Consider the following 57171-nt stretch of genomic DNA (forward strand, 5'->3'; position numbering starts at 1 on the left):
CCAAACTACGCCGTCGACGGCGAAGCTACGCAACCCCAAGAAACCGGCTGAAGGCGGCTGCTCGACACCACCCCATGCTTGGGCCAATTGCTCAAACAGCACCGCCAATGGCGCCTCTCCAAGGCGCTGTCGGGCTTGAACGGCGGCACTGGACACGGGCACCTTGGCTTCGCCCAGCGCCAGTCCCAACTGCTGCACGATGAGCCAAATCGGTTCATTTTTGAACAAGGCCAAACCGACCACCAACCATACGAACACGGGCACCTTGGCTTCGCCCAGCGCCAGTCCCAACTGCTGCACGATGAGCCAAATCGGTTCATTTTTGAACAAGGCCAAACCGACCACCAACCATACGATACGCTCGGCCGGCAAGCGCCTGCGGCGAATAGAGACCGTACCGGTCGACACGAGAGCCTGTTCAATCCATGCAGGATCAATCAATTGTGCAAAGCGTTCAAAGGAGATTGGATTGAGCTTGGTAACTACTGCGGCGAATAGAGACCGTACCGGTCGACACGAGAGCCTGTTCAATCCATGCAGGATCAATCAATTGTGCAAAGCGTTCAAAGGAGATTGGATTGAGCTTGGTAACTTCTTGAAGATCGTTTTGGAGGGGCATGAAACGAACTCATAAAAACAGAGCCCGTTTCTATTATTGCTTGGCGGAGAAGTCAATTTCTTAACTGACTGGCATTAGGGCACATGAAACGAACTCATAAAAACAGAGCCCGTTTCTATTATTGCTTGGCGGAGAAGTCAATTTCTTAACTGACTGGCATTAGGGCTTGCCCGCGATGACGGTGGTGAAGTCAGCATTTTTTGCCGGCTGCTAGACCGCTATCGCAGGCAAGCCAGCTCCCACATTTGCTTTGTGGTGTGGCAGTGATCCCACAGGTTGATTTTGAGTGCACCCCAAAGCAACTGTGGGAGCTGTCGAGCCCCGGCGAGGCTGCGATAGCGGTGGGTCAGCCAACATCAATGCTGGCCATGACCTCGTCATCGCAGCCCCGCCGGAACTCGACAGCTCCCACAAGGCCAGTGAGGCGGGAACCAGGCCGGCTCCTGCCTCGCTATCAGATGGCCAATTCCCCCCCATCGGCCCGCTGGATTACCACGGTGGATGCCCGCGCCCGCACCTTGCCCACGGTGACGTCGGTCGCCACATTGGTGGATGGCCAGTTGCTTGGATGCTGGATGTTGATAAACACCGTCTTGTTGTCCGGCGTAAAGGTCACCCCGGTCACTTCCGAACCATTGGGCCCTACGAAGAAGCGCCGCAGGTCCGCCTGGTTCTGTGCATTGACCGGCACTTGCTTGCCCTGGGCATCGACCATATTGGTGGGGATCACCACCAGCATCTGGTCGTTGGTGTAGTCGGTCAGGGTTTTTTCGCCGTTGTCGGTCTGGATCCACATCACGCCGCGGCTGTCGAAGGTCATGCCGTCGGGGCTGGCGAACTGGTTCAGTGTGGTCAGGCCCGAGCGGTTGAGGTCCGGGGCGCCGGCGGCGTTGGCGCCAAACACAAAGATGTCCCAGGTGAAGGCCACCTGGTTATCGGCGTCATGCCAGCGAATGATGTGCCCGTGCTTGTTGTTTACGCGCGGGTTGGCGGCGTTGGCCACGGTGCGGCTGGTGTTGTTGGTGAGCGTCAGGTACACGTCGCCATTGAGTGGGTTGACCGAGGTCCATTCCGGGCGGTCCATCGGCGTCGCGCCCACGGCGTCGGCTGCGCCACGGGTGTTGAGGATGATCCCCGGCAGGTCGGTGAACTTCGCGCCCAGGGTGCTGCCATCCACGGTCGGGCTGGCCACGTCGAGCAGCAACCAGTTGCCGCTGCCGTCGGCATTGAAGCGCGCCACGTAGAGTTTGCCGCTGTCCATGTACTTGGCGCCGGTGGCCAGGCGATCGCTGGGGTTGGCGTCTGCCGGATCCCACAAGGCGGTGGAGACGAATTTGTACAGGTACTCGTTCTGCGAGTCGTCGCCGCTGTAGAACACCACTGGCTTGCCGGCGGTGGTCAGGCCCGGCCAGCAACCTTCGTGGCGGAAACGGCCGAGCGCGGTGCGTTTCACGGCGCGGGTCGCGGCGTTGTACGGGTCGATCTCGACGATGTAGCCATAGGTGCTGGCTTCGTTGCGGTAGTCGTCGGTGGCCGTGGCGCCGCTTGGGGTGACGTTGAAACGGCTGAACTCGCCATTCACTTCGCTGGGGTCACCTGCGACGCTCTCCCAGCGATAGTTGCCGTTGCTGGTGCCCACGCCGATGCGTACCTGGTCGGCCGGGCGGTTGCCGCTGCGGTTGACGAAAATCCCAGGCCAGTTTTCTTCGCAGGTGAGGTAGGTGCCCCACGGCGTGTAGCCATTGCCGCAGTTGTTGTTGGTGCCACGGGTCTGGGTGCCGGTTGGCGAAAACTTGGTCTTGACGTGTTCGGTGCCTTTCATCGGCCCCGCCAGATCCATCAGCGTGGCCGAGGTGAAGCGACGGTTCAGCGGGTCGTTTTCCATCACCTGCCAGCGGCCGTTGACTTTAGTCACGCGCATCACGCCCGCGCCGTGGGCGTTGATTTCCTTGCGCACTTCTTCCACCGGGCGTACGCCGCCGATCAGGGTCGCGCCGTTGGGGTGCAGTTCGGACTGTTCGATGTATTCGTGGTTGATCGCGATCAGGCCGTCAGTGGAGCTGCCATTGATCGGGAAGAAACGCATGCCATCGTGGTTCATGCCGACCGAGTTGGCCTGGTCGGTCGAGGTATTGGTGCCATCGCTTTTCCACGCAGCCGCATTGCTGTTAAGCGGTGTGCCCCAGGGCGCGAGGATGTGCGCGGTGTAGCCGGCCGCCACGGTGCAGCCGTCGGTGCGCGAGCCGGGGATCGAGTTGAAGCCCAGTTTCAATGCCGGCTTGCCGGGTTCGGTCGGGGTGTCGTGGTCAGAGCCACCGCCGCTGTCAAAGCAGCCTGTCAGGCCGGTGCCGGCAATCATGGCGATCGCGGCGCCGAGCCCGCCCCGGACCACACTGCGGCGGCTCAGGTAGGCCGTGAGTACCGATTCCATCGGCTCATTGAGGCTCAGGTTGCGATTCTGGTTGTCGCCAGTCTCTCGACTCATTTCATCAGGTCCTTTGTAGATCACGATTTTTGAAAGGAGCCCGAACTCTAAGAGCCGAATATGATGATTCGCGGTCGGTTTTGTTAAAAATGTATTTAAGTTTAATTTTTTTATTTCTTTTTGTTGCAGGTTTGCATATTTCACTCCTGTTAAAAAACTGACATTAAACCGTCATTAATTGACCCCCACTATGCCGCCCTTAAAGCAGTTAGCCTCAGGGTGAGAGAACAATGGCTTCAATGGTGCGGCGCGATGTATTGGGATGGATGACGCTGGGCGCCTGTGCGCCGTGGCTGGCCGGCTGCTCTAGCCGGGGGGCTGCGGCGGGGCCTGCGGACAGCCAGCCGGTCGACCTGCTGTACATTGCCGACACCCTCGATGCCCGCCTGCCGGGTCGCCCGGTCGTGCCCGCCACCCGCCTGGGGCCGGCGACACGGATCGGCCAGGCGCCGTGGATTACCGGGGCCAATGCGCGTTTTCGCCAGGCTGATGGCAGCTCGTTGGATGGCCTGCTGGATGCCTCCTTAAGTGACGGTGTGCAAACCGGTGGCTATGCGGTACTCGGTGCCGTGTTGCAACGCCTGCGCGATGAAGCAGGGCCTGAGAATAGCCTGACCCTGGAAAACGGCCAGTGCTGGAACGGCAGCGGCCTGGCCTACCTGACCCGTGGCTTGTCCGGGGTCCAGGGCAGCCAGTTGCTCGGTAGCGAGGTGCGGGTCAGCAGCGACGAGCGCGTGCTGTGGCCCGAACAATGCCAGGGCCTGTACCAGCAATTCGGTCAGCCGGTGCTGGGCGCCGGGCTGGCCAGCAACCAGGCGCAACGCCTGGCCACCCCGGGTATGCAGGTGTTCCGCCGGGGCGGCGTGCGCATCGCCGTGGTCGGCATTACCGACCCTTATGCACGGGACCAGCAAGCCTCCTTGAAACAATGGTTGCACAGCCTGCAACCGGTGCTCGCCCAGGCCCGCGAAGAAGCCGACCTGGTGGTGGCCCTGGCCGATGTCGGCACCGGGCCGGGGTTCTGGCTGGCCGAGCGCCTGAGCCAGGTGGACCTGATGCTGTGTGCCCGTGGCCAGGACCTGTGGCCGCAACCGGTAGAGATCCTGCAAAGCTCCGGCAAGCGTGTCCCGGTGGTGCTGGGCGGGACCCGGGCCAGCGGCGCCTTCCGCATCCGCTGCCAGGCGCAGGCGGGGCAATGGCGCTTTGAGGCGCGCTTCTTTGCGGCCCAGGCCAGCGCGTTGGACGCTACCGCCCAGGCCCACGCCCAGCGCCTGCAACCACGCTTGCAGCAACAGCGCGCCGCCCATGCCGCCTGGCTCGACCAACCCCTGGCCAAGGCCCCGGAAAACCTCTGGCGCCGCGATGTGCGCGCCGGCAGTTGGGACCGCCTGTTGCACCAGGCCCTGGCCCGCGAGCCCAAGAGCGCGGTACTGCTGCCGGGCCTGCGCTACGACAGCCCCCTGGCCCGTGGCCAGATGATTACCCGCGAACACCTGATCAGCCTGAGTGCCAGTTACCCGGCGCCGGTGGTGGATGTCCCGGCGCAGCAGGTGCGCCAGGTCCTGGAAAACGGCGCCGAGCAACTGTTTGGCGAGCCACTGCTGTTGGATAACAGCCAGGATTTGCCGCGCTGGCTCGGCCAGCCCTGGCAGGTCACCTATAGCCCGGGCGGCAAGCGGGTCAGTGAGTTTGCCGAACCTGTCGGCACCTGCCGCACCTTTGGCCTGGGTTTTGCCGCCGAGGCTGGGCAACCGCTGTGGCAACACCTTGAAGGCTGGTTGCGCGAGCAGCCGGCGGATTGGCAACTGGCGCCGCTGCAACTGCCCGAAGTGCGCTATGTGCAGGGACACCCGGGGTGGCATCCACGGAGCCTGGCCACTTGAGCCGTGCAAGCAACCTGTTGTTGGCAACGCTGCTGGCCTGGCTGGCGGCGCAATGTGTGCTGCAACTGTGGCACGGCATCGCCCAGCCGGTCGTGCCCTACGCGCCAGCGGCGCCGGTCGCCGACCTGTTGAGCAACCACTGGACGCCACGCCAGGCACCCAGCGACGACCTGCCGTTGACCACGCTCAAGGTCGATTACCTGGGCAGCCTCAAGGCCACGCCGTTGCGCGCCACGGTGTTGGTGCTGCGCTACCGGCAACAAGAACGCACGCTGACCCTGGGTCAGCGCCTGGCCCCGGGCATCGTCTTGCAGGACATCGATGAACGCGGGCTGATTTTCGACAATCAAGGGCAGCGCGAGCGCTTGCCATGGCCGACTGAGCGACCGGTGATCGGCCTCAAGCGCAAGGAATGAACCGACGATGCACATGATCAATAAATGCCTGGGCCTGAGCGCATTGTGCCTGGCCTTGAGCGTGACCCCGGCCCACGCCGAAGACGCGCCGGCCTTGTATGAAGTGAACTTCATCGACACCGAACTCAGTGACTTTATCGACAGCGTGTCGCGCATCACCAACACCACCTTCATCATCGACCCACGGGTCAAGGGCAAGGTCACGGTGCGCAGCCTGGATATGCTCGGCAGCGAGGCTATCTATGACATCTTCCTCGCCCAATTGCGCGCCCAGGGTTTTGCCGCCGTCAACCTGCCCAATGGCAGTGTGAAGATCGTGCCGGACCAGGCCGCGCGCCTGGAGCCGGTGCCGGTGGAATCTACGCGTCAGGCTGCGCAAGCCAACGACGGCATGGCCACCCGGGTATTCAGCGTGCGCAATGCTGCCAGCGAACAGATGCTCAATATTCTCAAGCCGCTGATCGACCCCCGGGTCGGGGTGATCAGCCCATACCCGTCGGCCAACCTGCTGGTGATCACCGACTGGCGCAGCAACCTCGACCGTATCGACAGCCTGTTGCAACAACTCGATCAGGTCAGCCAGGAGCCTCTGGAAGTGCTGCCCCTGGTCAATGCCAGCGCCAACGACACCGCGCAACTGATGACCCGTCTGCTGGCCCGCGAGCAGGGCGCCGATGGTGCGCAGGTGGTGGCCGACCCGCGCAGCAATGCGTTGCTGGTGCGCGGCAGTGCCGATAGCCGCCAGCGGGTGCGCGCGCTGCTCAAGCAATTGGACCAGCCGCAAAATGCCTTGCGCCCGTCGAACACCGTGGTGATGTACCTGCGCCATGCCAATGCGGCTGAGGTGGTCAAGGTGCTGCGCGGCTTGAGCCAGGACACCCCTGGTGCCGCTGGCGAAGGCGTGCCCACGGAAGGCGCGCCCAAGCAGATGGCGGCCAGCGCCTCGGGGATCCGCATGGAATCGGAGGAGGGCACCAATGCCGTGGTGATGGTCGGCCCGGACAGCGAAATCGCCGCCTACCGCACCATCGTCGAACAACTGGATATCCGCCGCGCCCAGGTGGTGGTGGAAGCAATCATCGCCGAAGTCTCCGACACCCGCGCCCAGGAGCTGGGGGTGCAATGGCTGTTTCTGGGCGACTCGTTTGGTGGCGGCGCGGTGAACTTTACCAATGGCGGGACGAGCATCGCCGGCCTGGCGGGGGCCGCAGCCAGCGGCGACACCGCAGGCCTGGGCAAGCTGTTGGCCAATGTGCCGGGGGCGACCGCAGGCTTCGGTAAGCTCAATGGCGGCGGGCTGAACTTTATTGCGCTGCTCAATGCGCTGAAAAGCGAAAGCGGTTTCAACCTGCTCTCGACCCCGACCCTGCTGACCCTGGACAACGCCGAGGCATCGATCCTGGTGGGCCAGGAAGTGCCGTTTGTGACGGGCTCGGTAACGCAGAACAACACCAACCCCTACCAGACCATCGAGCGCAAGGAGGTGGGGATCAAGCTGCGGATCAAGCCGCAGATCAATATCGACAACACCGTGCGCCTGGACATTGTGCAAGAGGTCTCGTCGATTGCCGACAGCACCGGCGCCAGCGATGTGATCACCAACAAGCGCGAGATCAAGACCAAGGTCATGGTCGAAGACAACGGCCTGGTGGTGCTCGGCGGGCTGATCGGCGACGAGGCCAAGAACAGTGACCAGCGGGTGCCGTGGCTCGGCGATATCCCCGGGGTCGGGCGGCTGTTCCGCTCCAACGCCAGCCAGCGCACCAAGCAGAACCTGATGGTGTTTATCCGCCCGCGGATCATGCGCGACGGCGAGACCCTGGCCCAATTGAGCAGCGAGAAATACCGCAACCTCAAGGCCGGCTCGAACCTGGCATTGCCCGCCATCTCGGACAACAACGCCTTGCTGCGCCTGTTCCCGGCCAGCCGCGAGCGCCTCGACGAGGGCGTGTGGTGAGCACGTTGTTGCCGTATCGACTGGCACGCCAGGCGGGGCTGGCGCGGGCGCCTGGCGCGCAAGGCTGGACTTTGTGCCTGCGCGAGGATGTCGACACCGACGCCTTGCAGGAAGTGTTGCGCGTGCATGGCTTGCCATCGGCGGTCGAGCACCTTGACCCGGCCCAGTACGAACGGCGCCTGGGCGCCTTGTACCAGGCCGGCGAGTCGGCCACGGCGGCGTTGATCGAGGGCATCGGCGAGCAGGTCGATCTCGACAGCCTGATCAGCGAACTGCCGCGTATCGAAGACCTGCTGGAGAGCGACAACGAGGCGCCGGTGATCCGCCTGATCAACGGTCTGTTCGCCGAAGGCCTGCGCCTGCGGGCCTCGGATATCCATATCGAGACCTTCGAGCAGAGCCTGGTGGTGCGCCTGCGGGTCGATGGCCATCTGCGCGAAATCCTGCGCCCGCCACGGGCCTTGTCGGCCATGCTGGTGTCGCGGATCAAGGTCATGGCGCGCCTGGATATCGCCGAAAAACGCCAGCCCCAGGACGGGCGCATCACCCTGCGCTCCGGCGGGCGCGAGGTGGATATCCGCGTCTCGACCTTGCCTGGCATCCATGGCGAGCGCGTGGTGATGCGCGTGCTGGACAAGCAGGCCAACCTGCTGGACCTGAATAACCTGGGCATGCCCGCCGATGTGGAGCAGGCGTTGCGCGCCTGCCTGTCGCGGCCCAACGGGATTTTGCTGAGCACCGGGCCCACAGGCTCGGGCAAGACCACCACGCTGTATGCCAGCCTCAATGCGCTGAACGACGGCTCGTGCAATATCCTCACCGTCGAAGACCCGGTGGAATACGCGATTACCGGCATCGGCCAGACCGCGATCAACCCCCGTGCCGGCATGACCTTCGCCAGCGGCCTGCGGGCGATCCTGCGCCAGGACCCGGACGTGATCATGCTCGGCGAAATTCGCGACCAGGAGACCGCGCAAATTGCCGTGCAAGCCAGCCTCACCGGGCACCTGGTGCTGTCGACGCTGCACACTAACAGCGCGGTGGGCGCGGTCACCCGGCTGCGCGACATGGGCATCGAACCGTTCCTGATCGCCTCCAGCCTCAAGGGCGTGATGGCCCAGCGTCTGGTGCGCCGTTTGTGCCATTGCGCAACGCCGGCGCCGTTGCAGGCGGCTGAGCGTCAGCTGTGGCCGGAGTTGGCAACCCTTGAACAAAGCTTTCACCCCCAGGGCTGCGATGACTGCCAGGGCAGTGGCTACCACGGGCGGATCGGCCTCTACGAATTCATCACCCTGGATGCCGGCTTGATCAGCCTGCTGTACGACGGCGCCAGCGAAGCGGCCATGCACGAATACCTCGCCGACAAACGCCAGAGCCTGACCGCCATGGCCACCGACTGCCTGCGCCGTGGCGACACCAGCCTGGAGCAGGTCTTGCGTGCGGTGCGTGACTGATGCCGACCTATCGCTACCAGGCGCTGGACCTGCGCGGCAATCGCCGCAAAGCCAGCATCCAGGCCGAAAGCGAGCGCCATGCCCGGCAACTGCTGCGTGAGCAGGGCCTGTTTGCCCGTGAGTTGCAGGTGCAGGGCGCAAGCCTGTCGAGCCCGCGCGGGCAACGCTTGAACCATGGCCAGCTGTGCGAGTTGACCCGCCAGTTGGCCACGCTCTTGAGTGCCGGCATCCCCTTGGTGGATGCCCTGGCCACCCTGGAACGCCAACTGGCGGAACCGGCGATTCGCAACCTGCTGGTGGCGGTGCGCGGCGCCCTGGGCGAGGGCTTGAGCCTAGCCCAGAGCCTGCGGCGCCAGGGCGGGCAGTTCAACACCCTGTATTGCGCACTGGTGGAGGCTGGCGAGCGCTCGGGCAAGTTGGCGCCGGTCCTGGAGCGCCTGGCCGAGCACCTGGAACAAGTGCAGAAGCAGCGGCACAAGGCGCGCACGGCGTTGATCTACCCGGCGGTGCTGATCCTGGTGTCGCTGGCGGTGGTGATCGGCCTGATGACTTTTGTGGTGCCCAAGCTCACCGAGCAGTTCAGCCACACCGGGCAAAGCCTGCCGCTGATTACCCGGGTGCTGATCGGCGCCAGCGAGGGCCTGGTGATGCTCGGCCCGTGGTTGCTGGGGCTGGGCTTGCTGCTGGCGCTGGGCGCGCGGCTGTTGTTGCGCCAGGCGGTATGGCGTTTGCGCCGCGACCGCCTGGCGTTGCGCCTGCCACGCATCGGCGTGCTGTTGGCGGTGCTGGAAAGCGCCCGGGTCTCGCGCAGCCTGGCGATTTTGCTGGGCAGTGGCGTGCCGTTGCTCGAATCCCTGGAGGTGGCCACCGCTACGGTGGGCAACCGGCAGATCCACCAGGCCCTGGAGGCGGTGCGTGAGCAGGTCGAAGGCGGCGTGACCCTGTACCGCGCCCTGAGTGCCAGCGGGCACTTCCCGCCGATGCTGTTGAACATGGTCGCCAGCGGCGAGGCCAGCGGCACCTTGCCCGACATGCTGGAGCGCGTGGCCGACAACCAGGAGCGTGGGTTTGCACGTCAGGTCGACCTGCTGCTGGCGTTATTCGAACCCCTGATGATTCTGCTGATGGGCGCGGTGGTGTTGTTCATCGTGCTGGCCGTGCTGCTGCCGATCATGCAGCTCAATCAGGGCCTGAGCCTTTGAACCTAGACAACCTGAAAATGGAGAAGCACGCCATGAGTGGCATTCCTGTAGTCAAGCGTCGCGAGCGCGGTTTCACCCTGATGGAAATCATGGTGGTGATTTTTATCATCGGCCTGCTGATCGCCGTGGTCGCCCCCAGTGTGCTCGGCAGCCAGGACAAAGCCATGCGCCAGAAGGCCCTGGCCGACCTGGCGACCCTGGAGCAGGCGCTGGATATGTACCGCCTCGACAACCTGCGGTTCCCCACCGCCGAGCAGGGTTTGCAGGCCCTGGTCAGCAAGCCGAGCCTGGAGCCGCTGCCGCGCAGTTGGCGCGCCGACGGCTACATCCGTCGCCTGCCCCAGGACCCGTGGGGCAATGCCTATGGCTACCGCACGCCCGGGCAGCATGGCCGGGTGGATCTGTTTTCCCTGGGCGCCGATGGCCAGGAAGGCGGCGAAGGCACGGATGCCGATATTGGTAACTGGGACCTCTAGGCATGCCGCGCAGTCGTGGGTTTTCGCTTCTGGAAATGCTGGTGGTGTTGTTGATCGTCGGCTTGTTCAGTGCCCTGGGCGTGGCCTACCTGGATGCCGGCCAGGCGCCGATGCGCCAGGCCCTGGCCCAGTTGGCCAACGAGGCGCGCAGCCAGGCCGCCCAGGCCCGGCATGCCGGGCAGTTGCTGGGCTTGCGCTGGAATGGCCGCAGCCCTGAATTCGTGCGCTGGCAGGCGGGGCGGGGCACGCCTGGGTGGCAGATCGAACCGTCGCGCGCCGCGCCGTGGCCGGCCGGCTTGCAACCGGACTGGCCGGTGAGCCGTGAGCCCCAGGTGATGTTCACCCCCTCGGGGCTGGCGCGCCCGGTGTCACTCACCTGGCGCTGGGCCGAGGGCCGCGAGCGCTGGCAATGGCAAACGGACAACACCTTGCATATCGCGACCCTGCCATGAAGCGCCAACAGGGGTTTACCTTGCTCGAAGTCATGGTCGCCCTGGGGATTGCCGCGTTGATGGCGGTGATGGTCAGCCAGTTGCTGCGCCAGCGCATCGCGACCCACCAGGCCGTCGCCCAACATCGCCTCGGCAGTTTGTGCGCACGGGAGCTGGAGGCGCGGTTTGGCGTGGAGCAGTACTGGCCGCAGATCAATGCGGTGAGCGGCGAGCTGCGCCAGGGGCATGCCACCTGTCATTGGCAACTGACCCTGGGCAATACCGGGGTCAAGCGCTTGCGCCGGGGTGAGTTGAGCTTATTTGCCGATCCCCAGCAGCGTCAGCCCCTGGGCCAGTTCAGTCTGTTCCTGGTGCGTCCATGAAGTCCGCGCAGCGCGGCTTGACCCTGGTCGAGCTGTTGGTGGCCATGGCCCTCACGGCGGTGGTCGGGGTGTTACTGGCGGCCTTGGTCAATGGCTGGGTCAAAGTGCGTGAGCGTCTGGAGGAGCCGGGCAGCGAACCTCAGGTATTGGAGTTCTGCATGGCCCTGGAGCGCCGCTTCGACGCCCTGGTGTTGCGCCAGTTGTACGAGCAGCGCCTGCCCCTGGACCTGGCCTGGCTGGAGTGGCAGCCGGGCCTTGGACAATTGCAGTGGGTGGCCCTGGGCGCCTGGCCGCCGGCCGAGGGCGCATCGCGGGTGCAACGCCAACGCCTGGTGTTCGATGGGCGCCAGCAGCGCCTGGAGCTGTGGGCCTCGGCCGACCTGTACGCCGCCGACAAGCCGCGCTGGGAGCTCAAGGCGTCATTGGCGCCGGTCGAGCGCGCCACATTCAGTTTTTACCAGGGCACGCGCTGGCTGGCCTTTCCTTCTACTGTTGCCGCCCAGCCCAATCGCGGCGTGCGGATCGAGTTCGAGCACCATGGAGCCCCTTATGTCTGCACTTTTGCCTTGCCCGATACCCAGCCATGAGCCGGAGCGCAGGCATGTTTGAACGTCTGCGCGCCAAGCCACGGGAATGGTTGCTGGTGCGCCCGCCGGCCACCGCCGAGGGCCGTTGGCAGTGGTTGCACTACAGCGCGCAACAGGCTTGCGCAAGCGGCACCTGGCCGCCACCGTCCGCGCTGCTGCAACTGCCGGGCGCCTTGATTATTCCAGCGCTCGATTGCAGCCATTTCTGCCTGCCGGCGCCGCCGGGGCTCAAGCGCCACGAGTGGCCGCAATTGTTCGAGGAGTATGCGCAGCAGCCCGCCGAAGCATTGCTGGTCAGTTGCCTGTCCCGCGAGGCCGGGCAGCTGGAGTTGCTGGTGATGCAGCGCCAGCAGGTCCAGCAATGGCTGGCCGAGTGCGCCGCGCTTGGGCTGCAGATTACCCACGGCTGGGCGGAGTTGCAGTTGTTGCCGCCACCCGAGGCGGGGCAAGTGGTGGAGTGGCGGCGTGCGCAGGTGCGCTGCCTTAAAGCGCACTCCCGGCAATGGCTGGTGTGGCCGCCGGTGTTGGGTGAACGCCTGCCCCAGGCCTGGCGCGACTTGCCTGCCGAGACGCTTGAGGGTGACTGGCCGTCGCGTCTGGCGCGCCTGGAACAGGTGCCCAGTGTGTTGGAGAACACGCGGCCGGCCCACCCGCAGCGGGCCCCATTGATGAGTGGGATGCAGCGCCGTTTGCTGCTGGGTTGCGTGGTACTGGCCGCCTGTTGGAGTGCGCTGTATCTGGGGCAGAGCCTGCGCCAGATCGAGGGCTGGAAGGCGCAGGTCAGGGCGGTGACCGGGCCTGCGAACAGCCTGCAACAGGCGCGTGCGGCGCTGGCGCGGGTGCAGGCTGAGGCGAGCGACTGGCAGGTGCGTCAGCAACAGATCGTGGCCCTGGAGCAGGCATTTTCGGCCTGGTTGCAACAGCAGCCGGACTGGTCGGTGGTGCGCATCGAACTGGACGGCAGCCATTGGCGCCTGGCCTTGCGCGGCAATGGTCCGCGGCCGTTGCCCGCCGAGTGGCAGGCTATGGCCCAGGCTGCTGGCGCCCAATGGCTTGACGAGGCGCAAAGTGCCGCCGGTCAATTGCACCTGACTTTTGAGCTGGGAGAGCAACCATGAAGGCACGGATGCAGGCGTACCTGGCCCACTTCAACCAACTGCCGGCCAAGCGGCGCTATGGCTTGCTGGCCGGCTGGTCAACGGTGCTGCTGTTATTGCTGGTGCTGTTGACACGCCCGCTGCTGGCGGCCTGGCAGGAGGCACGCCAGTGGCAGGCGCTGGCGCAACAGGCTGGCGCACTGCCGCCGCCGGCGGTGTTTTCCAACGAGCAATGGCAGGCCCTGGCCGTGTCGCGCCAATGGGTACTGACCCGGGTCGAACAACAGGGCGATCGCTGGCAATTGCAGGGCGAACTGCCCGGCCCCCAGGCCCTACAGCAACTGTTGCGCACCGTGCAGGAGCAAGGGGGGCGACCCGTGCAGTGGAGCCTGGAGCAGGGCGGCGGCCAGGGTTATGCCTTCAGCCTGGACGTGGCGGCGCGGCCATGAGTCGCGCGCTCATTCTCTGGGGCGTTTTGGTGTTCAGCCTGACCGTGCTGCTGGAGTTGCCGGCGGCCTTCGTTGCCCGTCAGTTGCCATGGCCGACCGGCTGGCAGCCCAGCGGCGTCGCGGGCAGCCTGTGGGCTGGCCGTGCGGCTCGCGTCGGTGCGCTGGGGCCGGTGGCGTGGAAGATCCGGCCGTGGGCGGCGCAGGTCAACCTGGGCTTTCAACAGCGCATCTGGGCGTTGTCGGTTCACGGCTGGCCGTGGAACTGGCAGGCGCAGTTGGCACCGCGCGCAGTCAGCGCCTGGCCCGCGCCGATGTTTGTGCTGGATGGGCGTTGGGAAGGGCGATTGCAGGTCGATGGCGCGGGAATGAGTTGCCTGCGGGCCGAAGGCCAATTGCTGGGGCACGACCTGGCAGTGTTGAGCCCGTGGCTGGTCAACCTGGGCGACACCCGGATCGCGCTGCAATGCCGGGATGGGCTGCGGCTGTTGGCGGATGTGCAACGGCCTGGCGAGCACCATTTCAAGGTTGAGGCCGCCTCGCAGCGTTTGCAGGTGGACGGGCAGGTCGAACCGGGTGCTGCGGTGACCCCATTGCTGGTGCAGGCGCGCTGGTTGCAACCGGCTGCTCAGCGTTTCAGCAAGGTGCTGGGTAAACCCTGAACTTCGATGGAACACAAAAAATTGTCTATTGTCTATGGGCAGGTAGTCGCGCACCCCGGGGTGCGTGGTGTGATTTTCGGTGCGGGTTCTTAGGTCGTCACGGCACCTGGAGTGCTATGGAAAAGCTCAACATTGATCCCAAGTCGTTGCTCAAAGGCAAAGTTTCCAATCTCTCCACCGCACGGGCCTATCTGCTCGCCTGTTCGCTGCTGTTACTGGCCATGTTTCTGCTGGTCGGGGTGTTGCTGGTCTCGATTGCCGCTCACCTGAACCACGATGCCGGCGAGCACACTCGGATCGATATCGAAAACGCCCTGCAGTCTGTTGAAAAGGTCGCTGCCTCTACGGTCAAGGACTATGCGTTCTGGGGAGATGCCTACATCCACCTGCATCAGCAGGTGGATGTGGACTGGGCATTTGCCCGACAAAACCTGGGCTCGACGCTATTTACCGACTTGGGCTTCGAGGGGGTCTTTGTGGTCGATGCCAGCGGCCGCACGGTGTATTCGGTGATTGAAGGCCAGTTGCAGGCCGTTGCGGTGCAGGACTGGTTGCCGATGCCGATCGAGCCCCTGCTGGCCCAGGCCCGGGAAGCCGCCGTCAACGGTCAAGCGCTGAGCCGCCTGGTTCAGGCAGACGGCACGCTGGCGGTGCTGGCCGCCGCAGCGCTTACGCCGGGCATCGATCCGAACGTGAAGGCCGAGGCGGGGCCCGCCGCGGTGTTGATTTTCATTGCCAAGCTTGCGCCGCAACGGCTGGTTGCACTGGGCCAGGAGTTTGGTGTGCAGGATTTGCGGGTTGTCCCGGCTGGTGGGGTAGCTGCGGGCGTGTTGAGTTTGAGCCTCAGGGACAATGCAGGCGTTGTGCAATGGACTTCGGATGACCCTGGGCACCAATTGCTGGTGCTGGTCGTGCCACTGGTGATTGTTGCCGGCCTGATCTTTACCCTGATGGCCTGGGTTATCCAGCGCCGCAGCACCGCCGCCGCGCGGGTCATGGACAGTAACTACGCGACCCTGCAGGCCAGTCGCGCCGCGCTGGCGGTGAGCGAGGAGCGCTTTCGCGATGTGGCCGAGGCGGCCTCCGACTGGATCTGGGAGGTGGACACCCAACTGCGGTTTACCTACCTGTCGGAACGTTTTGACGTGATCACCGGCCTTGTCGGGGCCAAATGGCTGGGGCTGGCGGCGGATGACCTGCTGACGTCGGATCAGGGCCTGTTGTCCGCCTGGTTCAAGGACCATGCCCGTCGCCCGAATGCCATCGTACAGTGCAGTTACCTGTGTGGCGGCGGGGAACTGCGCATCTGCCGGCTGTCGGTGCGTGAGATCCCGGGCCAGGGCTATCGGGGCACGGCCAGCGATATCACCGAAGAGGTCGAGGCACGGCGACGCATTGAATACCTGTCGCAACACGATGCCTTGACCGGCCTGGCCAACCGCACGCGCATGCAAGAGTTCCTGGAAGGCAAACTCAAGGCGGTGCCGACCCTGGAAAGGCCGTTGGTGATGCTCAGTATCGACCTTGATCGCTTCAAGCCGGTCAATGACCTGCTGGGGCACGCCGCCGGTGATGATGTGCTCAACCAGGTATCCCGGCGCTTGCAGGGCTGCCTGCGCGGTGACGATCTGGTGGCGCGCATAGGCGGTGATGAATTTATGTTGGTGGTGGCCGACATGAGCTCGCCGCTGGAGGTGGAAAGCTTGTGCCGGCGCCTGATCGATGGCATCGAGCAGCCGTTTTACCTCGCCGAGCACGAAGTATTTATCAGTGCCAGTATTGGGATTGCCATGGCGCCGGCCGATGCGATCCAGGCCGAAGAACTGCTGCGCTATGCCGATATCGCGCTCTACGAGGCCAAGGACGGAGGACGCAATACCTGGCGTTTTTATGCGGGCGACATGAACGCACGCATCATCGAGCGGCGCCAGTTGGAAGCCGATTTGCGTCAGGCAATCAAGAACGGCGAGCTGCGCCTGGATTACCAGCCGCGCTACCGCATTGAAGACAAGCGCCTGGCCGGCGCCGAGGCCTTGGTGCGTTGGCAGCACCCAAGGCGCGGGTTGCTGGGGCCTGATGTGTTTATCCCCATCGCCGAGGAAACCGGGCTGATCCTGCCGTTGAGCAATTGGGTGCTGTACACGGCCTGCCGGGCGGCCGCTGGCTGGCCTGAGGAGGTGATGATCTCGGTCAACCTGTCCTCCACCGAGTTCCAGCGCGGGCACTTGGTGGCACGGGTCAAGGCGGTGCTGGTCGAGACCGGCTTGAACCCGGCGCGGCTGGAGCTGGAGTTGACTGAAAGCGTGATGCTCAACGACGAAAAAGTGGCCTTGAACATCATGCAAGGCCTCAAGGCCCTGGGCGTGCGCTTGCTGATGGATGACTTTGGCACCGGCTACTCATCACTGAGTTACCTGCGTTCATTCCCCTTCGATGGGCTGAAGATCGACCGCAGCTTTATCCGTGGGTTGAACGCCAGCGGTGGCGATCAGTCGATCATCCAGGCGATTGTCGGCCTGGGCCGCGCGCTGTCGCTGACGGTGACCGCCGAAGGCGTGGAAACCATCGACCAGCTCAAGGCGTTGAAGGATGTGCAGTGCGATGAAGCGCAGGGCTTTTACCTCAGTGTGCCGATGAATGCCCAGGCGATCGGTGAGTTGATCGCGGGCTGCACGGATTAGGTCGCAGGCGCTGGCAAGCGATCGTGCAAGACTCATTGCTGGGCCAGAATACTCTCCAGCAACCCGGGAAACCGCGCGGCCAGCACATCCGCCCGCAACGAATTCATATGGCTGGTGCCAACGCTGCGGGTATGCACCAGCCCGGCATCGCGCAGCACCCGGAAGTGGTGAGACATGCTGGACTTCGGCCGCCCGCCGTCCAGCTCGCCGCAACTGGCCTCTTCCACGTCGGCCAGGCAGCGCACAATGTCCAGGCGCACCGGGTCACTCAACGCATAGAGCAGGCGTTCGAGGGTCAGGTCTTCGGGGGCGGGGTGTTTGAATGCTCGCATGCGGCGAATCATAACAGGGCTGGCATTGATTACCATAGTTCGATTAAGATCGAACTATCGAATCAAACATCACCCTCGTTTCAGGAGCATTCCCATGGCTGCATTATTTGAACCCTTCACGCTCAAAGACGTGACGTTGCGCAATCGCATCGCCATTCCGCCGATGTGCCAATACATGGCCGAAGACGGCCTGGTCAACGACTGGCATCATGTCCACCTCGCCGGCCTGGCCCGTGGCGGTGCCGGCCTGGTGGTAGTCGAGGCGACCGCCGTGGCCCCTGAAGGCCGTATCACCCCTGGTTGCGCCGGTATCTGGAGCGATGCCCATGCCCAGGCCTTTGTGCCCATGGTGCAAGCGATCAAGGCGGCAGGTTCGGTGCCCGGTATCCAGATCGCCCACGCCGGGCGCAAGGCCAGCGCCAACCGCCCGTGGGAAGGTGACGACCATATCCCCGCCGGTGACGCCCGTGGCTGGCAAACCCTGGCCCCCTCGGCGATCGCGTTTGGCGCGAACCTGCCGACGGTTCCCCAGGCCATGACCCTGGACGATATCGCCCGGGTGCAGCAGGACTTCGTCGAGGCCGCACGGCGTGCTCGCGACGCCGGTTTTGAATGGATCGAACTGCATTTTGCCCACGGTTACCTGGGCCAGAGCTTTTTCTCCGAACACTCCAACCAGCGCACCGATGCCTACGGTGGCAGCTTCGATAACCGCAGCCGTTTCCTGCTGGAAACCCTCGCGGCGGTGCGTGAAGTCTGGCCGGAAAACCTGCCACTGACCGCGCGTTTCGGGGTTCTCGAATATGACGGGCGCGACGAGCAGACCCTGGAGGAATCCATCGAACTGGCCCGGCGCTTCAAGGCCGGCGGCCTGGATTTGTTGAGCGTCAGTGTCGGCTTTACCATCCCCGACACCGCGATCCCCTGGGGCCCGGCCTTTATGGGGCCGATTGCCGAGCGCGTCCGCCGCGAAGCCGGTTTGCCGGTCACCTCGGCCTGGGGTTTTGGTACGCCACAACTGGCCGAAGGCGCGCTGCAGGCCGGTCAACTGGACCTGGTCTCCGTGGGCCGCGCGCACCTGGCCGACCCACACTGGGCATACTTCGCCGCCAAGGAACTGGGCGTGGACAAAGCCTCCTGGACCCTGCCGGCGCCGTACGCGCACTGGCTTGAGCGCTATCGCTAAGGCCCGCGGGCTCTTGTGGGAACTGTCGAGCTTTAGCGAGGCTGCGATGCGGGCACCTCGATTTTGCAGGTGGACCGAGTCGATCCTATCGCAGCCTCGCCGGGGCTCGACAGCTCCCACAGGGATTCGGACCGACAAGGGACAGTGCACTGAGCCCTGGGTGTCACCCGGGTCAAATGTGGGAGCTGTCGAGCTTTAGCGAGGCTGCGATGCAGGCACCTCGATTTTGCAGGTGGACCGAGTCGATCCTATCGCAGCCTCGCCGGGGCTCGACAGCTCCCACAGGGATTCGGACCGACAAGGGACAGTGCACTGAGCCCTGGGTGTCACCCGGATCAAATGTGGGAGCTGTCGAGCTTTAGCGAGGCTGCGATGCAGGCACCTCGGTTTTGCAGGTGGACCGAGTCGATCCTATCGCAGCCTCGCCGGGGCTCGACAGCTCCCACAGGGATTTGGCTCGACAAGATCATGCGCTGAGTCCTGGTGTCACCCGGATCAAATGTGGGAGCTGTCGAGCTTTAGCGAGGCTGCGATGGCGGCAGATCAGTCAATATCAANTATCAATATTGGTCGTACCGACGCTATCGCAGTTCAAGCCAGCTCCCATATTGGATCTTCGGTGGTTGAGCGCGAAATGTTCCACCCCGGCCAAGCCGTCGCAGTTTTTGCGGCGGCTTTTCTGTGGGCCATGAAAAGTACCATCTTCCATCTGGAACGTGCATTTTGCGCTGCGACCAAGCGCCACATACTGGGCCCGTCATTACGAACGTTCCCGGTTGTTTTAAGCCTCCTGTCGAGTGAGCAGGGCACAGGCCGGCCAGGAATGGGGATATCCAATAATAAAGAGACCGCCCATGAAAAAGCCAAACCCTCTGCTCGAAGACCTCAAGTCGGTCTTGCCCACCATCGCTGCCAATGCCTTCGCCGCCGAGAAAGACCGCAGCGTGCCTGCCGAGAATATCGCGTTGCTCAAGGGCATCGGCATGCACCGGGCGTTCTTGCCGAAAAAGTACGGCGGCATGGAAATCTCCCTGCCACAGTTTGCCCAGTGCATTGCCCTGTTGGCCGGTTCTTGTGCGAGCACCGCGTGGGCCATGAGCCTGCTGTGTACCCACAGTCATCAGATGGCGATGTTTGCGGCAAAGTTGCAGGATGAAGTCTGGGGCAACGACCCCGACGCCACGGCCAGCAGCAGCATCGCGCCGTTCGGCCGTACCGAAGAAGTGCCGGGTGGAGTGACCTTCAGCGGCGAGATGGGCTGGAGTTCGGGCTGTGACCATGCTGAGTGGGCGATCATGGGCTTTCGCCGCAAAAACGCCGAAGGCACCCAGGATTATTGCTTCGCCGTGCTCCCGCGCAGTGACTATCAGATTCGTGACGACTGGTATGCCGTGGGCATGCGCGGCAGCGGTAGCAAGACCTTGCTCGTTGACCAGGCCTTTGTGCCCGAGCACCGTATCCAGAAGGCCAAGGACATGATGGAAGGCCAGTCGGCGGGCTTTGGCCTGTATCCCGACAGCAGGATTTTCTTCGCGCCGTACCGTCCGTATTTTGCCAGCGGTTTTTCCACGGTCAGCCTGGGGATCGCCGAGCGCATGCTTGAGGTGTTCCGTGAAAAAACCAGAAACCGCGTGCGGGCCTATACCGGTGCGGCCGTCGGTGCTGCGACCCCGGCGTTGATGCGCCTGGCCGAATCCACTCACCAGGTGGCCGCTGCACGGGCCTTGCTGGAAAAAAGCTGGGACGAGATCGCCGAGCACAGCGCGCGCCATGAATACCCAAGCCGCGGCACCCTGGCGTTCTGGCGGACCAACCAGGGCTACGCCACCAAAATGTGCATCCAGGCGGTGGATCGGCTGATGGAGGCGGCGGGCGGTGGCGCCTGGTTTGAAACCAACGAACTGCAGCGCCTGTTCCGCGACGTTCACCTCGCTGGGGCCCATGCCTACACCGACTATGACGTTTGCGCACAGATCCTGGGCCGTGAACTGATGGGCCTGGAGCCGGACCCGGCAATGGTCTGAGCAGGCCACGCTTACCTATAAGAACAATCAGGGTGGGGCCATCGGCCCACCCGGGAGCCTTGCATGTCTACTGAAAACAAAATCGATAGCCGCGCGTTTCGCCGCGCCCTCGGCAATTTCGCCACCGGTGTCACCGTGGTCACCGCCGCCGACGCCAGCGGGCGCAAGGTCGGTGTGACCGCCAACAGCTTCAATTCGGTGTCTTTGGACCCGCCGCTGATCCTCTGGAGCATCGACAAACGCTCCACCAGCCACGCCGTGTTTGAAAGCGCTACGCACTTTGCGGTGAATGTGCTGGCGGCCGATCAGATCGAGCTGTCGAACAACTTTGCCCGGCCCAGGGAAGACCGCTTTGCCGATGTCGAGTACCAGGCCGGTGAGGGTGGGGCGCCGGTGCTGGCTGACTGCTCGGCCCGTTTTGAGTGTGAGAAGTACCAGCAGGTAGACGGGGGTGACCACTGGATCATGATTGGCAAAGTGGTGGCCTTCGACGACTGCGGCCGCTCGCCGTTGTTGTATCACCAGGGTGCCTATTCCATGGTGCTGCCGCACACCCGCATGACCCGGCGCGAGGAAGGCCAGCCCCCCAGCAGCCATTTTCAGGGCCGCCTGAGCCATAACCTCTACTACCTGATGACCCAGGCGCTGCGGGCCTATCAGGCCAGTTACCAACCGCGCCAACTGTCCACCGGCCTGCGCACCAGTGAAGCGCGCATGCTGATGGTGCTGGAGAACGATGCCGGCCTGAGCCTGGCAGAACTACAGCGCGAAGTGGCAATGCCGGTGCGTGAGATCGAAGAGGCGGTGAACAACCTCAAGCGCAAGGCGTTGGTCCGCGACGATCAGGACCGGGTCAAACTCACCACCAAGGGCATCGACGAAACCGAGGCGTTGTGGACCATCGCCCGTGAGCAGCAGGACACAGTCTTCAGCCAATTCAGCGCTGAGCAACTGGAGACCTTCAAGACGGTACTCAAAGCAGTGATCCAACACTGAGCGCGACGGTTCAATCCAGGTGCTGGAACTCCTTGACGATAAAATCGATAAACACCCGGGTCTTGGCCGGCAAGTGGCGTCGCGAGGGGTAGACGAGGTTGATTTCCAGGCGGGGCAGGTTCCACTCGCTGAGGATCGGCACCAGGCGCCCGGCGACGATATCGTCGTGGATCACATAGGTGGGTTGCGCGAGGATGCCCAGGCCCTGCAGCGCAACCGCGCGCAACAGATAGCCGTCGTTGGATTCCAGCGCCGGAGTGGCGGGCACCGTGATGGTCTGGTCTTCGCGCTGGAACGTCAGCTCATAGGGATCGGTGGCGTAGGTGTAGAGCAACAGTTGATGCTCGGCCAACGCCTGCGGATGTAGCGGGCGACCGCAACGCTCGAGGTAGTCCGGCGAGGCAGCCAGTATGCGTCGGGTATCGGTCAGGCGGCGGATCACCAGGCTGGAGTCCGGCTCACTGTCGCGGGTGCGCAGGGCGACGTCGATGTTGTCGTCGATGATGTCGTGGTAGCGGTTCTCGGCCACGATCTCCAGGCGCACATCCGGGTACTGCTCCTTGAACTTGGGCACCAGCGGCAGGATATGTTGCAGGCACAGGGATAAGGATGCGGTCACACGCAACACCCCATGCGGATGGTTTTTGCTCGCGCTGACGGCCTCGGTCGCGCCTTGCATCGCCGTGAGGGCGGCCTTGGAATTGGTGTAGAACACCTTGCCGACTTCGGTGACGAACAAGCGCCGGGTGCTGCGCTCGATCAGCCTCACGCCCAGGCGATTCTCCAGTGCCGCCAAGTGCCGGCTGGCCGCCGCACTGGACAGGTCCAGGGCGTCTGCGGCCTTGGTCACGCTGCCCAGTTCCGCGACCTTTACAAACAACTCATATTCGGTCCAGCGATCCATCAGCATTGCTCCACTGCACGCAAGGGTGTTTTCCAGTTACAGCATTTTTCAGGTTTATGCCGACCGTTAAGCTTTTTTTGCCCCTGCCAGTCTAGCCGTTGAGTGCAGGGAAAAACTTGATTGGAGTCGAAATGAGCAAGCATCTGGATGTGGTGAAAAAGTACTTCAAGTATTGCGTCGACGGTAAGGATGTTGAGCGCGTAGCGGAATTTTTTGCCGATGATGTGGTGGTTCATCGCCCCGATTGTCCGGCGCCTATCGTCGGTGTCGAACCGTTCAAACAGGCCTTGCGCCTGAACGTGACCGAGCGCTACGAGTCGATCGAGACAACCTTCCAAAAAGAAGTGGTGGCCGCTGATGTGGTGGTGGTTGCGTTGATGCATCACGCCAAGGGCTCCAACACCTGGCATGGGTTTGATGTGAGCGGCAAAGACCTGGCCTGGAGCGCGTTGACGTACTTCCGGTTCAATGCCGAAGGCAAAGTGGTCGAGGAAATCGTCGAGCGCAATGAGCTGTTCATGGCCAAGCAACTGGGGATTGTCGAGTACGACTGACCCGGGCTATTACCCTGCAGGGACGCAGGGGCAGAGCGCACTTGCACTGTGCCAGTGAAACGCTGCTGGAACAACTGCGCAGCAGCCCGTCTTCTGTCAGCTCACCGGTGCCAGCCACCCGCGCAGAATCTGCGGATGCCGCGCCAGCCACTCCCTGGCCGCCTCATCCGCCGAGCGTTCACCCCGGTTGAATGCATCATCCAGCTCGGCAACGACCGGGTTCGACAGACGAATATTATCCAGCACCTGAATCTCTGCACGGGTCAGCAACGCCAGGCGATCTTCCCGCGCCAGCAGCACCGCCCGATCCACATTGCCGAGCAAACCCCTGGGGTCCTTCAATTCGCGGATACGATAGCGGTGGTGCAGGAACTGCGGATGCCACAACGGCACGATACCCCAGTGCCCTTGGCGGTACAGGGCCTCAAAGGCGTCGATGCAATCGTCCTGAGTGCCCGTGCGAAATTGATAGCCGGCGTTGCTCAAGCCGTATTCGTCCATGATTTTCAGGGAAAACCGGGTAATCCCTGCGCCCAGCCCGATCCCCTGGATCAGCGGGTGCATGCGCGCGCGAACCTCGGGCTTGAGCAGGTCGTCGATGGATGCCACATCTGCCTCGCTCACATAGTCGGGCACGCCCCACATGGCATAGGGCTGGTAATGCAGGCCCAGTTCACGGACGGGCATGGCCTGTCGGTACACACCATGGCTGCATGGCAGCCAGGCCGAGGCCAACATGTCGATGGCGCCTTCGCGCAAGCGCTCGAAATTCACTTCGTGCAGGGCATATTGCCGTTCGACAGTCAGGCCCATGCGCTGCAGGACCAGCGCCACCACGGCGGCGGTGGCGCGATGGAAGGACAGATCGGTGACGCCCAGGCGCACCACACGCGAGCCGCTGGCGATATTGGCCAGGGAAAAGTCCTGGTGGGTCACGGTCAGCGTTTTCGCCGGGCGCCGGGGTGGGTGTCTGCGCATGTTGCTTCCTCCAAGAGGTACGGCTGATCACGGGGCTAGAGGGTGGGTGCCGGCGCCGCATCAATCTTCACGCGCAGCAGGCTGTAGGGCTTCTGGCGCAAGTCGCGACCTGCGTGGAAGATGCCCTGGCGATGCAACTGGTTGGCCATGAAATACAGGTAACCGTCCGGCCCGATGGACAGGGTGTCGGGCCAGAGCACACGTGGGTCGTGGACGATGGTCTGCCACTGTCCATCCGCCAGGCGTTTGTGCACGCTGTTGTGTTCGTAGTCGCCGGCATACAGGGCGCCGGAGGCATCGGCTTCGAGGCCATCGGAAGCGCCTTTTTCCCCCAAGTCCTTGACCGCCATATCCAGCCGCGCTTCGCTGACCGAGGTGTCGCGCAGCAACGCGGTGGGTACCGAGTACAGATGGCGGCTGGACAGCGGGCAGAAGTACAGCGTCTGGCCGTCGGCAGACAGGGCGATGCCATCGGACGCTACCGCAAACGGACGGGTGCTGCCGTCGGTGTTGCGAACCTGCAAGACCTGGCCTTCGACCTTGGGCACGAAATTCGGGTCTACCGAGGTCGAGGTGGCACCGCTGAGGCGGCGTAGGGCGGTGCCGCTGGCAATGTCCATGACGATGATCGCCCCGGGACCGCTCAGGGCCGAGTCGGTGATGTAGATCACCCCTTCATCGCCCACCCGGAAGTCAAAACGCATATCGTTGACGTAGGTGTTGGGCAGCATCACGTTTTTCGGGAACACCAGGGTCTTGACCACTTTGTTGGTGGCCAGATCGACGGCCACCAACTTGGCACCGCCGGGCGTTGGCGAGGCGAAACCGGGGGCGGCAGTATCCAGTATCCAGATCCGCCCGCGACCATCGGCCACCACACTTTGCACGCTGATAAAACCCTTGGCCGGGTCTTTCGGGTCGGCCTGGTTCATGGCCAGGTCAGGGTAAGGCACGACCTGGCCATCGCGCAGCTCACCCACGGTGAACGGCACCGTGTCGCCCCAGCGTGGAAAATTGACAAAGATCCGCCCGTTTTCGGCAACGCTGACGCCGGTGGGCATGGCGTCATGGAAGGCGAACACCTGCTCGATGGTGCCAATAGTTTGCTCGCTGGGTATCGGTTGGGCCTGAGCCGCCTGGCTGTTGATGGCAATCGACAAGGCCAGGGCAGGCCAGATAAAGGCGTGCTTGAGGTGCATGAAAAGCTCCGGGAATCGGCAGGAAAGGGTGCGTTGCGGCCCATGGTGTGCGTTCCCTGCCCATGGAAAAACCCACGAATGGCGCTAACAGTTTCATCGCAATCGAGAAAGTGTGGGGTTCTCCATCTTGGCGTAACTCGTGCAACGGAGCGCGCCTGGCTATATAACTAACGCAGCCACGTCGCTCTGAACGCGGGTTTACGCTGGCGCAGGCGATGGGCATAAGCATTATTCGGGCAACCAGTAAGGGCATATTTGCATGAGTGAAACCGAACGCGGACAGGCGACAAAGGCCATCTGCAACGCCGATGTGCTGATCATCGGCGGGGGGCTGAGCGGTACGCTGCTGGCCGTGCAGTTGCTGCGTTTGCCCGGCACGCGAAAGATTCTGGTGATCGAGCCGCGTGCAGAGCTTGGACGGGGCGAAGCCTATAGTGCGGTGGAGCTGGGGCACACCCTCAATGGCAATGCGGCACGCATGAGTGTGGACCCGGACAACGCCGACGACTTGACCCACTGGTTGACCGACTACATCGCCGCTGGCGGCTGGCCGGAATCGGATCAGCAACACGTCCCCGTCAGCGAGCTGTTCCCACCCCGGGGGATCTTTGGCCTGTATGCGCAACAGCGACTGGCGCAGGCCCGGGAGGGGTCGGCGTCAACGCTCACGCACATCCGCGCCGAGGTCATCGATACGCAGGTGGGACCGGACGGCGTACACCTGACCCTGGATGACGGCCAACCACTGCACGGTGCCCAGGCCGTACTGGCCACGGGCATGTTCCCAGCGGCGCGCACGCCGCAAACCCACTCCAGCGGCTTGAATGCGGCGGCGCTTGACCCGTGGGATGTGCGCGCCATGACGCAACTGGACCCACACTCCACGGTGTTGATCATCGGCTCCGGCCTGACCATGGTCGATGCTGTGGTGTCACTGGAACAGGCCGGGCATCGCGGGCCGATCGAGATTTTTTCACGCCATGGCCTGCTGCCCCATGTGCGCCGGCAACCCCCGGCCTGGGTGGATTTTTTCGCTGAAGATCAGTGCCTGCGCAGCCCGCGGCAACTACTGCGGGCAGTGCGCGGCCAATGCCAGAGCGCCCTGGCCCAGGGCATCGACTGGCAAGCTCCCCTGGACACTGTGCGCGCCCATATCGGCCGCCTGTGGAGCCAGGCCAGCGAGCGCGAAAAACGCCAGTTCGTGCGCCATGTACGGCCCTGGTGGGAGAGCCATCACCATCGCTCGCCACCGTTGAGCGCCGAGCTGGTGGCGCGGCTGCACGGGGAAGGGCGCCTGCGGATCCAGGCCGCTTCGTTCCTGGGCCTGGAGCCCACGGTAAACGGCGAAGTGACCCTGCGCTTGCGCCGTCGTGGCGAACAGCACACCTCCTTCGTCAGTGGCGCGGCCTTGATCAACTCCAGCGGGATCGAATACGACTGGCGCCGCGTGGCCCGCCCGTTGCCCAGGCAATTGCTGGCGCGCGGCTTGATCAAGCCCGGGCCATTGGCGCTGGGGATAGCGGCGGATGCCTCGGGGGCGGTGCTGGATAAACAGGGGGTGGCCAGTGAACGGCTCTTTGCCATGGGCCCGCCGCTACGCGGCATGTGGTGGGAGAGCACGGCGGTGACGGATGTGGCGATCCAGGCCAAGGCGTTGGCAGGCCGATTAGGAGCCTCGTGATCTCTTCAAGTTTTTAGCTTCTTCAGGATTGCGATGCAGATGCACGCGTCCTGAAAAGTAGTGGTCTCGTCTTGGTGAACTGCATAATGTCCATATCAAGCCTCTCTTTTTAGAATGAGAAATGCCGTGACTACACCAAATCCAGCCAGGCATGCCGTGAGCAGTGCCACAGTTTGAATGCCGTAAGGGATAAAAAAAGTCGCAAGAGCACCAAATGTTAACGCCACCAATTGTTGTAGAAAACTAAACAGCATCATTGGGTTGGCGCCGGGTAATCTGTTTACTGCCATGGCTGCTGTACATGGGTAGAGCGTTGCCTGGGCGTACCAAATAACTAGATAGGTCCCAATAGCCAAGTGGACTGACATATTTTGCCAGGCGGCCAAAAACAACACGCTGGTTGCGGCGGTTAATAGGCATGCACCAGAAATTGATAATTGACAAATACTGACAATGTTCAAGGCTCGCCTTACAGTGAATGCACCTAAGTAATAAGCCAGGCCCAGCCACAAGCCGAATGTGCCGTAATCGGCGCTATTCCAACGAAAATTGGAGTGAAATACATACGCTCCGATACCTTGATAGACAATAAAAATACCATAGCCACATCCTCCTAAAATGACCGGTAGATAAAAGCTGGGCTGGATTGCAATAGAGTAGTAGTTTGGCGTGGGTGTGGATTCTTTTGTCAGTGTGTCTAGTTTGTAAAGGCGCGCGCGTATTATAAAGGCTAGTGTGCTGGTGAGTATCAATCCGATGATTAGTAGGCATGGCAGAGCGATCCAGTTAAGGCTTGATATCAGAAAGCCGCCCGCTACTTGTCCACCGATAAGTGCAAAAATAAATGAATAGGATAATCCGGACAGGTTTTTCGCAAGTGCCGCCCCTGATGAGATATCTGTTAACAGTGTCCTGCCGATCAGAGCCCCTCCACCAGCACCTATGCCTTGCATAAACCGGGAGAAAAAGAACGCCTCGGGGCCAAAGCTGAGTAAAGACAGTACGCTACCTATGAATAAAATTGCACAGCAAACGAGAATTGCAGTGCAGCGCCCGAAACTGCGAATCAGGCGTGACATAAAAACTATCGGTAGTACAGCGCCACCCAAATAAAATAGTAGAATTTTATAACCTTCCGCCTCTTCTGTATTTAGTCTTGAGGCGAGCTGGGTTGTTGCAGGTATGTACAGTGTTATACCAAGCTGGGCGATTATGGTCGTGCAACACGCGAGAAGGAGCACCCGCTGAGGGGGTAATGACATGTAAGTTCCTTTTGTCACGGCGTCCTAAGGTGTGGGGTTGTATCTACAGCATTGAATTTACCGCTGTACAAAACTGTTTTAAGTCGTCTGAGGCCCAGTCGCAGCCATTTGCACCCTGCGCCGATAGGCCATGAATTTCGTCGTATAAAAAATAAATCGTACTTGTCTTGGAGGGTCATAAGTTTCGACATATTGGTGATCCTCCCGCTCAAGCAGAAGTGTGCGCACTGTTCAAAAAACATGAGTGGCAGGATGTTCTGCCTCTTCTAATAAAAGGTAAACGAATTCGTACACGGGACGTGGAGGAGTTTAAGGTTCGCGACGAGTCGAGTGCAGTTATTGCGCCATTCAAGATTTCGATATTGGAGTCCAGGCCAAGGTAGGAGTAAGAGCACATGTTTATGAATTTGTCGTCATTGACTTGCATGAAGCCGTCACCGAGATTGTCGGCGACAATTCCGCTCATTCGGGCCTCTTGTGTTCGGCTCCAAAATAAATCACCGCCGGCCACCATTTTCTTGATATTTGAATAACGGTTCATATTGCGCACCTGTCGCCCGAGGCAAAACGGATGACAATACTTTTCTAAGGCGTATTTTTTTACAATATCTTATGATGTAGTAAGTTTCCTGTATTTGTGTAGGTAAGCTCTTCAAGTGCTTTTCGGACACGCTGCAAAGGGCGTCACAAGTCAGTTTTGATAAACCCAGGCTTGAGCCCAAACACTTCCACGCCTTGGGCCGTCGATTGTCCCGTGGTGATGTTCACCCGCTCCACCGGCTTGTCCATGGCTGCCCGATACGCCACCCAAAGCCCATCTTCCCCATGGCTGATCGCCTGGGCCGGCACGATGATCGCCTGGGCATTGTTGTAGGTCACGATAGTCAGGCGCGCGCTCATGCCCAGGCGGACCCTTTGCAGCTGTTTGTCGGTCAATTTGGGAATGGACAAGGTCACCGGGAATTGCGCGCTGCCCTGGTTGTCATTGGCAATCGCCAGGCTGCTGACCACGCTGACCGAACCGCTCAGGTGCTCGCCGTCAAAGCCGTCGCCCATGACCTCCACCGGCTGGCCCTGGTGCAACTGGTTGATATCCAGCTCCGAGACTTTGGCGACGATCTTCAGGCGTTCGATATTGGCCAACCCGAACAGCACCTGGCCCTGGCCGACCTTGCTCCCCGCCTGTACTGGCGGGGTGTTGTTACCGCCCTGCGGGGTGCTGCTGCCGGGTGGGGGTACGACGATCCCGGAAAACGGTGCCTTGACCTCCTGGCCGTCAAGCAGCTTGCGCAAGGCGTCGTACTTGACCGTGGCGTTGGTCAATTCCATGTCTGCAATCTGCCGGTATTCGCCTTTACCCTGGTTCAGGGCCTGTTGCAGTTCGCTGCGGGCGGCGGCCAGGTCCAATTGCTGCTGCTGGGCCTGCTGTTTAAGGTCGTCCAGTTCGTTGCGCGGGATGATGCCGCGCTTGAACAGGTTTTCGCTTTCGACCAGTTTGCGCTGGGTGTTGTCGGCGCTCATTTGCGAGGTACGCAGGCTGCGTCGGGCGCGACTGACGGTGGGGCCGCTGTCCCAGTCCTGCATTTCCTGCACGGTACGCCGGGCCTTGAGTTGTGCGGAGAGCGCTTCGCGCAGTTGCACTTGCAGGGTGGCCGGGTCCATGCGCAACAGGACCTGGCCGGCTTCGACCCGTTGGCCCTGTTCTACCAGGTTGGCCTGCACATTGCCGTCGAACGGGGCGGTCAGGGTGATGGTGGTATCCGGTTCGATCCTGCCGACCAGGCCGATCTGGTGCACCAGGGCATCGCTCTTGACCTCCTGCCATTGCTCGGCCGTACCGGATTGGTTGGCGGCAGGCGTTGGGCGACTGAGCAGCGCAAATCCACCAGCGCCCAGCAGCATCAGCAGTGCAGCGCCCAGCAGGGCTTTTCTAGTAGTCATTGAGGGCGATTTCCCAACTTTCCAAGGTCATGCCCAGCGTCAGGTCGAGCTGGGTCTGGGCATTTAAATAAGCAATCAGGGCATTGAGACGGGCGTTTTCGGCACTGCGCAAGTCGGCTTCAAAACTCAGCACCTGGAAGTTGGTGGAGCGCCCGGCACTGAGTTTGTCCCGTTCGATCTCAAGCTTGCGCCGGGACAGCTCCACAGCCCGCTGGGCAATTTCATACTGGCGCCAGCGGGTGCCAAGGTCGCGCACCACGTTATTGACGCTGCGCTCCAGTTCCTGGCGCGCGTCGGTGATCAGGATGGCCTGGTTCTCTACATCCACGCGTGCGCGGACTTCGGCCTGGCGGGTACTGATATCGCCGATGGGAATGCGCACCTGGACACCGGCATAACTGTCCCAGCGCCGGCTGCTGGTACTGCCCACATCGTTGTCGGTGTTGGCGCGGATCTGGTTGGCACCGCCCACCAGGTCGACCTGCCAGCGCCCGGAGTCCTTGGCCAGCACCAGGTTGAGGTCGGCCTGCTGGCTGCCCAGCAGTGCCGAAAGGTATTCGGGCTGCTGGTTCTGCGCCAGGTTGAAGGCCTCGCGCTTGTCGATGTCCATGCGCGTGGCTTCCAGGGCTTCGGTGGCACGCAGCGGTGTCGCCAGGTCCAGGGCCAGCAGGCGCAGCAACGACAGGCGACTCATATCCAATTGGTTCTGGGCTTCCTCGACGCCCAGTTGCTGTGAGGCGATGTCAGCTTCGGTCTGGACGATTTCAAATTCGGCCATGCGCCCGGCATTGATCAGCGCCTTGTTGACGTCCAGCAGGGTATTGGAACGCTTGAGGGCCTCCTGGGCGATGCTCAGTTGCTCCTGGGCCCGCAGCAGCTCGCGGTAGGTGGCGATGATCTGGCTGATGGTCTGCGCGACGCTGGCCTTGAGGTTCAAGCGGTTGGCCTGTTCGGACAGGCGTGACAAGCGCAGTGGCGCAGTAGTGGCGTCCCAGCCGGCGCCGCGCATCAGCGGCTGGATGATGGCCAGGTCCAGGCCATCGCTGCGGTAGCGCCCGGCACGGTTGGCGTTGTTCAGTTGCTGGGTCCAGCCCATGCTCAGGCGGGTGCCGTACTCGCCGAGCAAGCTGCTGGTCGGTGACAGGGTGGCATTGCGGGCGCGGTCGTCACTGCCCTGGGTGGTGCGGTAGGCGCTGTTGAGCACCAGCTTGGGGTTGAAGGCATCTTCGGCCACCCGCAGGTCGAACTTCTGCGCCACCCGCTGCAGGTAGGCGCTGCGGATTGCCGGGTTGTTGCGCAGGCCCAGGTACACCGCGTCGCCCAGGGTCAGGGTGGTGAGCTGGGCGTTGAGCGAGACACTGCGCTCATAGCCGCTGCGCGTGGTGGTCGGCGCCGAAGGGCGGATCACCATATCGGCGGCCACACAGGGCAGGCTCACCAGGGCGATCAGCCACAGCAGGGGTTTATTCATCGCGCAGGGCCTCCACCGGCTGCAAGCGTGACGCCGAGACGGCCGGGTAGATCCCGAAAAACAACCCCACCAGCAACGTACTGCCCACGCCCAGGGGCAGGGCCGATACGGCCAGGGCAAACTGCCAGCCCGACAGCCAGGCGTAGAGATAGGCCGCCCCCATGCCCAGCACTGCGCCACACAGCGCGCCGACGGCCGTGAGGGTGACGGCTTCGAGCAGGAACAGGTTGCGGATATCCCGCTGGCGAGCGCCCAGGGCCATGCGGATGCCGATTTCCCGGCGGCGTTCCGAGACGTTCATCAGCATCACATTCATCACGCCGACCCCGCCACCCACCAGGGAGATGGCGCCCAGGGCCAGCAACAGATAGGCGAATGTGCGGCTTTGCCGAGTCATGCCGTCGATCATTTGCTGGGGGATCTGGATCTCGACGATATGGTCCGGGAGTTGCGCGCCCAAGGCCTGGGTGGCCTGGGCCGCGATGCGCTCCATGTCCTGGCCGACCGCTGCACGCAGGACCACGCTGCCTACCTGGGGTGTGGAATAGATACGGCGCATGCCGGCAGCCGGGATGAACAGTGATTCGTTGCTTTGCACCGGAATCAGCATCGAGCGCGGCTGGTCCTGCAGGATGCCGATGACGAGGAACAGATAGTCGTTGACCCGCACCCGATCGCCCAGGCGCAGCGGGTCGCCGGGCGCGCTTAACGCCTGGGCGATCTGGTCGCCGACCACCGCGTAGGTTTCGCCGCTGTCGAACTCGGACAGGAAGCGACCTTCGCGCAGAACCAGGCGCATGGCGTCCTTGAGGCCCGGGGTGCTGCCAATCAAGCCGGCATTGGTGGTGCGACCATGAAAGACGATCGGCCCGCTGAACGAGGAAATCGCGCCGATGTGGAGGATGCCAGGCACCGCCTGGCGTACGGCTTGCAGGTCCAGGCTGGTGGGCATCGGCACACTGCTGTTGCCCTTGGGCGGGAACTGCGCCACCAGGGTGTCGGTGCCCATGTCCTTGAAAATCATCGCCGCATCTTCGGCGGCGTTATGCCCGATATTGATCAGTGCGACCACCGATGAGCTGCCGATGACAATCCCCAGCAGGGCCAGGATGGAGCGCTTGCCCAGGGTTCGCAGGCTGACAAACGCTTCGTGCAGCAACTGGCTCAGGCTCTGTTCGACCCGCAGGCTCATACGCATTCTGCCTCATGGACCACGCCGTTGCGCACCAGGATCTGGCGGTTCAGGCGCTCGGCGATATGCGGGTCGTGGGTGACGATGATCAACGTGACGCCCTGCTCGTGGTTCAGGGCCAGCAGCAGGTCCATGATGTCCTGGGCGGTGTGGCTGTCGAGGTTGCCGGTGGGTTCGTCGGCCAGAATCACCGCCGGCGCGCCCACCAACGCGCGGGCAATCGCCACCCGCTGGCGCTGGCCGCCGGACAGGTCGGCGGGGCGATGGTGGGCCCGTTCGGCCAGGCCGACCTGCTCCAGCATATGCAGGGCCCGCGCCACCGACTCCTGGCGCGACACACCGCGATAACCCAGGGGCAGGGCCACGTTGTCCAGGGCGCTGAGGCGCGGCAGCAGGTTGAAGCTCTGGAACACAAAGCCGATCTGCTGGTTGCGGATCGCGGCCAGTTGATCCGGCGTGGCGTGGAAAATGTCATGGCCGGCGAAGTGATAGGCGCCGCAGTCGGGCAGGTCCAGCAGGCCGAGGATATTGAGCAGGGTACTTTTGCCGGAGCCCGAAGCCCCGAGGATGCCGCAGCTTTCTCCACGGGCGATGGACAGGCTGACGTCATTGAGAATGGCCAAGTGTTGTCCGGCCAATTGATAGCTTTTGCCGATGCCTTGCAGAGAAATAAAGCCTGGGAGCGTTGGGGTATCTGTCATCATGACTACGCCTTGCGCTTCGGCAATCCGGCTTGTTCCTGAAAAGCGTTGTAACATCTTCAGGGCCTGCGTGACGGCTGCCAACAGCGGGTTTTTATTCTTGTTTTAAAAACATTGTTTGAATAGTAACTGCGATCCAGCCGCTTCGCCAGCCACAGAGATAGAGCGGTTTTTCTTGTGGCAGAGCCGCTACCGCTGGCCGGAAAATGCCGGGTCCTGCCCTGGGGAAGCCGTTTGCGGGGCGGGCGGCAACGCGTTTGGAGAGTAGGGTGCAGTGTCACTACTTGCTTTCGGGCACTCGCCCCGGTATAAAAAATCAAATTTATTTTTAAAACATATTTCCCCCGTGGAACTTATATGGTCGCGAAGAAACTCAGCGCTCCAAATGTAACCAAGACTCGACTGCTGGATGCGACAGAGGCTCTTTTTATCAAGTACGGCTACGATGCCGTGTTGTTGCGGCAAATCACCGAGAAGGCCCAGGTCAACCTCGCCGCAGTAAATTATCACTTCGGGGACAAGGACTCCCTGATGAAAACATTACTGATGCAGCGCCTGGAGCCGCTCAACGAGCAGCGCCTGGAATTGCTTGCCCGGTGCGAGGCGGAGTCTGACGGCCCGCTGGATTGCGATACCTTGCTCGGCGTGCTGTTTGCCCCGGCCATGGGCCTGGAGCGCAGTGATCCGGCCAGCGGTGAAGGGCGCTCCTTCATTCGCTTCCTCGGCCGGGTGTACAGCGATACTTCGCCGTTTATCCAGGAATACCTCAAGGTGCACTACCAGCCCGTGTTCCAGCGTTTCTTCGAGGCCTTCGCCCTGGCGTTGCCCGACCTGCCGCGCAATGAGCTGGGGGTGCGCCTGCAATTTGCCCTGAAGGCGATTTCCGGGGTGATGGCCGGCACCGAGTTGCGCCTGCTGATGAACTCCATGAGCCTGGGGCGCCCGGCCACGGACGCGGAAGTCATGGCCAAGCTGATCACGCTGGTCTCGGCGGCCATTCGTGTGCCGCAGCAAAGCCCGGAGGCCGAAACGGCACTGGCGCGGGTACTGGATACCCAGCGCGCGATTCGTGGCCAGCCGGCGTTGCCGGCCACGGGCAAGGTCGCGCGCTGATCAAATGACGCGCAAAAAAAAGCCCGCTGGGGCGGCGGGCTTGATATGCAACGTTTGTAACGGATGAGGCTTCACCCTACGTCTGTGGATGTGAATAAATCGTGAAAAAACTGTAAGAAAAATAGGGTATCCGTGTTTTTGTGTAAAACGCTTCAGATCTTCCACGCCTTGGCGCTGTTCGCCAATCGTGCGTGCATCGCGTCGACGTTTGCCGCCAGTTGCGCGGTCAATAACCGATAGCCGTCCAGCGCACTGTGTACCGGGGCCTCCAGCGGGGCCTGGGGCTCAGGCGCAGCAATACGGGTGCGCTCCAACCGCTGCGTGGCACCCGATTGCAGGGCGCGCGCCATCCCGATCAACTGCACGCGAATCTGCCGATGCTGGGTCTTGAGCGCCAATTGCAAGCGCGCCATGGCTTGTTCATCCCGTGGATCAGGGCGCGTATTGCCAAGGATTTCCAGGGTGCTGATGCACATGCGCAGATGGCGTTGGATCGCGTCCAACTCGGTCATGGAAATCCGCACCTCCTTGGACACCGAAGGCATCAGCGAACGCAGTTGCAACATGGCCGCATTCAAGCGATTGAGCCGCTTGAGATGTTCATCATCGGTGACTGACTGGCCGCTGATGATCCGGCTGTAGATAGCGGCACAGTCACGCAGCGCACTGGCCAGGTTGTAGCGCCAGGAGTACACCGCATACAGCGGCAGGGCGAAAGAAAACGCCAGGGCCAGGGCGATGCCGATCAGAATATCGACGGTACGCCACAGGCCATCGGACAGCGGGTTATCGCCGTGGCCGGCGACGATAAATACCGTGATCCCCGACAGCAGCGCGGTGTACCCACCCTTGCCGATGGCGTGATAGGAAAAGAAGCCGCACACCACTGACATCAACAGGTAGGTCAGCAAGGGTTGGCCGAGGTAAGCCTGTTGCGCCACCAGCAACAGGCCGACACTGGCCCCGATCAGCGTACCGTAGGCCCGCTCCACGGCTTTCTTGCCGATATTGCCGTGGTGCTGCAGGCCACCAATCACCACCAGCATGGTCACCGACGCCCATTCGCCATGGGGTAGGTTGAGACCGGTGGTGAGCAGGATGGTCGCGAGCAGGCCGATGGAAACCCGTATGGCGTGGATCAGTTTGGCATGGCGATAGCGGCGATAGGGGTCGAGCAGTGGCCGCAACAGGCGACGGGCGAAGGGCGGCAGATTCATCGGGATTAAGAAGGCCTCATCTTTAGATGTTATGCGGGTCCAGTGTGGGAGCGGGCTTGCTCGCGATCGCGGAGTGTCAGCCAACAAATCTGGTGCTGATACACCGCGATCGCGAGCAAGCCCGCTCCCACACAGCCCGCTCCTACATGGGAGCAGTTTAGAAAATATAGTCGGTGGTCAGGAAGCTCGACGCCCGGTCCCGAATGATATCGCTGATCAGCGCTTTGTTGCTGTCCTGGAACTTGGTGGCCACCAGGGTGCGGATCGAGAACACCCGCAGGGCGTCATGCACCGACAAGGTGCCCTCGGCCGAGTTCTTGCGGCCATTGAACGGGAAGGTGTCGGGGCCGCGCTGGCATTGGGCGTTGATATTGATCCGGCCCACCTGGTTGGCAAAGGTGTCCACCAGGCGCCCGATTTGCGCCGGGTCGGTGCCGAAGAGGCTCAACTGTTGGCCGAAATCCGACTCCAGGACATAGTCGATCACCGTGTCCAGGTCGCGGTAGGGCACGATGGGGACCACCGGGCCGAACTGTTCCTCGTGATACACGCGCATCTGCGGGCTCACCGGGTACAGCATCGCCGGGTAGAAGAAGGAGCCACGGCTGGCGCCGCCATTGGCATTCACCACCTTGGCCCCCTGTTGTTCGGCATCGGCCACCAGGCCGTTGAGGTAGTCCACCTTGCCCACTTCCGGCAACGGCGTCAGCGCCACACCGTCTTCCCAGGGCATGCCCGGCTTGAGAGTGGCCAGTTTGTGGTTGAATTTCTCGATGAAACGCTCGACCACGGCCTCATGCACAAACAGGATTTTCAACGCGGTGCAGCGCTGGCCGTTGAAGGACAGCGAGCCGGTGAGGGCCTCGTTGACGGCGTTATCCAGGTCGACCTCAGGCAGTACGATGCCGGGGTTTTTCGCATCCAGCCCCAGGGCCGCACGCAGGCGATGGGGGCGCGGGTGCAGCTTTTTCAAATCGCTGGCCGCCTTGTTGGTGCCGATAAACGCAAAGATATCCACCTTGCCGCTGGCCATCAGCGCGCTGACGGTCTCGCGGCCACTGCCATAGATCACGTTGATAACCCCGGCCGGGAAGCTGTCGCGGAAGGCTTCCAGCAGCGGGCGGATCAACAGCACGCCGAGCTTGGCCGGCTTGAACACCACGGTGTTGCCCATGATCAGCGCCGGGATCAGTGTGGTGAAGGTTTCGTTGAGCGGGTAATTGTAGGGGCCCATGCACAGCGCCACGCCCATGGGCACACGACGGATCTGCCCCAGGGTGTCCTGTTCCAGCTCGAAGCGGCTGGAGCGGCGGTCCAGTTCCTTGAGGGCATTGATGGTGTCGGTGATGTAGTCGCAGGTGCGGTCGAATTCTTTCTGCGAGTCCTTGAGGTTCTTGCCGATTTCCCACATCAGCAGTTTCACCACGGCATCGCGCTGTTCGCGCATGCGCCGCAAAAACGCCTCGACATGCTGGATCCGCTCGACCACCCGCATCGTAGGCCACTGGCCCTGGCCCCGATCATAGGCCCGCACCGCGGCATCGAGGGCGAGCAGGGCGGTTTCGGCATCCAGCAGGGGCGTGTTGCCGATTATCACTGGCGTGTCGCCGTCAGCGCCCGCCAACTGGACCGGGCTGCGCACCTGGGCCAAGGGGCCGTTCCAGGTGCGCAACTGGCCATCGACCAGATAGTCGCGCTGTTCGATGGGGGCGGCGAGGCGAAATTGCTCGGGAATGTCGTTGGCGGTGGGAAACAGATTGGCAAGCAGGTGAGTGGTGGTCATGTCGCTACCCCTGGAGTGGTTGCACAGCTTGAGTCAGAGATTCCCCCATCCGAGGGCTCTGTTGCAAGGCTTACACGTATTTCCCTACGCACCGTGGGGCTGTGCCGGGTAAACTACGCGGCTTTCTTGAAGGAGTTCATATGAGTCAGTACCAGCCGGGCATTCTTGCCGCACCGGTGCCGTTGCAGGCACGCCATCTGTTTTTTGCCATCGAATCCATTGACGCCGTGCCGGCAGCGCTGGATGCGCTGGTGCAACTGGTCGACTCGGCAGGGGTGGTGGGCTTGGGTGAACCGCTGGTCAAGGCCCTTGGCGCGCAGGTCGACGGGCTGCGCAGTTTCCCGCCTATCTCGGCGCCTGGTGCCGACAACCCATCCACCCAGCAGGCGTTGTGGTGCTGGCTGCATGGCGCAGACCGTGGTGAATTGCTGCTGCGCAGCCGGGCTTTTGAGAAAGCCCTGGCGCCGGCTTTTCGCCTGGTGCAGATGACCGAAGGTTTCCGCTACAAGAGCGGCTTTGACCTGACCGACTACGAAGACGGCACCGAAAACCCCCGCGACGATGCCGCCGTCCAAGCCGCCGTTGCCGACAGCGGCGCCAGCTTTGCCGCGATCCAGCAATGGCAGCACGACCTGGACGGTTTCGCCGCCTTGCCGGCCCAGGAGCGCGACCACATCATCGGGCGTCGCCATGGCGATAACGAAGAGCTGGAGGACGCCCCCGAGTCTGCCCACGTCAAGCGCACCGCCCAGGAGAGCTTCGCCCCCGAAGCCTTTGTGGTGCGCCGCTCGATGCCCTGGGCCGAAAATGGCCAGGCGGGGTTGATGTTCCTCGCATTCGGCCATTCCTTTGATGCCTTCGAGGCCCAGTTGCGCCGCATGAGTGGCCTGGAAGACGGGATTGTCGATGGCCTGTACCGCATCAGCACGCCGCTGACCGGTGGTTACTACTGGTGCCCGCCGCTCAAGGACGGGCATCTGGACCTGGGCGTGCTCTTCGCCGCCTGAGCCCTTTGCCGGAGCCCGCAAGCGGGCTCCTGTCACCTCAGGTGTCGCTCATGGCCTTCAACCACGCCGGGTCCAGGCGCGTTTGCTCAGTTTCGATTCCCTGCGCCTTCATCTGTGCCTGGTGTTCTTGGATTTCCCTGACCAGTTGCGCCTGTGCGCTGGAATTGGCATCCAACTCGTGCATCTGCGTCAGCCCCAGGTGGTAGAACCGCAGCAGCTTCAGCGCCGCCGGATTGTTGGCCTGTACCCGCTCGGTGACCTTGTGCATGACGTTGGTCACCCGCATCAGGTTGCGCTTGAGCTGCCAGCCATAGACCGCGGGGGCCAGCCAGGCTTGTGACCAGAACGGGCCGCGGACCAGGGCGATGGTCAGGACCACGCCCGCCACCACACCGCCGATATTGAAGCGAAAGTTGTCGCCGCCGGGCTCGCCAAACAGCATCACCGCCAGGCTCGACAGCAGCATGGCCAGGGCGATGAAGATCACCGCGACGATCAGCGTGCTGCGGCGTGTCTGCTGGCGATAGGTTTGCGGATCGACAGGTTTGATCTCGAACATGCGGGATGCAGTCTCCATAAGCCAAGTAGGGGTATTGCGCGGCGCGGCATCTTCTCATGATTTGTGGCGGGGGGTGAGAAGAAACCAGGCCGCCAATGCCTACAAGTGCTTGGGGGCGATCCAGGTAACGTCAGTGATGCCGTATTTCTCCGCCCATGGCCGGGTGGTTTTTTTGGTGCGCTCATGACCAGGACGCCCAATGCGCCCGACGTGGGCCACCCCGGCGTCACAGCTAGCCCAGTGCCATGCCTCTGCGTTATTCATGACCTCCGCCCGCACCACAAAGGACTTGGGTTGGCCATGCAGCCTGTAGTGGATGGTGTAGATCGTTGCCGTGCCCATATTGCCTCCCTGTTTTGTTATGGAATGGATGCGGATTGATTCAGAAAGGTTCAGAAAGTTTGTGCTGCATTCTTGCAATCTATTGCCACAGATCAGTATTGGCAGCGACGACGGTTACAGGTATTAGTGAAGCCTTCGCCCTGCGCCCAAGGATCGCGTCATGCTCAAGGATTCTTCCCGCCTGACCCACAGCCGCCTGTACCTGCAACGCCTGGGTTACGACACGCCGCCAGCACCAACCCTGGAGACCCTGGCGCAGTTGCAGTTGCGTCATGTCTGTACCTTCGCCTTTGAAAACCTCTCGGTCCTGTCACAGTTGCCGGTGCCCCTGGACTTGGCCAGCATCGAGCAGAAAGTCCTGTTCGATGGGCGGGGCGGCTATTGCTACGAACTGAACCAGATGTTCCTGGCGTTGTTGCAAGAGCTGGGCTTTGATGCCCGCGGCATCACCGGCCGCGTGGTGATCGGTGGGCCGCCCGATGCGCATACCTCACGCACCCATCGCCTGGCCCTGGTGACCCTGGCGGGTGTGCGCTACATCAGCGATGTCGCCTTTGGTGGCATGGTGCCAAGCAGCCCATTGCAACTGGATAACCTGGCGCCCCAGGCCACGGCCCATGAACCCTATCGCCTGACCTTGAACGACGCCAGCTACACCCTGTGGGCCCAGGTCGGCGAGGAGTGGCGCGGGCTGTACGTGTTCGACCTGCAGTCGCAGTCGCACTTCGACTATGAAGTCGGCAACTGGTATGTCTCCACGCATCCCGACTCGCCATTTATGAACCACTTGAAAGTGGCGCTGGTCGGGCCTGGGCTGCGGCGTACCCTGAACAACGGCCACTATGCGATTCATTACCTGGGCCGCGACAGCGAGAAGCACAGGATCACGGACGTGGATGAGCTGTTGGCCCTGCTGCGCGAAGCCTTTGCTTTACGTGTCCCCGATTACCCGCCACTGCGTGCGAAACTGGTGCAACTGTTGGCCGACAGCTGATGGACCGGCTCCAGGAGGCTTGATCCAGAGCCTTCACTGAAGCGTTTTACCTCCGTTTGACCGGGCAAATTAAATCGAACCTTTCGCAAAACGGGGGGCTCGAACCGTTTCCTGAATAATTTGCCCACCCAAGAAGGAGATGTAAGACGATGTCCAAGCTATTCGGAAAATTCCTCAAGAATTCCTCGCTCCTGGCCCTGGTTGCCGCACCGGCCATGGTATTCGCTGCACCGTCCACCGATCCGATTTCCACGTTCGGTATCCTGGGCAGCTACAACGACTTCAAGCTCGAAGGCGGCAGTGAAAGCGACAAGGACCAGATGCCGCAAGCGGGCCTGTTCTATAACTTCGGCAACAAGCTGACCGCCGAATCCGGCTTTATCTACCAGGCTGGCGTGGACGCCAAGTTCGGCAAGAAAAGCGACAACAAGCTCAAGGAAGGCCAGGCCGACCTCGACCTGGGTTGGCGCGCCGCGCTGGATGCGCGCAATTTTGTCGATGTACTGGTCGGTGGTGGCTACAACTGGACCCGCTACGAGCCGGAGTCCGGCGACTACGACATGCAACTCACCAGCAAGTCGCCGTTTGCCAAGGCCGCCCTGGGTTACAACCATCAGTTCGACAGCATGACCCTGCGCGTCGAAGCAGGCGCCCGCTACACCCTCGATGGCCGCGCCAAGCTCAAGGTCGACGGCATTGGCAGCGACACCGTGGACCTCAAGGACCGCACCAACCCCTACGCCGAAGTCAGCCTGCTGATGAACCAGAACGGCGACCTGCCGGTGATGGCGGGCCTGTATTACACCCGTACCGAATACAAGCTCGATGCGGACTCCGAAGTGGCCGATAACACCAAGCTCAAGCGCGACGAGTACGGCTTCAAGGTCGGCCTGGCGTTCTAAGCTGCCTGCTGCGGGCGCCGGCGTTCTGTCATGGATCGCCGGTCGTCCAACCCTGTCCGCCCAAGCCCCCCTTTGTGTCCCCCAATACCCTCAACGCCGCGGCCCTGCTGACTTAGTGTGAACCCAGCTGTTCACACCACAAGAGAGGCTGGCTATGTGGTCTATGACCCCCCGCCGCATGGGTTTGCTCCTGGCCTTGCTGGGCCTGCTGGCAGCCTGTGACGACAAACCGCAACATCCCCCGCAGCCTGCCACGGCAAGCCGCGCCATGCCTGCCGACCCGGCACTGGCCCGGGTCTACGACACCAGTTGCAAACTGTGTCACGCCAACCCGGCATCCGGCGCACCGCTGACCGGCGATAGCCAGGCCTGGCGCCCCCGCGTTGCCCAGGGCGTGGACACGCTGCTGGACCATACCCTCAACGGCTACAACGGCATGCCGCCGATGGGCCTGTGCATGCAGTGCTCCGAGGAGCAGTTCCTGGGGCTGATCAGTTTTATGGCCGGTACTCACATCCAATAACAACAATGGAGTAGGTGATGGTGCTTTCACGCAGGCAACTGTTGCAGCGCTCGGCCGCAGCCGGCGCATTCCTGGCAATCAGCAACAACCCGGCGCTGGCCCAGTTGGCCCGGGCGCCGCGCTTGATCCCCTGGCGCAACTGGTCGGGCGCACAACAGTGCCTGCCCCTTGAACGGTTGGCCCCCAGGAACCTGGATGAGTTGGTGCAGGTCATTCGCCAGGCGCCGGGCAAGATCCGCCCGGTGGGGGCGGGCCATTCGTTCAGTGCCTTGGTCCCGACCGATGGCACGCTACTGTCGCTGAGTTTTTTCAATGGTTTGCTCGATCACGACCCCGGCAGCCTGCAAGCCACCTTCGCCGCCGGTACGCCCATGTCCCGCATGGGGCCGGCGCTCAAGGCGATCGGCCAGGCACTGCCGAACATGGCAGACATTGACTACCAGACCCTGGCCGGTGCCATTTCCACCTCGACCCATGGCACCGGGGTCGGCTTTCCCTCGTATTCGGCCGGTGTCACCGGCCTGCAACTGGTGACGGCCCAGGGCGAAGTGCTCGAGTGCGATGCCGGGCGTGAGCGCGAGGTGTTCAACGCTGCCCGGGTGTCGCTGGGCGCGCTCGGCGTGAGCACCCGCGTGCGTCTGCAAAACCGCACGCCTTACCGCCTGCGGGAGCGCCAATGGATTGCCCGCACCGAGGAATTGTTGGAGGACGTGGTGAACACCACCCGGGAGAACCAGCACTGGGAGATGTTGGTGGTGACCCATTCCGACTATGCCTTGTCCATCGCCCTTAACGAAACCACCGATGCCCCGACCCCGCCAATCGACCCGGCAGAGGCGGGCGGCAATGAGTTCGTGTCGATTATCGAAAACCTCGATAAATATGCCAGCGACTTTCCCGAAACGCGCCGCACGCTGCTCAACAGCCTGCGCTATTTCGCCCGTTTCCAGGATCGGGTGGCCGAATCGTTCGAGGTCTACGCCAACGTGCGCAATGTGCGTTTCAACGAGATGGAGTATTCGCTGCCCGCCGAACATGGCCCGGCCTGCCTGCGGGAAATCCTCAAGCTGATCCGCGACCAGGGTTTGCGCACCTGGTTTCCCATCGAGTATCGCTACGTCAAGGCTGACGATATTCCCCTGAGCATGTTTGAAGGCCGCGACAGCTGTTCGATCTCGGTGCACCAGCACTACACCATGGACCATCACAACGTCTTCGCCGCCGTCGAGCCGATCTTCTGGAAATACGCCGGTCGGCCGCACTGGGGCAAACTGCATAGCCTCAATGCCCGCGCCTTGCAGGCCCTGTATCCACGCTGGCAGGAGTTCGCGCGGGTGCGCCAGGCCCTGGACCCCGGCGGCAAATTCCTCAATGCACACCTGTCATCAATCCTGGGAGTTGCCTGATGAACCGCAGACACTTCATGGCCGGCACCCTCGGCGCCGGTGCCTTGCTGGTGGCGGGCGCGGCGCTGTTGCGTCCGGCTGACCGGGGCTCGCCCTACAGCGAGTATTTTCGCCAGTTGAACCAGCAGCTCAAGGCCCATGGGCCGATGCGTCCGGTGTTGCTGATTGATCTGGATCGCCTGGATCACAACATCGACATCGTGATGCAGTCGGTCCAGCGCGGTGGCAAGCACCTACGGCTGGTGGAAAAATCCCTGCCTGCGCCGGGCCTGTTGGCCTACATCGCCAAGCGCGCCGGCACTCAGCGCCTGATGTCGTTTCACCAACCCTTTCTCAACCACGACGCCCGGGTGTTTCCCGACGCCGATATCCTGCTGGGCAAGCCGTTGCCGGTGCGTTCTGCCGAGCTGTTCTATCAAGGCCACCAAGGGCCATTCGACCCCGCCCGACAATTGCAGTGGCTGTTGGATACACCGCAGCGCCTGCAGCAATACCTGGCGCTGGCCCAGGGCCTGGGCACACGGCTGCGGATCAATATCGAACTGGATGTGGGCCTGCATCGCGGCGGTAGCAGCGATAACGCGGGGTTGGGGCAAATGCTCGGGCTGATCAGCGCACATCCGCAGCACCTGGAGTTTGCGGGCTTCATGGGCTATGACCCGTTTGTCGGCATGGGCGTGCCGGGCATCCTTGGCTCGCCCCAGGCGTTGTTCGACAAGGTCATGCAGCGTTACAACGGCTTTGTTGACTTCACCCGCCAGCAATTTGCGCCACTGTGGCGTGATGGCCTGACGCTCAATACCGCTGGCAGTCCCAGCTATCGGATGCATGAGCAGGAGCGGTTGAGTAGCGAGGTCTCGGTGGGCACGGCCATGCTCAAGCCTACGCACTATGATTTGCCATCCCTTCGTGAGCATGTGCCGGCGGCCTATATCGCCACGCCGGTGCTCAAAAGCACCGGCGTGGTCAATATCCCGGCGCTGGATGACAAGTCCCGGTTGCTGTCCTGGTGGGATCGCAACCAGCGCGCCACGTTCTTTATTTATGGCGGTCATTGGCTGGCCGATTTCGAGTCGCCCTCGGGGCTGCAAAGTAATGGCTTGTATGGTCGCAGCTCCAATCAGGAGATGGTCAATGGCTCGCCGGGGGTTGGCCTGGACGTTGATGACCAGGTGTTCTTGCGCCCGAGCCAGACGGAGTCGGTGCTTCTGCAGTTTGGCGATTTGCTGGCGGTGCGCGGCGCCAGCATTGTCGAGCGCTGGCCGGTCTACACCGGCTGAAATAACGCCCCCCTACAACGCAAACGGAATCGTCAGCTTGGCCCACACCATATCGCCTTGCGGCCGGTTCTCTACCTCAAACTCCTTGGCCCAGCGGATCTCTGCACTGGCGTACTTAAGAAAGGTGAAATACACCGCCGGACCAATCGCCAACACCTGGCCCCGCACACCGTCATCGACGTCTTCGCCATAAATATTGGTGACGGTGCGCCCGTATTGCCTATCGTCAGTCGTCTGCTTGAGGTAGTAGCCATTGATGCCCAGGCTTAAGTGGTCGGGGGGCAAGCGCACGGGTCGGATTCATGTCTGGGCTCATTATTATTGTTGGAGGGTCAGCCCTCATCAGGGCCTTGCCCATAGAAATAAGCCCTTGGCGCCCCAGAGGGCAGGGTATTGGCGGCCACAGAGGGGGGCTTTGCCGGACACTGTTCGTTCAGAGTGCGGCGAGCCTTGCAAGCACCTATGATTGTCAGGATGTTTCTAAAACAATAACCGGGCATACAGTCGGGAATCGCAGATCCATGCACGGCAAAACCGTTGATCCACACTATGAGCTGGCGCGGGTGTCGCCTTTTCTCCTGCAAACCCTGGGGCAGGTTGCGACGCAAAAAGGTGCGAATGCCGGGCATTTGTGCCGTGGCCTGGGGTTTACCCTGGCGGACCTGGACGACCCGGCGCTGCGTATCTCCTATCGCCAGGCCGTGGCGATGATCCAGCGTGCGCTCAAGGCCTTGCCGGACCAGGGGCTGGGCCTGTGTGTCGGCAATCAGAATGTGCTGGGCACCCTGGGCCTGCTGGGGCATGTCATCTCGTTGTGCAAGACCCTGCGCGATGCGTTTGCCGTGGGCGAGCGGCACCAACATACCTCCGGCGGCATCGCCACCTCACGCACCCATGAAGGCGCGCAGGAGGTCATGGTCGATATCGAATGCCTGTTGCCCTATGCCGAAGTCCAGGTGTTTGCCGCCGAGGAGTTCTTTGCCAGCCTCATGGTCTACGGGCGGACCCTGGTGGGCAGCGAATTCAAGCCATTGCGCATGGAATTCATGCACGCACCGCCGGTGTATGCCGCCGAGTACCCGCGCTTGTTCGGTGACGATGTGCGCTTTGGCTGCCTGCACAATCGCATGGTCCTGGAGGCCCGCTGGCTGGACGTGCAGTTGCCAAATCATCATGCCCTGGCCTTGCGCCAGGCCCTTGGTCTGCTGGAACTGGAAAGTGCCCAGCTGCACCGGAAAATGGACCTGATCCAGGCCGTGGAGCGGGCTATTTCCCGTGATTTACAGGGCAGTCAACTGGAAAAGGTCGCCAGTGACCTGAACATGAGCGGGCGCACCCTGCGCCGGCGCCTGACCGATCATGGGCTGACCTTTGAAGCGTTGCTGGAACAGGTACGTCGCGCCCGGACCATGGGGTTGCTGGGCAACCCTGGCCTGTCCATCGAGCGTATTACCCAAGAGGTGGGCTACAGTGATGTACGCAGCTTTCGCCGGGCGTTCAAGCGCTGGACGGGGCTCAGCCCCAGTGCGTTTCGGGGAGTGGCCACGGATTGGCATTGAACCCCGCCGGCCGTGGATCAAACGCTATCGCTGGTTGCGATGTCGTTTGATCCACGGCCGGGTTCAGCCGGCTACCGGGCTGCGCCAGTCGTCAGAGCCGGACGTGCCCGAGACCTCATGGGTCCAGACGATTTTACGGTAGGTGAAGTGCACATCCTCCAGGTGGGTGAAGTGTGCATTTGCCGGGTCCTGGCAGTTGGGCATCCGTGACTGGATGTCCACGATGATCGCGTCTTCCAGCTCAATGGTGAAGTAATGCTCCTGGGTCCCGGCGGATGACGTGCGATACCACTCAAGGCGGCACTTGACCATTTCCCCCGATGTCAGCGCGCTGAACAGCAGCGGTGAGGATTTATCGAACACCTTGCTGATCATCAGCGGCTTGTGTACCCGCTGGCCGGTGGGCTGGCCCGACTGTGGATCCCGGGGAATGATGACCTGGTGCTGGAATGCCTCGACCAGGATCTGGTCCTCGTGGCCTTCCTGATAGATATTGCCTACCGAATCCTGGGTGAATGTGCCTGCCGTGATCAGACCCTGCTTGGCGCCGGTGATCGAGAGGTATGCGGGTGTTGGCATGACGGGTTTCCTTGCCTGATAGATAAGTTTGCGCTGTTGGGCGCCATGGCTCACTAACAAAAAGTGTGCCGGATAACCGTCGCCTAATAAAATAAGGGCGTTGTTTAAGCGTGGGCGTGCAATGGCGCCTCGGTTGTATATTTTTTTGCTCTTGAAGTTGAGTTTGTTTGCGCAGTAGTGCGCAATTAATTGCCCGGTGCGTGCGTGTCGCGGTATTGATGGCTCAGTATTTAGTTTAAGTACAGCGTAATTGAAAAGACTGGGCAATTTTTTGCGCACGCCTGAATGAAGCCTCTTGTCCGCGGGTGCGAGCGGCCTTGCGTGTTTCAAGGGTGCCCGTTGAGTACGCTGACTGACAAACAATGAATCAGCATTGTTTTTGTAGGAATCTCCTTAACTAGATCTGGGTGGCTTGCTCAATAAAATATTGCTGGCTATGGTTTGCACTTATCGCTACACGGAAATGGAATTCACTCAGTATAAGCTCGGTGTTTATATAGGTGTTCGCCATACTTTAATTGAGCATAACCAGCACAGTACGGCCCACCATGGTTTATCCAGACAAGCTTTCGGCTTATTACCTGGAACTTGCCCAGTCACCGATCTCGGCTGGCGGTTTTGCAGGGGAGGACATACGTTTTTCGGCGGGGTATGAAGCGCTGGAAAATGAGCTGGACAAGGCCCGGTCGATCCATGGCAACAGCCAGCCGGACTGGCAGGGTGTGAGGGACAAAAGCGAAGCCTTGTTGCGTCACGAGTCCAAGGATCTGCGGGTGGTTGCCTGGTTGACCTGGGCTTTGTATCAACGTGAATCCTTTCCTGGTCTGCTCGCCGGGCTCGGTATGTTGCGTGAACTCTGTGAGCACCACTGGGCGACGGTACACCCCATCAAGCCGCGTACCCGTATTGCGGCTTTTGCTTGGCTGATACAGCGTATTGAACCGGTGCTGGCGCAGAGCTTTGCGCTCAAAGACCAGCGCTCCCTGTTCCAATGTATGGCAGGGCACTTGGCACGCCTTGATGAGCTGTGGGTCGGGCACCTGGGGGACGACGCCCCGTTGCTACTGGCCGTTCGCAGGCAGCTCGAGGACAAGCTGCAACAGGCCCTGGAGAGTGACCCGCCGCCATCAGGCGTGAGCGGTGTGGTCGCCCAGGTCAAGCAGGTGGCAACCCAACTGCTGGCGCCTGAGCCGGTGGTGAACAATGAGAAAGACGTGCACAAGCTCTTGCGCACGCTGCAGGACAACGCTCGCCCCCTGTGCGCCTGGTGGTTGCGCCAGAACACCACTGACCTGCGGGCCTTGCGCTTGAACCGGACACTGACCTGGCTGGGGATCACCGCTCTTCCCGATAGCAACAGCGAACAGATAACGCCGTTGCGAGGGCTGGCGCCCGACAAGCTCAAGCGCTATCAGGAGCGTTTTGCCCAGGGGCATTACGCCGACCTGCTGCTGGAGCTTGAAGCCAGCCTGGCGAGCGCGCCTTTCTGGTTTGACGGCGTGCGCATGGTCTGGGAGTGCCTCCAGGCGCTACAGGCCGAGCTGGCGATGGTCGAGGTTGAGATTCAGTTCGCCTTGTTGTTGCAACGACTGCCCGGGGTTGCCCAGTTGCGTTTCCATGATGGCGCGCCCTTTGCCGATGCTGCCACCCGTGGGTGGATCGACACCCAAGTTAGCCACCACCTGCAAATCCGGGTGCCGGTCAGCACCCGTGCCAGTGCCGGCCCGGCGCCATGGGAGGAGGCCTTGCAGGCGATTGCTCCGCTGCTGCGCAAGGAAGGGTTGAAGGCCGCTGTCCAGGCCTACAAAAACGCCATGCAGGCCGCTCGGGGGGATCGCGCCCGGTTTTACTGGCGCCTTGGCCTGGCTCGGTTGTGTGTCCAGGGGGCCAAGCATGACTTGGCCAGGGTTCAGCTTGAACAGCTCGAACAGGAGCTGCAGCACTGCGGCCTGTATCGCTGGGAGCCTGACCTGACCCTTGAGGTGTTGCAACTGCTGTACGCCTGTTACGACGTATTGCCCCAGGGCCATGGCCTGCGCGAGCGCAAGGATGAGATCCATCGCAAGTTGTGCCAGGTCGATCTTGAAGCGGTACTCGAATAGGTTTCCGTCATCACGCAAAGGAGAAACACCATGGCCAAAGAAGGTTCGGTCGCCCCCAAGGAACGTATCAACATCACGTTCAAGCCGGCCATAGGCGGTGCCCAGGAAGAGGTCGAGCTGCCCCTGAAGCTGCTGGTTTTGGGTGACTTCACCCAGCGCGAAGATACGCGCAAGGTTGAAGACCGCAAGCCCATCAGTATCGACAAGAACACCCTGGACGAGGTGCTGGCCAAGCAGGCCTTGAGCCTGTTGCTGAGTGTGCCCAATCGACTGCAGGAAACGGATGAAGCCGACGAGTTGGCCGTCCAGGTGCGTATCAACGCGATGAAGGACTTCAATCCGGCGCATCTGGTCGAGCAGGTTCCGCAGTTGAAAAAACTGATGGCGCTGCGCGAGGCGCTGGTCGCGCTCAAAGGCCCCCTGGGTAACGCGCCGAGTTTTCGCAAGGCCATAGAAAACGCCCTGGCCGATGAGCAGTCCCGTGCGCGGGTATTGGCCGAACTGGGGCTGAACAGCCCTGCCGCATGATCTTCTCAGTAAAAGGACACTGATCGCATGACCACGAGCCCGACCGCCCACGCAACCCCCCTGGATACCGAATACAGCATTCTTGACGACATCATCGCCCAGACCCGCCTGACGGCCGATGATGAAACCTACGGCATCGCCCGGCGCGGTGTCTCGGCCTTTATCGAGGAATTGATCAAGCCCCAAAACCGAGGCGAGCCCGTCAAGAAGCAACTGGTGGACCGGATGATCGCCGAGATCGATACCAAGCTCAGCCGGCAAATGGATGAAATCCTCCATCATCCTGAATTCCAGGCACTGGAGTCGGCGTGGCGTGGCCTGCAACTGCTGGTGGACCGCACCGACTTCCGGGAAAACATCAAGATCGAGCTGCTCAACGTCTCACGCCAAGACCTGCTGGATGATTTCGAGGACTCGCCGGAGGTCGTCCAGTCCGGGCTCTACAAACATACCTACAGTGCCGAATACGGTCAGTTCGGCGGTCAGCCCGTCGGCGCGATCATTGCCAATTACTTCCTTTCACCCAGCGCGCCCGACGTCAAGCTGATGCAGTACGTGTCCAGCGTCGCCTGCATGGCCCATGCACCGTTCATTGCCGCCGCCGGGCCTGGTTTTTTCGGGTTGGAGAGCTTTACCGGCCTGCCAGACCTGAAGGACCTGAAAGACCACTTTGAAGGGCCGCAATTTGCCAAGTGGCAGAGCTTCCGCCAGAGCGAGGATGCCCGCTACGTTGCCTTGACGGTGCCACGCTTTCTTCTGCGAACGCCCTACGACCCGGTGGATTGCCCGGTCAAGACCTTCTCCTATAGCGAACATGTGGTCAGCAGCCACGAACATTATCTGTGGGGCAACACCGCCTATGCCTTTGCCACGCGCTTGACTGACAGCTTTGCGCGCTTTCGTTGGTGCCCCAACATCATCGGCCCGCAAAGCGGGGGCACGGTGGAAGACCTGCCGCTGCACCATTTCCAGAGCATGGGTGAAATCGAAACCAAGATCCCCACCGAAGTGCTGGTCTCCGATCGGCGCGAATACGAGTTGGCGCAGGAGGGTTTTATCGCCCTGACGATGCGCAAGGGCAGCGACAATGCCGCGTTCTTTTCCGCCAGTTCCGTGCAAAAACCCAAGCGCTTCGGGATCAGCGCCGAGGGCAAGGCGGCCGAGTTGAATTACCGGCTCGGCACACAACTGCCCTACATGATGATCGTCAACCGCCTGGCGCACTACTTGAAGGTCTTGCAACGCGAGCAACTGGGTTCGTGGAAGGAGCGCACCGACCTGGAACTGGAACTCAACAAATGGATTCGCCAGTACGTGGCCGACCAGGAGAACCCCAGCGCCGAGGTGCGGGGGCGGCGTCCGCTACGCTCGGCACGGGTTGTCGTCAGTGATGTCGATGGCGAGCCAGGCTGGTATCGCATCAGCCTCAGCGTCCGCCCTCATTTCAAGTACATGGGGGCGGATTTCACCCTGTTCCTGGTTGGCAAGCTCGATAAAGAATGAGCCGGGGGGCTTGAGATGAGTCACTACAGCGGTTTCCTTGAGCGCCTTGCAGGCACTGCGCCGCTGTTGGCGGGGCGCACGCCACTGGCCTGCGTCGCGGCGTCGGTGGCCACCCACCTGGGCAACATGCTCAGCACCCGGGCGGGTAGCGTGCAGACGCTGCCCGACTATGGCTTGCCGGATCTCAATGACATGCGCCTGAGCCTGCACGAATCCCTCAGCCAGGCCCGTTTTCTGATCGAGCGGTTCATCACGGCCTACGAGCCGCGCTTGAGCCATGTGCGGGTCACGGCGCTGCCACAGGGGCACGATCCGCTGGCCCTGGCCTTTGAGATCCGGGGGGCGTTGCATATCGACGGGGTCGTGCAGGTGGTGGCGTTCAGCGCAAGCCTGGCTGGCAATGGGCGAGTAGAGGTCACCCCAGGTGTCTGTTAATCGCTATTACCAGAGCGAACTCAACGCCTTGCGACACTTGGGGCGGCGCTTCTGTGAGCGTAATCCGGCACTTGCCCCATTCCTCGGGGACAGTGGCCGGGACCCGGATGTCGAGCGGCTGCTTGAGGGCTTTGCGTTCCTGACGGGCCGCTTGCGGCAGAAGCTCGACGACCAGTTGCCGGAGCTCAGCCATTCGCTGATGCACCTGTTGTGGCCCAACTACATGCGACCGTTACCCGCGTTCAGCATGTTGCAGTTCGCGCCGTTGCTGCGTGCCGGGCCCGCGATCACCGTCGAGCGGGATACGCCGGTGGAAAGTGTGGCGATTGACGGTGAGCGTTGCCGCTTTCGCACCTGCTATGCAACGGATGTGCTGCCCCTGCAAATAAGTGCGCTGGATTACTCGGCCCAGGGCGAGGGCGCCTTGCTGAACCTGCGCCTGGAGATGACCGCCGAAGGGCATATGGGCGAACTGGTGCTTGAGCACCTGCGCTTGCATTTTGCCGGGGAGCGCTATGTCAGCCAGATGCTGTACGTGAGTCTGCTGCGCCACCTGCAAGGCATTGACTTGCTGCTGCTCGATGGCGAGTGCAAACCGCTGCTTGCGCGCAACGGGCAAGTGTTGTCATTGCCATTACCGGCATCGGTGGTCCGGCCAGCAGGTTTTTCGGCAGACGAGGCGCTGCTTCCCTATCCGCCGAATGCATTCACTGGGTATCGGCATCTACAGGAATATTTCGCGTTTCCTGACAAGTACCTGTTTGTCGACGTCGGGGGCCTGGATATTCTGCACACCTTGCCGGATGACCTGCTCAAGCAGGCCCGGGGGTGTGAGTTGCGCTTCAAGCTTCGCCAGCGCAATCCCGGGCAGGTGCTCCCCACGGTGGACAACGTAAAGCTGTTTTGCACGCCGGTCGTCAACCTGTTCAAGCACGACGGGGTGCCGATCCGATTGGATGGCAAGCAGGATGAATATCTGCTGCTGGGAACCGACTATGCGCCAGGCCATTGCGGGGTTTTTTCCGTGGATCAGGTCACCGGATGGCGCCCGGGTGGCCTGGGCTACCAGGCGTATGTGCCATTCGAGTCGTTCGAGCACAACCAGCAAACCGCGTGCTACAGCATTCGCCAGCGGCCGTCCCTGCAACACAGCGGCCTGGATACCTACCTGAGCTTCGGCATTCGCCAGTTCGGGGATCAGGAAACCCTGTCCGTCGAGCTGACCTGCACCAACCATGACTTGCCACGCAAATTGCGTATCGGTGACATCAATCAAGCCTGCGAGCAAACACCCGAGTTCCTGTCCTTCAGCAACATCACTGCCGCCACCCCTGGTATCGCGCCCCCGCTGGACAGCGGCTTTTTGTGGAAGCTGATCAGCAATATGTCGCTCAACTACCTGTCCCTGAGCGATATCAATGCGCTGAAAGTGGTGCTCAAAACCTATGACTTGCCGCGCTACCACGATCGCCAGGCCGAAAAAATCAGCCTTCGACGGCTGGACGGGTTGCGTTCGATAAGCCAGCGCCCGATCGACAGGTTGCATGGCGGCTTGCCGATTCGAGGGGTGGCAATCGATCTGACCCTTGACCCCCAGCACTTCCTCGGAGAGGGCGACCTGTTTGTCTTTGCCTCGGTCCTCAATGAGTTTTTTGCGCTGTACGCGAGCCTCAACTCGTACCACGAACTGCGCGTTACCAGCACACAAGGAGAGGTGTACCTATGGCCATCCCGGATGGGCCAGCAGGCCCTGCTTTAACCGAGTTGTCCCGGACCATCCGTGAGTATTCGCTGTTCCAGGCGGTCTTGCAGGTGATTGAGCGTTTGCGTGAGGCCCACCCATCCCTTGGCGATGAGGCGCTGTATGACCTCCTGGAGTTCCAGGCCAATCCGGGGTTGGGGTTTCCCGGCAACGATATTGACCGCGTGACGTTCTTTATCGAGCGTGGGCAATTGCGGGCACGTTTGCGCCTCAATGTATTGGGCCTGGTGGGGGCGAATTCGCCACTGCCGGCATTTTATGCTGAGCACGCCTTGGCCGAGCGGGCGGGGGGGAATCCGGTCGCCGACTTTCTTGACCTGTTCCACCACCGTTTGCATCGGCTGATGCTGCCTCTGTGGCGCAAGTACCGTTACCCGGCACGCTTTCGAGCGGGCGCCAGCGATGCGTTTTCCGCGCAGATGTTCGCCCTGATAGGCCTGGGCGGCCGGGCCATCCGGGGGGCGACGCCATTGGACTGGAAACGCCTGTTGCCCTACCTGGGGTTGCTGGGCATGCGCGCCCATTCGGCGGCGCTTATCGAAACGGTGCTGCGTTACTACTTCAAACACCCATCGTTGCTGATCGAGCAATGCGTCCAGCGCAAGGTGGTGATTGCCCGTGGGCAGCGCAACCAACTGGCACATGCCAGCAGTTTGCTGGGGCGGGACCTGGTCCTTGGGCGGCAGGTCGTCGACCGTGCTGGCAAATTCAGGGTGCATCTCCAGGACCTCGACTGGCAGCGTTTTCATGAGTTTTTACCCGACGGCGCGAACCACTCGCCGCTCTGCGCGCTGATTCGCTTCGCCGTGCGAGACCCTCTGGACTATGACCTGCGCCTGGTCCTGCGCCCCGGGGAGATACGGGCGCTGCACATAGGCCAACGCAATGTGTGCCGGCTGGGCTGGACCAGTTGGATGGGGCAGGCGCGCGCGGACGGTGTGCTCACACTGGCCAGTAAAACTCACTAGGGACAGATGACTATGATGAATGTGGACTTGCAGCAATTGATTCGTGTGCTGGCGACACAAACTCGCCATGACCTGGAGCGCGCCGCAGAACGCTGTGTGGCCCGGGGTGGCTCGCAAGTCCTGGTGGAGGACGTCTTGCTGGCGCTGCTGGAGCACCCACAAGGGTTGCTGGTGCGTGCGCTGCAAGAGGCCGGCATCGAACAGGGCGAACTGCAAGCCACGCTTGTGCCCAGGATGGAGCAGGGCACTTCGCGCAATCCGGTGTTTGCGCCGTTGCTGGTGCAATGGTTGCAACAAGCGCTGGTTGTTGCCCAGCTGGAGTTGGCGCACTCCCAGGTCAGTGAGGCGGCCTTGATCCTCGCCTTGCTGCGTAACCCGTTGCACCACGCTGGTAGTCGTTATCAGGTGCTGCTGGCCCGTCTCGATGCGCAACGCCTGCTTGAGTTCGCCTTGGGCGAGGAGGCCGAGGTTTCCCGGGTGTACGCCTGTGGCAACCCTGAAGCGTTGTTGCCGCGTTTCACCCATGACCTGACCCAGCAGGCCCTGGATGGGCGGGTCGACCCGGTCTTGTGTCGAGACGCCGAGATCCGGCAGTTGATCGATATCCTGGCGCGTCGGCGCAAGAACAATCCGATCATTGTGGGTGAAGCCGGTGTCGGCAAGACCGCGCTGGTCGAGGGTTTGGCCAGGCAGATTGCCCAGGGGCAGGTGCCGCCGGTACTCCAGGATACGCGCCTGCTGATCCTCGACATGGGGCTGCTGCAGGCCGGTGCCAGCATCAAGGGCGAGTTCGAGCGACGGCTCAAGGGCGTTATCGAGGAAGTGAATGCTTCAGCGGTGCCGGTGATCCTGTTCATTGACGAGGCGCACACCCTGATCGGGGCCGGTGGTTCGCCGGGCAGCGGCGACGCGGCAAACCTGCTCAAGCCGGCGCTGGCCCGTGGCGAACTGCGCACCATCGCGGCCACCACCTGGTCGGAGTACAAGAAGTACTTTGAAAAGGATCCGGCACTGGCCCGGCGCTTTCAGCCGGTGCATGTCCAGGAACCCAGTGTCGATGATGCGGTGACGATCCTGCGTGGTCTCACCTCGGTGTATGAAACCAGCCATGGTGTGTACGTGCGTGATGACGCCGTGGTTGCCGCCGCGCAGCTATCGGCACGCTACCTGGCGGGGCGACAGTTGCCCGACAAGGCTGTGGATGTGCTCGACACGGCCTGCGCGCGTGTGCGCATCAGCCTGGTGACCGCTCCGCCGGCGTTACAGGCCGTGGCTACCCAACTGGCGGAAAGTACCCGCCAGCACCAGGCACTTTGCCGCGACCGGGACGCCGGGCTGCCGATTGACCCTGGCGCACTGCAGGTACTGGCCGCGCGCCTGGAAACCGTCGGTGGCGAACATGAACACCTCAAGCAGTGCTGGACACGCCAGCGTGAGATGGCCGAGCGGGTACTGGCCTTGCGCCTACAGTTGAGCCAGGCCCGCCAGTCCGGGCAGGCCATCGAGCTGCTTGAGCAGCAACTGTGCCAAGCCCACGGCAGCCTGCTGGCAGAGCAATCCCAGCAGCGCCTGGTCAATTTTGAAGTATGCCCGCGGCTGGTGGCGCAAGTGATCAGTGCCTGGACTGGCATTCCGCTCAGCCAGGTCGCCTGCGAGCACAGCGTCAAGGTCCTCGACTTCGCCACCGATCTGCGCACGCGCATTCTCGGCCAGGAGCAGGCCGTGCAGATGCTGGACCGCTCGATGCGTGCCGCCGCCGCCGGGGTGAACCGGCCCGATGCGCCCGTGGGCGTCTTTCTGCTGGTCGGCCCCAGTGGCGTTGGTAAGACGCAGACGGCGTTGGCGTTGGCCGACCTGTTGTATGGCGGCGAACGGTTCATGACCACCATCAACATGTCCGAATACCAGGAGAAACATTCACTGTCACGCCTGATAGGGGCTCCGCCCGGCTATGTCGGTTATGGCGAAGGCGGCGTGTTGACCGAAGCGGTCAGGCAAAAACCCTATTCGGTGGTGCTGCTCGATGAGGTCGAGAAGGCGCACCTTGGGGTCATGAACCTGTTCTACCAGATCTTCGACAAAGGCTGGGCCCATGATGGCGAGGGGCGTGAGATCGATTTTCGCAACACGCTGATCCTGATGACCTCCAACCTCGGCAGCGAACACATCATCGACCTGTGTGGCGCTGCGCAGCGCCCCAGCCCGCAAGCCTTGCAAGCAGCACTTGCGCCGCTGCTCAACCAACACTTCAAGCCGGCGCTGCTGGCCCGTATGTGCGTAGTGCCGTACTACCCGATCAACGGTGCGGTGCTGCGGGAGTTGATAGAAAGCAAGCTGCAGCGCCTGGGTCAACGTCTGCTGCAACGGAATCTGGCATTCAGCCATTGCCCGCGATTGGTCGATTACCTGGCAGAGCGCTGTACCCGCAGCGAGAGCGGGGCGCGGTATGTCGATCAGTGGATCGACGCCAACCTATTGCCCCCGATAGTCGATCGCCTGCTGGAGGCAATGGCCAGGGACGAACATGTGCAGCGCGCCCACGGGACGCTGGATGGCGACGGTCACGTCATCTGCGAGTTTGCATGATGAGGGCAGCCCCGTTGTCACCGTCGCCGGACTATACAGAACAACTGGTGCAGTGGCTCTTGCGCCTGGGCCTCGACAGCGATCGGGCAAGTGTGCCTGGCAACCTTGCCCAGGCCGCGGTGCAGTTGAGCCAGTGCACGCTCAGCCAGGTGTACCTGTCAGATGAGGCCGGCCATGGCCTGCTCCTGGCTGCCGAATACCGGCGGGAAGAAGGGCCCTGGGATATCGGTGTGGGCGCAGAGGTGGACCAGCAGGGCCAGCAATTGCTGCAGTTCTCCCTGGAACATCAGCGCCCCCTGAGTATCCGTGGCCTGCAAGACAGCATTTATGACACCGCCTTCATTCCCAGGGGCCTGGCGCCCTGGCAGTCGCTGCTGTGCGTGCCCATCACCCATCGACATCTCCCCGCGAGGGGCGTGCTGCTATGCGTAACTGAACATTCCAGGGATCTGCTGGGGTACGCCACAACACTGGGACCGTTGGGGGCTTTTGCCCTGCGCCAGCGGGTGCTGTTGCAGGACGCCAGCCCGCCATCGCCGGCCCGTCCGGGGCTCGCTCGCGTGCTCCGTCCCGCAGGTCTTGGCCTGATAGGCAACAGCGCGGCGATGGACGAGACCTGCCGCCTGATCGGCAAGGTGCTGGACAGCACCTACACCGTGCTTTTGCGCGGCGAGACCGGTACGGGCAAGGAGGTGGTCGCCCGGGCGATCCATGCCATGGGCCCGCGTCGATCCAGGGCCTTTGTCGTACAGAACTGCGCCGCATTCCCGGAAGGGTTGCTGGAAAGCGAACTGTTTGGCTATCGCAAGGGCGCCTTTACCGG

The 57171-nt window shown here is 62.1% G+C and carries 51 protein-coding genes and 1 pseudogene (1 of these 52 only partly in view); 34 read left to right on the top strand and 18 right to left on the bottom strand.

Annotation, left to right across the window (positions count from 1 at the left end; translation table 11 throughout):
* The 3 genes from AO268_RS20425 to AO268_RS20430 all read right to left on the bottom strand — a co-directional run.
* Positions 1-441 (bottom strand): transposase domain-containing protein (locus AO268_RS20425; protein WP_176561397.1); only part of this gene is annotated, 441 nt, incomplete at its 3' end.
* A gap of 13 nt (positions 442-454) precedes the next feature.
* A complete protein-coding gene (locus AO268_RS32770) occupies positions 455-619 on the bottom strand; it encodes a hypothetical protein (RefSeq protein WP_176561398.1) in 165 nt (54 codons plus the stop codon).
* A gap of 454 nt (positions 620-1073) precedes the next feature.
* Complete coding sequence (locus tag AO268_RS20430; RefSeq protein ID WP_099169647.1) at positions 1074-3104, bottom strand: PhoX family protein; 2031 nt, start codon at positions 3102-3104, stop codon at positions 1074-1076.
* 230 nt (positions 3105-3334) lie between these two features.
* Between AO268_RS20430 and AO268_RS20435 the strand changes: the two genes are divergently transcribed.
* The 13 genes from AO268_RS20435 to AO268_RS20495 all read left to right on the top strand — a co-directional run bounded on the left by AO268_RS20435 (position 3335) and on the right by AO268_RS20495 (position 16779).
* Positions 3335-4987, top strand: a complete 1653-nt coding sequence (locus AO268_RS20435) for a lipoprotein UxpA (protein WP_076963707.1) — start codon at positions 3335-3337, stop codon at positions 4985-4987.
* Positions 4984-5403, top strand: a complete 420-nt coding sequence (locus tag AO268_RS20440; RefSeq protein ID WP_099169648.1) for a pilus assembly protein PilZ — start codon at positions 4984-4986, stop codon at positions 5401-5403. Before AO268_RS20435 ends, AO268_RS20440 begins: the two co-directional genes overlap by 4 nt.
* A 7-nt stretch (positions 5404-5410) precedes the next feature.
* Positions 5411-7360 (top strand): type II secretion system secretin GspD, encoded by a 1950-nt coding sequence (gene gspD, locus AO268_RS20445; protein WP_099169649.1) that lies wholly within the window; start codon positions 5411-5413, stop codon positions 7358-7360.
* A 5-nt stretch (positions 7361-7365) separates the two neighbouring features.
* Positions 7366-8814, top strand: coding sequence for a GspE/PulE family protein (locus tag AO268_RS20450; RefSeq protein WP_083743079.1), 1449 nt, complete (start codon positions 7366-7368; stop codon positions 8812-8814).
* On the top strand, positions 8814-10016 hold the full coding sequence (gene gspF, locus AO268_RS20455; RefSeq protein WP_099169650.1) for a type II secretion system inner membrane protein GspF: 1203 nt from the start codon (positions 8814-8816) through the stop codon (positions 10014-10016). The genes AO268_RS20450 and gspF overlap by 1 nt, the downstream gene beginning before the upstream one ends.
* A gap of 32 nt (positions 10017-10048) precedes the next feature.
* Positions 10049-10492, top strand: a complete 444-nt coding sequence (gspG, locus tag AO268_RS20460) for a type II secretion system major pseudopilin GspG (protein WP_076963704.1) — start codon at positions 10049-10051, stop codon at positions 10490-10492.
* A gap of 2 nt (positions 10493-10494) precedes the next feature.
* Complete coding sequence (gene gspH / locus AO268_RS20465; protein WP_099169651.1) at positions 10495-10944, top strand: type II secretion system minor pseudopilin GspH; 450 nt, start codon at positions 10495-10497, stop codon at positions 10942-10944.
* The gene (locus AO268_RS20470) at positions 10941-11306 is read left to right on the top strand and encodes a type II secretion system protein (protein WP_076963702.1); all 366 of its coding nucleotides are present in this window, start codon (positions 10941-10943) and stop codon (positions 11304-11306) included. Before gspH ends, AO268_RS20470 begins: the two co-directional genes overlap by 4 nt.
* Positions 11303-11893 carry a PulJ/GspJ family protein gene (locus AO268_RS20475; protein ID WP_099169652.1) on the top strand — a complete coding sequence of 197 codons (591 nt, stop codon included), beginning with the start codon at positions 11303-11305 and terminating at the stop codon, positions 11891-11893. Before AO268_RS20470 ends, AO268_RS20475 begins: the two co-directional genes overlap by 4 nt.
* A 14-nt stretch (positions 11894-11907) precedes the next feature.
* Positions 11908-13011 carry a type II secretion system protein GspL gene (locus AO268_RS20480; protein WP_099169653.1) on the top strand — a complete coding sequence of 368 codons (1104 nt, stop codon included), beginning with the start codon at positions 11908-11910 and terminating at the stop codon, positions 13009-13011.
* Positions 13008-13439, top strand: coding sequence for a type II secretion system protein GspM (gspM, locus tag AO268_RS20485; protein ID WP_099169654.1), 432 nt, complete (start codon positions 13008-13010; stop codon positions 13437-13439). Before AO268_RS20480 ends, gspM begins: the two co-directional genes overlap by 4 nt.
* Positions 13436-14098: a general secretion pathway protein GspN gene (locus AO268_RS20490; RefSeq protein WP_099169655.1), complete on the top strand. Its 663-nt coding sequence runs from the start codon at positions 13436-13438 to the stop codon at positions 14096-14098. The genes gspM and AO268_RS20490 overlap by 4 nt, the downstream gene beginning before the upstream one ends.
* 116 nt (positions 14099-14214) lie before the next feature.
* On the top strand, positions 14215-16779 hold the full coding sequence (locus AO268_RS20495; protein WP_099169656.1) for a bifunctional diguanylate cyclase/phosphodiesterase: 2565 nt from the start codon (positions 14215-14217) through the stop codon (positions 16777-16779).
* Between the two features lie 32 nt (positions 16780-16811).
* Here AO268_RS20495 and AO268_RS20500 read toward each other — a convergent pair whose 3' ends face one another.
* A complete protein-coding gene (locus AO268_RS20500; RefSeq protein WP_076963696.1) occupies positions 16812-17147 on the bottom strand; it encodes an ArsR/SmtB family transcription factor in 336 nt (111 codons plus the stop codon).
* Positions 17148-17205: 58 nt separating this feature from the next.
* On the opposite strand from AO268_RS20500, the gene AO268_RS20505 reads away from it, so the two are divergent.
* From AO268_RS20505 to AO268_RS20515, 3 genes are all read left to right on the top strand, one after another.
* Positions 17206-18297: an NADH:flavin oxidoreductase/NADH oxidase gene (locus AO268_RS20505; protein ID WP_076963695.1), complete on the top strand. Its 1092-nt coding sequence runs from the start codon at positions 17206-17208 to the stop codon at positions 18295-18297.
* 854 nt (positions 18298-19151) lie between these two features.
* Positions 19152-20321, top strand: coding sequence for a p-hydroxyphenylacetate 3-hydroxylase oxygenase component (locus AO268_RS20510; protein WP_099169657.1), 1170 nt, complete (start codon positions 19152-19154; stop codon positions 20319-20321).
* Between the two features lie 63 nt (positions 20322-20384).
* The gene (locus AO268_RS20515; protein WP_099169658.1) at positions 20385-21317 is read left to right on the top strand and encodes a p-hydroxyphenylacetate 3-hydroxylase reductase component; all 933 of its coding nucleotides are present in this window, start codon (positions 20385-20387) and stop codon (positions 21315-21317) included.
* Positions 21318-21327: 10 nt separating this feature from the next.
* Here AO268_RS20515 and AO268_RS20520 read toward each other — a convergent pair whose 3' ends face one another.
* Positions 21328-22221, bottom strand: a complete 894-nt coding sequence (locus AO268_RS20520; protein WP_076963748.1) for a LysR family transcriptional regulator — start codon at positions 22219-22221, stop codon at positions 21328-21330.
* A gap of 131 nt (positions 22222-22352) precedes the next feature.
* Here AO268_RS20520 and AO268_RS20525 point away from each other — a divergent pair, with 131 nt between their 5' ends.
* Positions 22353-22775 carry an ester cyclase gene (locus AO268_RS20525; protein WP_076963692.1) on the top strand — a complete coding sequence of 141 codons (423 nt, stop codon included), beginning with the start codon at positions 22353-22355 and terminating at the stop codon, positions 22773-22775.
* 96 nt (positions 22776-22871) lie between these two features.
* Here AO268_RS20525 and AO268_RS20530 read toward each other — a convergent pair whose 3' ends face one another.
* Positions 22872-23753: a glycine betaine ABC transporter substrate-binding protein gene (locus tag AO268_RS20530; RefSeq protein ID WP_099169659.1), complete on the bottom strand. Its 882-nt coding sequence runs from the start codon at positions 23751-23753 to the stop codon at positions 22872-22874.
* Between the two features lie 35 nt (positions 23754-23788).
* Positions 23789-24952, bottom strand: a complete 1164-nt coding sequence (locus tag AO268_RS20535; protein ID WP_099169660.1) for an L-dopachrome tautomerase-related protein — start codon at positions 24950-24952, stop codon at positions 23789-23791.
* Between the two features lie 259 nt (positions 24953-25211).
* Here AO268_RS20535 and AO268_RS20540 point away from each other — a divergent pair, with 259 nt between their 5' ends.
* Positions 25212-26633, top strand: coding sequence for an FAD/NAD(P)-binding protein (locus AO268_RS20540; protein WP_099169661.1), 1422 nt, complete (start codon positions 25212-25214; stop codon positions 26631-26633).
* 95 nt (positions 26634-26728) lie between these two features.
* Here AO268_RS20540 and AO268_RS20545 read toward each other — a convergent pair whose 3' ends face one another.
* From AO268_RS20545 to AO268_RS20565, 5 genes are all read right to left on the bottom strand, one after another.
* On the bottom strand, positions 26729-27895 hold the full coding sequence (locus tag AO268_RS20545; RefSeq protein WP_099169662.1) for an MFS transporter: 1167 nt from the start codon (positions 27893-27895) through the stop codon (positions 26729-26731).
* Positions 27896-28579: 684 nt separating this feature from the next.
* Complete coding sequence (locus AO268_RS20550) at positions 28580-29836, bottom strand: efflux RND transporter periplasmic adaptor subunit (RefSeq protein ID WP_099169663.1); 1257 nt, start codon at positions 29834-29836, stop codon at positions 28580-28582.
* Positions 29826-31307, bottom strand: a complete 1482-nt coding sequence (locus tag AO268_RS20555) for a TolC family protein (RefSeq protein ID WP_099169664.1) — start codon at positions 31305-31307, stop codon at positions 29826-29828. The genes AO268_RS20550 and AO268_RS20555 overlap by 11 nt, the downstream gene beginning before the upstream one ends.
* Positions 31300-32499 carry an ABC transporter permease gene (locus AO268_RS20560; protein WP_099169665.1) on the bottom strand — a complete coding sequence of 400 codons (1200 nt, stop codon included), beginning with the start codon at positions 32497-32499 and terminating at the stop codon, positions 31300-31302. Before AO268_RS20560 ends, AO268_RS20555 begins: the two co-directional genes overlap by 8 nt.
* Entirely contained in the window at positions 32496-33203 is a 708-nt protein-coding gene (locus AO268_RS20565) for an ABC transporter ATP-binding protein (protein WP_076963681.1), read from the bottom strand. The genes AO268_RS20560 and AO268_RS20565 overlap by 4 nt, the downstream gene beginning before the upstream one ends.
* A 354-nt stretch (positions 33204-33557) precedes the next feature.
* Here AO268_RS20565 and AO268_RS20570 point away from each other — a divergent pair, with 354 nt between their 5' ends.
* The gene (locus AO268_RS20570) at positions 33558-34313 is read left to right on the top strand and encodes a TetR/AcrR family transcriptional regulator (RefSeq protein ID WP_076963680.1); all 756 of its coding nucleotides are present in this window, start codon (positions 33558-33560) and stop codon (positions 34311-34313) included.
* Positions 34314-34465: 152 nt separating this feature from the next.
* Here AO268_RS20570 and AO268_RS20575 read toward each other — a convergent pair whose 3' ends face one another.
* Together AO268_RS20575 and AO268_RS20580 are read right to left on the bottom strand one after the other, a co-directional pair.
* Positions 34466-35530 (bottom strand): FUSC family protein, encoded by a 1065-nt coding sequence (locus tag AO268_RS20575; RefSeq protein WP_099169666.1) that lies wholly within the window; start codon positions 35528-35530, stop codon positions 34466-34468.
* A gap of 157 nt (positions 35531-35687) precedes the next feature.
* Positions 35688-37313 (bottom strand): NADP-dependent glyceraldehyde-3-phosphate dehydrogenase, encoded by a 1626-nt coding sequence (locus tag AO268_RS20580; protein ID WP_099169667.1) that lies wholly within the window; start codon positions 37311-37313, stop codon positions 35688-35690.
* Between the two features lie 140 nt (positions 37314-37453).
* Here AO268_RS20580 and AO268_RS20585 point away from each other — a divergent pair, with 140 nt between their 5' ends.
* Positions 37454-38320, top strand: a complete 867-nt coding sequence (locus AO268_RS20585; protein ID WP_076963310.1) for a Dyp-type peroxidase — start codon at positions 37454-37456, stop codon at positions 38318-38320.
* A gap of 37 nt (positions 38321-38357) precedes the next feature.
* Here the strand turns inward: AO268_RS20585 and AO268_RS20590 are convergent, their stop codons facing one another.
* The gene (locus tag AO268_RS20590; RefSeq protein ID WP_076963309.1) at positions 38358-38879 is read right to left on the bottom strand and encodes a DUF3087 domain-containing protein; all 522 of its coding nucleotides are present in this window, start codon (positions 38877-38879) and stop codon (positions 38358-38360) included.
* A gap of 99 nt (positions 38880-38978) precedes the next feature.
* Complete coding sequence (locus tag AO268_RS20595) at positions 38979-39221, bottom strand: DUF6555 family protein (RefSeq protein WP_076963308.1); 243 nt, start codon at positions 39219-39221, stop codon at positions 38979-38981.
* Between the two features lie 160 nt (positions 39222-39381).
* On the opposite strand from AO268_RS20595, the gene AO268_RS20600 reads away from it, so the two are divergent.
* The 5 genes from AO268_RS20600 to AO268_RS20620 all read left to right on the top strand — a co-directional run bounded on the left by AO268_RS20600 (position 39382) and on the right by AO268_RS20620 (position 44326).
* The gene (locus tag AO268_RS20600) at positions 39382-40215 is read left to right on the top strand and encodes an arylamine N-acetyltransferase family protein (protein ID WP_099169668.1); all 834 of its coding nucleotides are present in this window, start codon (positions 39382-39384) and stop codon (positions 40213-40215) included.
* A gap of 149 nt (positions 40216-40364) precedes the next feature.
* Entirely contained in the window at positions 40365-41117 is a 753-nt protein-coding gene (locus AO268_RS20605) for an outer membrane beta-barrel protein (RefSeq protein WP_099169669.1), read from the top strand.
* Positions 41118-41271: 154 nt separating this feature from the next.
* The gene (locus tag AO268_RS20610; protein ID WP_099169670.1) at positions 41272-41640 is read left to right on the top strand and encodes a c-type cytochrome; all 369 of its coding nucleotides are present in this window, start codon (positions 41272-41274) and stop codon (positions 41638-41640) included.
* Positions 41641-41657: 17 nt separating this feature from the next.
* Positions 41658-43046: a D-arabinono-1,4-lactone oxidase gene (locus AO268_RS20615; RefSeq protein WP_099169671.1), complete on the top strand. Its 1389-nt coding sequence runs from the start codon at positions 41658-41660 to the stop codon at positions 43044-43046.
* A 68-nt stretch (positions 43047-43114) separates the two neighbouring features.
* Entirely contained in the window at positions 43115-44326 is a 1212-nt protein-coding gene (locus AO268_RS20620) for a DSD1 family PLP-dependent enzyme (protein WP_176561404.1), read from the top strand.
* Positions 44327-44338: 12 nt separating this feature from the next.
* On the opposite strand, the pseudogene AO268_RS20625 reads toward AO268_RS20620, so the two are convergent.
* A pseudogene (locus AO268_RS20625) lies at positions 44339-44602 on the bottom strand (transporter); the annotation flags it as partial.
* A 245-nt stretch (positions 44603-44847) separates the two neighbouring features.
* Between AO268_RS20625 and AO268_RS20630 the strand changes: the two are divergent.
* Positions 44848-45885, top strand: coding sequence for an AraC family transcriptional regulator (locus AO268_RS20630; protein WP_099169673.1), 1038 nt, complete (start codon positions 44848-44850; stop codon positions 45883-45885).
* 63 nt (positions 45886-45948) lie between these two features.
* On the opposite strand, the gene AO268_RS20635 is transcribed toward AO268_RS20630, so the two are convergent.
* The gene (locus AO268_RS20635) at positions 45949-46464 is read right to left on the bottom strand and encodes an Hcp family type VI secretion system effector (protein WP_099169674.1); all 516 of its coding nucleotides are present in this window, start codon (positions 46462-46464) and stop codon (positions 45949-45951) included.
* 548 nt (positions 46465-47012) lie between these two features.
* Here AO268_RS20635 and tssA point away from each other — a divergent pair.
* The 8 genes in view from tssA to AO268_RS20675 are tightly spaced (at most 30 nt apart) and all read left to right on the top strand, a layout consistent with a single transcriptional unit that may run on beyond the window.
* Positions 47013-48566 (top strand): type VI secretion system protein TssA, encoded by a 1554-nt coding sequence (gene tssA, locus AO268_RS20640; protein WP_099169675.1) that lies wholly within the window; start codon positions 47013-47015, stop codon positions 48564-48566.
* A 30-nt stretch (positions 48567-48596) separates the two neighbouring features.
* On the top strand, positions 48597-49094 hold the full coding sequence (gene tssB / locus AO268_RS20645) for a type VI secretion system contractile sheath small subunit (protein ID WP_099169676.1): 498 nt from the start codon (positions 48597-48599) through the stop codon (positions 49092-49094).
* Between the two features lie 27 nt (positions 49095-49121).
* A complete protein-coding gene (gene tssC / locus AO268_RS20650) occupies positions 49122-50597 on the top strand; it encodes a type VI secretion system contractile sheath large subunit (protein ID WP_076963298.1) in 1476 nt (491 codons plus the stop codon).
* Positions 50598-50612: 15 nt separating this feature from the next.
* On the top strand, positions 50613-51032 hold the full coding sequence (gene tssE, locus AO268_RS20655) for a type VI secretion system baseplate subunit TssE (protein ID WP_099169677.1): 420 nt from the start codon (positions 50613-50615) through the stop codon (positions 51030-51032).
* The gene (gene tssF, locus AO268_RS20660; protein WP_099169678.1) at positions 51022-52791 is read left to right on the top strand and encodes a type VI secretion system baseplate subunit TssF; all 1770 of its coding nucleotides are present in this window, start codon (positions 51022-51024) and stop codon (positions 52789-52791) included. The genes tssE and tssF overlap by 11 nt, the downstream gene beginning before the upstream one ends.
* The gene (tssG, locus tag AO268_RS20665) at positions 52755-53762 is read left to right on the top strand and encodes a type VI secretion system baseplate subunit TssG (RefSeq protein ID WP_099169679.1); all 1008 of its coding nucleotides are present in this window, start codon (positions 52755-52757) and stop codon (positions 53760-53762) included. The genes tssF and tssG overlap by 37 nt, the downstream gene beginning before the upstream one ends.
* A gap of 12 nt (positions 53763-53774) precedes the next feature.
* The gene (gene tssH / locus AO268_RS20670) at positions 53775-56348 is read left to right on the top strand and encodes a type VI secretion system ATPase TssH (RefSeq protein WP_099169680.1); all 2574 of its coding nucleotides are present in this window, start codon (positions 53775-53777) and stop codon (positions 56346-56348) included.
* On the top strand, positions 56345-57171 hold the 5' portion of the coding sequence (locus AO268_RS20675) for a sigma-54 interaction domain-containing protein (RefSeq protein WP_099169681.1). Its footprint extends 700 nt past the window's final position; the window shows 827 of its 1527 coding nt (coding positions 1-827); the start codon lies at positions 56345-56347; its stop codon lies off the right edge, out of view. Before tssH ends, AO268_RS20675 begins: the two co-directional genes overlap by 4 nt.

It is taken from the genome of Pseudomonas sp. ICMP 8385 (genome assembly GCF_002699915.1).
Taxonomy (GTDB): Bacteria; Pseudomonadota; Gammaproteobacteria; order Pseudomonadales; family Pseudomonadaceae; genus Aquipseudomonas; species Aquipseudomonas gessardii.

Coding starts and splice junctions, on each gene's coding strand:
- AO268_RS32770 (WP_176561398.1), bottom strand. CDS start 619: ATGCCCCTCCAAAACGATCTTCAAGAAGTTACCAAGCTCAATCCAATC.
- AO268_RS20430 (WP_099169647.1), bottom strand. CDS start 3,104: ATGAGTCGAGAGACTGGCGACAACCAGAATCGCAACCTGAGCCTCAAT.
- AO268_RS20435 (WP_076963707.1), top strand. CDS start 3,335: ATGGCTTCAATGGTGCGGCGCGATGTATTGGGATGGATGACGCTGGGC.
- gspD (WP_099169649.1), top strand. CDS start 5,411: ATGCACATGATCAATAAATGCCTGGGCCTGAGCGCATTGTGCCTGGCC.
- gspF (WP_099169650.1), top strand. CDS start 8,814: ATGCCGACCTATCGCTACCAGGCGCTGGACCTGCGCGGCAATCGCCGC.
- gspG (WP_076963704.1), top strand. CDS start 10,049: ATGAGTGGCATTCCTGTAGTCAAGCGTCGCGAGCGCGGTTTCACCCTG.
- gspH (WP_099169651.1), top strand. CDS start 10,495: ATGCCGCGCAGTCGTGGGTTTTCGCTTCTGGAAATGCTGGTGGTGTTG.
- AO268_RS20470 (WP_076963702.1), top strand. CDS start 10,941: ATGAAGCGCCAACAGGGGTTTACCTTGCTCGAAGTCATGGTCGCCCTG.
- AO268_RS20475 (WP_099169652.1), top strand. CDS start 11,303: ATGAAGTCCGCGCAGCGCGGCTTGACCCTGGTCGAGCTGTTGGTGGCC.
- AO268_RS20480 (WP_099169653.1), top strand. CDS start 11,908: ATGTTTGAACGTCTGCGCGCCAAGCCACGGGAATGGTTGCTGGTGCGC.
- gspM (WP_099169654.1), top strand. CDS start 13,008: ATGAAGGCACGGATGCAGGCGTACCTGGCCCACTTCAACCAACTGCCG.
- AO268_RS20490 (WP_099169655.1), top strand. CDS start 13,436: ATGAGTCGCGCGCTCATTCTCTGGGGCGTTTTGGTGTTCAGCCTGACC.
- AO268_RS20495 (WP_099169656.1), top strand. CDS start 14,215: ATGGAAAAGCTCAACATTGATCCCAAGTCGTTGCTCAAAGGCAAAGTT.
- AO268_RS20500 (WP_076963696.1), bottom strand. CDS start 17,147: ATGGTAATCAATGCCAGCCCTGTTATGATTCGCCGCATGCGAGCATTC.
- AO268_RS20505 (WP_076963695.1), top strand. CDS start 17,206: ATGGCTGCATTATTTGAACCCTTCACGCTCAAAGACGTGACGTTGCGC.
- AO268_RS20510 (WP_099169657.1), top strand. CDS start 19,152: ATGAAAAAGCCAAACCCTCTGCTCGAAGACCTCAAGTCGGTCTTGCCC.
- AO268_RS20515 (WP_099169658.1), top strand. CDS start 20,385: ATGTCTACTGAAAACAAAATCGATAGCCGCGCGTTTCGCCGCGCCCTC.
- AO268_RS20520 (WP_076963748.1), bottom strand. CDS start 22,221: ATGGATCGCTGGACCGAATATGAGTTGTTTGTAAAGGTCGCGGAACTG.
- AO268_RS20525 (WP_076963692.1), top strand. CDS start 22,353: ATGAGCAAGCATCTGGATGTGGTGAAAAAGTACTTCAAGTATTGCGTC.
- AO268_RS20530 (WP_099169659.1), bottom strand. CDS start 23,753: ATGCGCAGACACCCACCCCGGCGCCCGGCGAAAACGCTGACCGTGACC.
- AO268_RS20535 (WP_099169660.1), bottom strand. CDS start 24,952: ATGCACCTCAAGCACGCCTTTATCTGGCCTGCCCTGGCCTTGTCGATT.
- AO268_RS20540 (WP_099169661.1), top strand. CDS start 25,212: ATGAGTGAAACCGAACGCGGACAGGCGACAAAGGCCATCTGCAACGCC.
- AO268_RS20545 (WP_099169662.1), bottom strand. CDS start 27,895: ATGTCATTACCCCCTCAGCGGGTGCTCCTTCTCGCGTGTTGCACGACC.
- AO268_RS20550 (WP_099169663.1), bottom strand. CDS start 29,836: ATGACTACTAGAAAAGCCCTGCTGGGCGCTGCACTGCTGATGCTGCTG.
- AO268_RS20555 (WP_099169664.1), bottom strand. CDS start 31,307: ATGAATAAACCCCTGCTGTGGCTGATCGCCCTGGTGAGCCTGCCCTGT.
- AO268_RS20560 (WP_099169665.1), bottom strand. CDS start 32,499: ATGAGCCTGCGGGTCGAACAGAGCCTGAGCCAGTTGCTGCACGAAGCG.
- AO268_RS20565 (WP_076963681.1), bottom strand. CDS start 33,203: ATGATGACAGATACCCCAACGCTCCCAGGCTTTATTTCTCTGCAAGGC.
- AO268_RS20570 (WP_076963680.1), top strand. CDS start 33,558: ATGGTCGCGAAGAAACTCAGCGCTCCAAATGTAACCAAGACTCGACTG.
- AO268_RS20575 (WP_099169666.1), bottom strand. CDS start 35,530: ATGAATCTGCCGCCCTTCGCCCGTCGCCTGTTGCGGCCACTGCTCGAC.
- AO268_RS20580 (WP_099169667.1), bottom strand. CDS start 37,313: ATGACCACCACTCACCTGCTTGCCAATCTGTTTCCCACCGCCAACGAC.
- AO268_RS20585 (WP_076963310.1), top strand. CDS start 37,454: ATGAGTCAGTACCAGCCGGGCATTCTTGCCGCACCGGTGCCGTTGCAG.
- AO268_RS20590 (WP_076963309.1), bottom strand. CDS start 38,879: ATGTTCGAGATCAAACCTGTCGATCCGCAAACCTATCGCCAGCAGACA.
- AO268_RS20595 (WP_076963308.1), bottom strand. CDS start 39,221: ATGGGCACGGCAACGATCTACACCATCCACTACAGGCTGCATGGCCAA.
- AO268_RS20600 (WP_099169668.1), top strand. CDS start 39,382: ATGCTCAAGGATTCTTCCCGCCTGACCCACAGCCGCCTGTACCTGCAA.
- AO268_RS20605 (WP_099169669.1), top strand. CDS start 40,365: ATGTCCAAGCTATTCGGAAAATTCCTCAAGAATTCCTCGCTCCTGGCC.
- AO268_RS20610 (WP_099169670.1), top strand. CDS start 41,272: ATGTGGTCTATGACCCCCCGCCGCATGGGTTTGCTCCTGGCCTTGCTG.
- AO268_RS20615 (WP_099169671.1), top strand. CDS start 41,658: ATGGTGCTTTCACGCAGGCAACTGTTGCAGCGCTCGGCCGCAGCCGGC.
- AO268_RS20630 (WP_099169673.1), top strand. CDS start 44,848: ATGCACGGCAAAACCGTTGATCCACACTATGAGCTGGCGCGGGTGTCG.
- AO268_RS20635 (WP_099169674.1), bottom strand. CDS start 46,464: ATGCCAACACCCGCATACCTCTCGATCACCGGCGCCAAGCAGGGTCTG.
- tssA (WP_099169675.1), top strand. CDS start 47,013: ATGGTTTATCCAGACAAGCTTTCGGCTTATTACCTGGAACTTGCCCAG.
- tssB (WP_099169676.1), top strand. CDS start 48,597: ATGGCCAAAGAAGGTTCGGTCGCCCCCAAGGAACGTATCAACATCACG.
- tssC (WP_076963298.1), top strand. CDS start 49,122: ATGACCACGAGCCCGACCGCCCACGCAACCCCCCTGGATACCGAATAC.
- tssE (WP_099169677.1), top strand. CDS start 50,613: ATGAGTCACTACAGCGGTTTCCTTGAGCGCCTTGCAGGCACTGCGCCG.
- tssG (WP_099169679.1), top strand. CDS start 52,755: ATGGCCATCCCGGATGGGCCAGCAGGCCCTGCTTTAACCGAGTTGTCC.
- tssH (WP_099169680.1), top strand. CDS start 53,775: ATGATGAATGTGGACTTGCAGCAATTGATTCGTGTGCTGGCGACACAA.